Annotated in this window: 53 protein-coding genes and 2 pseudogenes; 36 read left to right on the top strand and 19 right to left on the bottom strand. The window is 35.1% G+C overall.

Annotation, left to right across the window (positions count from 1 at the left end; translation table 11 throughout):
• Positions 1 to 315: 315 nt before the first annotated feature.
• The 5 genes from PLX19_RS02895 (at position 316) to PLX19_RS02915 (ending at position 4,937) form a co-directional block, all read left to right on the top strand.
• Entirely contained in the window at positions 316 to 720 is a 405-nt protein-coding gene (locus tag PLX19_RS02895) for a PH domain-containing protein (RefSeq protein WP_272187011.1), read from the top strand.
• A gap of 458 nt (positions 721 to 1,178) precedes the next feature.
• Positions 1,179 to 2,117 carry a DUF7018 domain-containing (lipo)protein gene (locus PLX19_RS02900; protein WP_272187012.1) on the top strand — a complete coding sequence of 313 codons (939 nt, stop codon included), beginning with the start codon at positions 1,179 to 1,181 and terminating at the stop codon, positions 2,115 to 2,117.
• Positions 2,118 to 2,140: 23 nt separating this feature from the next.
• Positions 2,141 to 3,106, top strand: coding sequence for a DUF3994 domain-containing protein (locus PLX19_RS02905; protein WP_272187013.1), 966 nt, complete (start codon positions 2,141 to 2,143; stop codon positions 3,104 to 3,106).
• A gap of 21 nt (positions 3,107 to 3,127) precedes the next feature.
• On the top strand, positions 3,128 to 4,114 hold the full coding sequence (locus PLX19_RS02910; RefSeq protein ID WP_272187014.1) for a DUF3994 domain-containing protein: 987 nt from the start codon (positions 3,128 to 3,130) through the stop codon (positions 4,112 to 4,114).
• 88 nt (positions 4,115 to 4,202) lie between these two features.
• Positions 4,203 to 4,937, top strand: a complete 735-nt coding sequence (locus tag PLX19_RS02915) for a DUF975 family protein (RefSeq protein WP_272187458.1) — start codon at positions 4,203 to 4,205, stop codon at positions 4,935 to 4,937.
• Between the two features lie 131 nt (positions 4,938 to 5,068).
• On the opposite strand, the gene PLX19_RS02920 is transcribed toward PLX19_RS02915, so the two are convergent.
• The 4 genes from PLX19_RS02920 to PLX19_RS02935 form a co-directional block, all read right to left on the bottom strand.
• Positions 5,069 to 6,937: an ABC transporter ATP-binding protein gene (locus tag PLX19_RS02920; protein WP_272187015.1), complete on the bottom strand. Its 1,869-nt coding sequence runs from the start codon at positions 6,935 to 6,937 to the stop codon at positions 5,069 to 5,071.
• Entirely contained in the window at positions 6,934 to 9,153 is a 2,220-nt protein-coding gene (locus PLX19_RS02925) for an ABC transporter ATP-binding protein (protein ID WP_272187016.1), read from the bottom strand. The genes PLX19_RS02920 and PLX19_RS02925 overlap by 4 nt, the downstream gene beginning before the upstream one ends.
• A gap of 330 nt (positions 9,154 to 9,483) precedes the next feature.
• Positions 9,484 to 10,713, bottom strand: coding sequence for a DUF438 domain-containing protein (locus tag PLX19_RS02930; RefSeq protein WP_272187017.1), 1,230 nt, complete (start codon positions 10,711 to 10,713; stop codon positions 9,484 to 9,486).
• A gap of 12 nt (positions 10,714 to 10,725) precedes the next feature.
• Positions 10,726 to 10,953, bottom strand: a complete 228-nt coding sequence (locus PLX19_RS02935) for a DUF1858 domain-containing protein (RefSeq protein WP_272187018.1) — start codon at positions 10,951 to 10,953, stop codon at positions 10,726 to 10,728.
• A 330-nt stretch (positions 10,954 to 11,283) separates the two neighbouring features.
• Here PLX19_RS02935 and PLX19_RS02940 point away from each other — a divergent pair, with 330 nt between their 5' ends.
• Positions 11,284 to 12,405: a TIGR04053 family radical SAM/SPASM domain-containing protein gene (locus PLX19_RS02940; protein ID WP_272187019.1), complete on the top strand. Its 1,122-nt coding sequence runs from the start codon at positions 11,284 to 11,286 to the stop codon at positions 12,403 to 12,405.
• Positions 12,406 to 12,824: 419 nt separating this feature from the next.
• The gene (locus PLX19_RS02945; RefSeq protein ID WP_272187020.1) at positions 12,825 to 13,214 is read left to right on the top strand and encodes a cupredoxin domain-containing protein; all 390 of its coding nucleotides are present in this window, start codon (positions 12,825 to 12,827) and stop codon (positions 13,212 to 13,214) included.
• Between the two features lie 154 nt (positions 13,215 to 13,368).
• On the opposite strand, the gene ric is transcribed toward PLX19_RS02945, so the two are convergent.
• Positions 13,369 to 14,076: an iron-sulfur cluster repair di-iron protein gene (gene ric / locus PLX19_RS02950; protein ID WP_272187021.1), complete on the bottom strand. Its 708-nt coding sequence runs from the start codon at positions 14,074 to 14,076 to the stop codon at positions 13,369 to 13,371.
• 132 nt (positions 14,077 to 14,208) lie between these two features.
• On the bottom strand, positions 14,209 to 16,077 hold the full coding sequence (locus tag PLX19_RS02955; protein WP_272187022.1) for an anaerobic ribonucleoside triphosphate reductase: 1,869 nt from the start codon (positions 16,075 to 16,077) through the stop codon (positions 14,209 to 14,211).
• Positions 16,078 to 16,659: 582 nt separating this feature from the next.
• Between PLX19_RS02955 and PLX19_RS02960 the strand changes: the two genes are divergently transcribed.
• The 11 genes from PLX19_RS02960 to PLX19_RS03010 all read left to right on the top strand — a co-directional run bounded on the left by PLX19_RS02960 (position 16,660) and on the right by PLX19_RS03010 (position 28,959).
• Positions 16,660 to 17,382, top strand: coding sequence for a YwiC-like family protein (locus PLX19_RS02960; protein WP_272187023.1), 723 nt, complete (start codon positions 16,660 to 16,662; stop codon positions 17,380 to 17,382).
• A 154-nt stretch (positions 17,383 to 17,536) separates the two neighbouring features.
• Positions 17,537 to 18,244 (top strand): class I SAM-dependent methyltransferase, encoded by a 708-nt coding sequence (locus PLX19_RS02965; RefSeq protein WP_272187024.1) that lies wholly within the window; start codon positions 17,537 to 17,539, stop codon positions 18,242 to 18,244.
• Between the two features lie 161 nt (positions 18,245 to 18,405).
• Positions 18,406 to 19,641, top strand: coding sequence for an FprA family A-type flavoprotein (locus tag PLX19_RS02970; protein WP_272187025.1), 1,236 nt, complete (start codon positions 18,406 to 18,408; stop codon positions 19,639 to 19,641).
• Between the two features lie 21 nt (positions 19,642 to 19,662).
• Positions 19,663 to 20,883, top strand: coding sequence for an NAD(P)/FAD-dependent oxidoreductase (locus PLX19_RS02975; RefSeq protein WP_272187026.1), 1,221 nt, complete (start codon positions 19,663 to 19,665; stop codon positions 20,881 to 20,883).
• A gap of 26 nt (positions 20,884 to 20,909) precedes the next feature.
• Positions 20,910 to 21,074: a rubredoxin gene (rd, locus tag PLX19_RS02980; RefSeq protein ID WP_242220177.1), complete on the top strand. Its 165-nt coding sequence runs from the start codon at positions 20,910 to 20,912 to the stop codon at positions 21,072 to 21,074.
• Positions 21,075 to 21,311: 237 nt separating this feature from the next.
• The gene (locus PLX19_RS02985; RefSeq protein ID WP_272187027.1) at positions 21,312 to 22,022 is read left to right on the top strand and encodes a Crp/Fnr family transcriptional regulator; all 711 of its coding nucleotides are present in this window, start codon (positions 21,312 to 21,314) and stop codon (positions 22,020 to 22,022) included.
• Positions 22,023 to 22,571: 549 nt separating this feature from the next.
• A complete protein-coding gene (locus PLX19_RS02990; RefSeq protein ID WP_272187028.1) occupies positions 22,572 to 23,411 on the top strand; it encodes a DnaD domain-containing protein in 840 nt (279 codons plus the stop codon).
• Complete coding sequence (gene dnaB, locus PLX19_RS02995) at positions 23,408 to 24,688, top strand: replicative DNA helicase (RefSeq protein WP_272187459.1); 1,281 nt, start codon at positions 23,408 to 23,410, stop codon at positions 24,686 to 24,688. The genes PLX19_RS02990 and dnaB overlap by 4 nt, the downstream gene beginning before the upstream one ends.
• A gap of 345 nt (positions 24,689 to 25,033) precedes the next feature.
• Entirely contained in the window at positions 25,034 to 25,684 is a 651-nt protein-coding gene (locus PLX19_RS03000) for an AmiS/UreI family transporter (protein ID WP_272187029.1), read from the top strand.
• Between the two features lie 521 nt (positions 25,685 to 26,205).
• Positions 26,206 to 27,624 carry a helix-turn-helix domain-containing protein gene (locus PLX19_RS03005; protein WP_272187030.1) on the top strand — a complete coding sequence of 473 codons (1,419 nt, stop codon included), beginning with the start codon at positions 26,206 to 26,208 and terminating at the stop codon, positions 27,622 to 27,624.
• A 579-nt stretch (positions 27,625 to 28,203) separates the two neighbouring features.
• Positions 28,204 to 28,959 carry an SDR family oxidoreductase gene (locus tag PLX19_RS03010; RefSeq protein ID WP_272187031.1) on the top strand — a complete coding sequence of 252 codons (756 nt, stop codon included), beginning with the start codon at positions 28,204 to 28,206 and terminating at the stop codon, positions 28,957 to 28,959.
• A gap of 223 nt (positions 28,960 to 29,182) precedes the next feature.
• Here PLX19_RS03010 and PLX19_RS03015 read toward each other — a convergent pair whose 3' ends face one another.
• Positions 29,183 to 29,812 (bottom strand): hypothetical protein, encoded by a 630-nt coding sequence (locus PLX19_RS03015; protein ID WP_272187032.1) that lies wholly within the window; start codon positions 29,810 to 29,812, stop codon positions 29,183 to 29,185.
• Positions 29,813 to 30,635: 823 nt separating this feature from the next.
• A complete protein-coding gene (locus PLX19_RS03020) occupies positions 30,636 to 31,616 on the bottom strand; it encodes a D-alanyl-D-alanine carboxypeptidase family protein (protein WP_272187033.1) in 981 nt (326 codons plus the stop codon).
• Positions 31,617 to 31,746: 130 nt separating this feature from the next.
• Here PLX19_RS03020 and PLX19_RS03025 point away from each other — a divergent pair.
• Positions 31,747 to 32,269 (top strand): annotated as a pseudogene (locus PLX19_RS03025) (Tn3 family transposase); the annotation flags it as partial.
• 409 nt (positions 32,270 to 32,678) lie between these two features.
• The gene (gene abc-f / locus PLX19_RS03030; protein WP_272187034.1) at positions 32,679 to 34,307 is read left to right on the top strand and encodes a ribosomal protection-like ABC-F family protein; all 1,629 of its coding nucleotides are present in this window, start codon (positions 32,679 to 32,681) and stop codon (positions 34,305 to 34,307) included.
• Positions 34,308 to 34,559: 252 nt separating this feature from the next.
• On the opposite strand, the gene PLX19_RS03035 is transcribed toward abc-f, so the two are convergent.
• Together PLX19_RS03035 and PLX19_RS03040 are read right to left on the bottom strand one after the other, a co-directional pair.
• Complete coding sequence (locus tag PLX19_RS03035; RefSeq protein ID WP_272187035.1) at positions 34,560 to 35,585, bottom strand: GH25 family lysozyme; 1,026 nt, start codon at positions 35,583 to 35,585, stop codon at positions 34,560 to 34,562.
• Positions 35,586 to 36,136: 551 nt separating this feature from the next.
• Positions 36,137 to 36,610, bottom strand: coding sequence for a MarR family winged helix-turn-helix transcriptional regulator (locus PLX19_RS03040; protein ID WP_272187036.1), 474 nt, complete (start codon positions 36,608 to 36,610; stop codon positions 36,137 to 36,139).
• 132 nt (positions 36,611 to 36,742) lie between these two features.
• On the opposite strand from PLX19_RS03040, the gene PLX19_RS03045 reads away from it, so the two are divergent.
• From PLX19_RS03045 to PLX19_RS03070, 6 genes and pseudogenes are all read left to right on the top strand, one after another.
• Positions 36,743 to 37,327: a DUF3238 domain-containing protein gene (locus tag PLX19_RS03045; protein ID WP_272187037.1), complete on the top strand. Its 585-nt coding sequence runs from the start codon at positions 36,743 to 36,745 to the stop codon at positions 37,325 to 37,327.
• A gap of 136 nt (positions 37,328 to 37,463) precedes the next feature.
• Complete coding sequence (locus tag PLX19_RS03050) at positions 37,464 to 38,048, top strand: DUF3238 domain-containing protein (RefSeq protein ID WP_272187038.1); 585 nt, start codon at positions 37,464 to 37,466, stop codon at positions 38,046 to 38,048.
• Between the two features lie 27 nt (positions 38,049 to 38,075).
• Positions 38,076 to 38,417, top strand: a pseudogene (locus tag PLX19_RS03055) (DsbA family oxidoreductase); the annotation flags it as partial.
• 197 nt (positions 38,418 to 38,614) lie between these two features.
• On the top strand, positions 38,615 to 39,241 hold the full coding sequence (locus PLX19_RS03060) for an FMN-dependent NADH-azoreductase (RefSeq protein ID WP_272187040.1): 627 nt from the start codon (positions 38,615 to 38,617) through the stop codon (positions 39,239 to 39,241).
• Positions 39,242 to 39,335: 94 nt separating this feature from the next.
• Positions 39,336 to 40,466, top strand: coding sequence for an MFS transporter (locus tag PLX19_RS03065; protein ID WP_272187041.1), 1,131 nt, complete (start codon positions 39,336 to 39,338; stop codon positions 40,464 to 40,466).
• Positions 40,467 to 40,677: 211 nt separating this feature from the next.
• On the top strand, positions 40,678 to 40,818 hold the full coding sequence (locus PLX19_RS03070; RefSeq protein ID WP_272187042.1) for a hypothetical protein: 141 nt from the start codon (positions 40,678 to 40,680) through the stop codon (positions 40,816 to 40,818).
• A 102-nt stretch (positions 40,819 to 40,920) separates the two neighbouring features.
• Here PLX19_RS03070 and PLX19_RS03075 read toward each other — a convergent pair whose 3' ends face one another.
• Together PLX19_RS03075 and PLX19_RS03080 are read right to left on the bottom strand one after the other, a co-directional pair.
• Complete coding sequence (locus PLX19_RS03075) at positions 40,921 to 41,961, bottom strand: S66 family peptidase (RefSeq protein WP_272187043.1); 1,041 nt, start codon at positions 41,959 to 41,961, stop codon at positions 40,921 to 40,923.
• A gap of 178 nt (positions 41,962 to 42,139) precedes the next feature.
• Positions 42,140 to 43,375 carry a helix-turn-helix domain-containing protein gene (locus PLX19_RS03080; protein ID WP_272187044.1) on the bottom strand — a complete coding sequence of 412 codons (1,236 nt, stop codon included), beginning with the start codon at positions 43,373 to 43,375 and terminating at the stop codon, positions 42,140 to 42,142.
• A 295-nt stretch (positions 43,376 to 43,670) separates the two neighbouring features.
• On the opposite strand from PLX19_RS03080, the gene PLX19_RS03085 reads away from it, so the two are divergent.
• From PLX19_RS03085 to PLX19_RS03095, 3 genes are all read left to right on the top strand, one after another.
• Positions 43,671 to 45,962, top strand: coding sequence for a glycoside hydrolase family 3 C-terminal domain-containing protein (locus tag PLX19_RS03085; RefSeq protein ID WP_272187045.1), 2,292 nt, complete (start codon positions 43,671 to 43,673; stop codon positions 45,960 to 45,962).
• A 55-nt stretch (positions 45,963 to 46,017) separates the two neighbouring features.
• Positions 46,018 to 47,124 carry an alpha/beta hydrolase gene (locus tag PLX19_RS03090; protein ID WP_272187046.1) on the top strand — a complete coding sequence of 369 codons (1,107 nt, stop codon included), beginning with the start codon at positions 46,018 to 46,020 and terminating at the stop codon, positions 47,122 to 47,124.
• Positions 47,125 to 47,501: 377 nt separating this feature from the next.
• Entirely contained in the window at positions 47,502 to 48,005 is a 504-nt protein-coding gene (locus tag PLX19_RS03095; protein WP_272187047.1) for a DinB family protein, read from the top strand.
• A 153-nt stretch (positions 48,006 to 48,158) separates the two neighbouring features.
• Here PLX19_RS03095 and PLX19_RS03100 read toward each other — a convergent pair whose 3' ends face one another.
• Positions 48,159 to 49,844: a multicopper oxidase family protein gene (locus PLX19_RS03100; RefSeq protein WP_272187048.1), complete on the bottom strand. Its 1,686-nt coding sequence runs from the start codon at positions 49,842 to 49,844 to the stop codon at positions 48,159 to 48,161.
• 380 nt (positions 49,845 to 50,224) lie between these two features.
• On the opposite strand from PLX19_RS03100, the gene PLX19_RS03105 reads away from it, so the two are divergent.
• From PLX19_RS03105 to PLX19_RS03115, 3 genes are read left to right on the top strand one after another with little or no spacing between them, the layout of a single operon-like run.
• A complete protein-coding gene (locus PLX19_RS03105; RefSeq protein ID WP_334313756.1) occupies positions 50,225 to 51,322 on the top strand; it encodes a DUF6688 domain-containing protein in 1,098 nt (365 codons plus the stop codon).
• Positions 51,319 to 51,549 (top strand): hypothetical protein, encoded by a 231-nt coding sequence (locus tag PLX19_RS03110; protein WP_272187050.1) that lies wholly within the window; start codon positions 51,319 to 51,321, stop codon positions 51,547 to 51,549. The genes PLX19_RS03105 and PLX19_RS03110 overlap by 4 nt, the downstream gene beginning before the upstream one ends.
• Complete coding sequence (locus tag PLX19_RS03115) at positions 51,530 to 51,943, top strand: TetR-like C-terminal domain-containing protein (protein ID WP_272187051.1); 414 nt, start codon at positions 51,530 to 51,532, stop codon at positions 51,941 to 51,943. Before PLX19_RS03110 ends, PLX19_RS03115 begins: the two co-directional genes overlap by 20 nt.
• A 194-nt stretch (positions 51,944 to 52,137) precedes the next feature.
• Here PLX19_RS03115 and PLX19_RS03120 read toward each other — a convergent pair whose 3' ends face one another.
• Positions 52,138 to 52,290 carry a YflJ family protein gene (locus tag PLX19_RS03120; protein ID WP_272187052.1) on the bottom strand — a complete coding sequence of 51 codons (153 nt, stop codon included), beginning with the start codon at positions 52,288 to 52,290 and terminating at the stop codon, positions 52,138 to 52,140.
• Positions 52,291 to 52,424: 134 nt separating this feature from the next.
• Between PLX19_RS03120 and PLX19_RS03125 the strand changes: the two genes are divergently transcribed.
• Entirely contained in the window at positions 52,425 to 52,703 is a 279-nt protein-coding gene (locus tag PLX19_RS03125) for a nucleoside triphosphate pyrophosphohydrolase (protein WP_272187053.1), read from the top strand.
• A 114-nt stretch (positions 52,704 to 52,817) separates the two neighbouring features.
• Here PLX19_RS03125 and PLX19_RS03130 read toward each other — a convergent pair whose 3' ends face one another.
• Positions 52,818 to 53,489 (bottom strand): ABC transporter ATP-binding protein, encoded by a 672-nt coding sequence (locus PLX19_RS03130; protein ID WP_272187054.1) that lies wholly within the window; start codon positions 53,487 to 53,489, stop codon positions 52,818 to 52,820.
• Positions 53,489 to 54,553 (bottom strand): ABC transporter permease, encoded by a 1,065-nt coding sequence (locus PLX19_RS03135; protein ID WP_272187055.1) that lies wholly within the window; start codon positions 54,551 to 54,553, stop codon positions 53,489 to 53,491. Before PLX19_RS03135 ends, PLX19_RS03130 begins: the two co-directional genes overlap by 1 nt.
• Positions 54,554 to 55,269: 716 nt before the next feature.
• Here PLX19_RS03135 and PLX19_RS03140 point away from each other — a divergent pair.
• Both PLX19_RS03140 and PLX19_RS03145 read left to right on the top strand, forming a co-directional pair.
• Positions 55,270 to 55,644, top strand: a complete 375-nt coding sequence (locus tag PLX19_RS03140; RefSeq protein WP_272187056.1) for a DinB family protein — start codon at positions 55,270 to 55,272, stop codon at positions 55,642 to 55,644.
• 373 nt (positions 55,645 to 56,017) lie between these two features.
• On the top strand, positions 56,018 to 56,530 hold the full coding sequence (locus PLX19_RS03145; protein ID WP_272187057.1) for a DUF6141 family protein: 513 nt from the start codon (positions 56,018 to 56,020) through the stop codon (positions 56,528 to 56,530).
• A gap of 48 nt (positions 56,531 to 56,578) precedes the next feature.
• Here PLX19_RS03145 and PLX19_RS03150 read toward each other — a convergent pair whose 3' ends face one another.
• Positions 56,579 to 56,713, bottom strand: a complete 135-nt coding sequence (locus PLX19_RS03150; RefSeq protein WP_272187058.1) for a hypothetical protein — start codon at positions 56,711 to 56,713, stop codon at positions 56,579 to 56,581.
• Positions 56,714 to 56,773: 60 nt separating this feature from the next.
• A complete protein-coding gene (locus tag PLX19_RS03155) occupies positions 56,774 to 56,914 on the bottom strand; it encodes a YflJ family protein (protein ID WP_251226897.1) in 141 nt (46 codons plus the stop codon).
• Positions 56,915 to 57,052: 138 nt separating this feature from the next.
• On the opposite strand from PLX19_RS03155, the gene PLX19_RS03160 reads away from it, so the two are divergent.
• Entirely contained in the window at positions 57,053 to 57,412 is a 360-nt protein-coding gene (locus tag PLX19_RS03160) for a hypothetical protein (protein ID WP_272187059.1), read from the top strand.
• Between the two features lie 28 nt (positions 57,413 to 57,440).
• On the opposite strand, the gene PLX19_RS03165 is transcribed toward PLX19_RS03160, so the two are convergent.
• Complete coding sequence (locus PLX19_RS03165) at positions 57,441 to 57,626, bottom strand: YhzD family protein (RefSeq protein ID WP_272187060.1); 186 nt, start codon at positions 57,624 to 57,626, stop codon at positions 57,441 to 57,443.
• Positions 57,627 to 57,671: the final 45 nt, after the last annotated feature.

A 57,671-nucleotide genomic window follows, 5' to 3' on the forward strand; every position in this document is an offset into this window, starting at 1 on the left:
AAAATACCTCATATCTGATTCTCCTATATCCTGTTTTCTAGAGTGTAGCTTCATGTAGGAAACTTTGCAACAGAACCAAAGTAACAACTCATGACAGTTGTATTATTATAGGTTGCTAGTCACTATAAAATCATTGTATTTACAATAAACTTAAAGTACTTGCTCATCTATCATAGACGAGCAGGTGCTTTTTTTATTTAAATTGACATGTGAATTTGTGGAATATATGGTAACTATAGTACTTAATTCTGGTTGTTTTAAACGTTTAAGGGTAGAATAACCAGAATTTCAGTCTAAAACAAAGGGGAATAAAAGATGTTAACGAACACAAATGCAGACAAATTATTCGATAAACTAAGGGTAGAAGGTGAGACTTATGTTCATTACTTCTATGTTATGAAAATGGCATCTCATTCTCAATATTTAGCTTTTGGCTTGGGTGCACTTGCTTTAAATAAACATTACCTTGTAGGATTCACAAATAAGAGAATCATACTAATAGAGTTAAGCCCTGCAACTGGTGATCCTACTGAGAATATTGTTTATTTAGAATTAGATAAAGTAGAGAAAGTAAGTGTAAAGAGAGGTATGATTAAATCCAATGTCACTATAAAGTTAATAGAGGACAAAGGGGTAATCGAAATGAAACCGAACAGTTTTACAGTTGGTTTATCAAACCACAAAAAGAGCTTAGTAGAGTTAGAAAAATTGTATGGTTAATGAAATGTAATGGACAGAGACATTTGTAAACATAGTGAATGTGGTAATGATAACCACTATTTATATTGGTTACTTATTGTTCTTTGTTTTAAGTTAGTTTGAGTCTAGATTAAATTAAAGTTTATAACTGGTTGAATTCTTATTTTTAAACCATAAAATACAATGGATAATCATAAGTGATGCTACCTGATATTATGAATAGTTAACAAGTATGGATTCTATACTTGTTAACTATTTTTTTATGAAAACGGAATCTAAGTTTGGATACATACTATCCAAACTTCATTGTTTCATAGAATTTCTCTTTCTTCCGGCAAGTTGCTTTTTTCAGACGAGACAAGAAATAATCTTGCCTTATGCTCAACTTTACAAGTATAGAAGATTTTTTTGACTACGAAATAAGTGAATGATACGATACATAAGGATGGGGAATAAAAACAAAAAAGGTAGGTATATCCATGAAAGCAAATAAGTTACTATGTTTTGCAATTCCGTTAATGGTATTAGGGGGTTGCGGAACAAATTCATTAGCAGACAAGCCAAAAGATAAAGTAGAAGCAAAACAAGAAACGAAAGAGAAGTTATCAAAAGAATTATACCCAACACGCATGACTGGTTTATCATCTGAGTTAATGGGTAAAATTGCTACAATAACAGAAATGGCAATGGATAAGAACAAAGATGAGAAGACGTTAACAAAAGAGATTTTAAAAGAAGAAGAAAACTTACAAAAGATAATTAAGAAATTCCATCAAATTGAACCGCCTAAAGAGTATGCAGACGCTCATAAGACAATCTTAAAAGGGGTAGATTGTTATTCAGAAGCATATGCAAAACAGGCTAAGATTGTAAAAGGTGGGTCTACTGATAAAGAAACGGCAAAAGATTTAATGCAAAAGATTAAAGAAGGTAACGATTATATGGTGGAGGGGTATAAGCCACTTCAAGAAGCAAATATAGATAAAGCAAATTCCATAAGCGACAAAACAGGAGTAAAGTTTGACACTCCAACTACAAAGTCAGACACGAAAGCAGATACCGGAACTGAAATTACAATTTCAGAAGAGGGCAGTGAGTGGTATGGTTCTTGGGGTCGTTATGATGGAACTGTATTCCACAAATCATTAGAATTTAGAGAAGACCATACATTCACTGGATTTGATGATACAGGTAAAGGTAAGGCATATGAAGACAACCATATGACAGGTGAGTGGTACTACAATGCAGACGAGAAGAAACTGAAGTTATACCCAACAGAGTTTGTAAACGACGGTAAGACATACAGTAAAAACGAGATGAGAGGTCTAGTACCATATACAGTTAAGTCATTCACTGGTAACTCATTTAAAATCGTAGATGATAAAGGTACAGTGATAACAGCGGTAAAACATAAATAAATCATATAAAGGGGTATATGTTTATGAAAGCAAAGAAACTGGTAACTTTAGCACTTCCTATTATGTTATTAGGTGGTTGTGCAACCACAGAAAAATCTTCTAAGGAAGTAAAAACAGAAGAGTCAAAGACTTCTAAGGTAAAGGCAGAGTCTGATGTTAAGAAAGTAAGAGTCTTAGCAGAAGATTATCCACAATATTTAATAGACTTAGGTAGTGAATTTGATTCGGAATTTAAAACATTAACTACTAGACTAGATAATTCTCTTAAAGGTAGTGCAACTAAGGAAGACATTTTATCTAGTATAGATAGTGTAAACAAGGTAATTGCTAAGTTTGAAGCAATTGACCCACCTAATAAATATATAAACTCTCAAAAAGATATTGAAAAGGCAATTGTAAAGTATAAGAAAGCATTATCTGTACTAAAAGACGGCTATACAAGAGATAAGTCAAACTCAAATGATAAGAGAACAGACAAAGAGATTGTTGAACAGGCTGAAACTCTTTTACATGAAGGTGACGTATACTGGATTGCAGTCTACCAAGACATGAAAAACGAAATAACAAAGTCCCAAGGTGGAGGGTTAGAGTCCCAAGAGCTGAAGGGTGTAACTACAGGTTCAGGTGTAGACTATGATAATGTTAAAAAGAACGTAAAAGACGGTACAGAAATAATAGCAAACTGGGGTATTATGCGTGACGGTAAATTTAATCCGTTATTTATCTTAAAAGGTGGAAGTCCTAAGACATTTGAGATTTATACAGCAGGTGACTATCCAAATAAGACAAACTATGCAGAAGGTACATGGGAATATGATAAGTCTAACATGGTGTTAAAAATGCATATTACAAAACAGTTTGCAAATGGATTAGAAGCAGAGGTTATGCAAAAAGACGTAGAGTATAAAGTACAAAACTACGATACAAAGAATTTGCAATTATACAACGAGAAAGCAAAAACTACAACTAGATATGTAAAGCAAAAGTAGGTTAAAGGGGTATTAAAATTCATGAAACGAAACAAGGTACTAGCAGTCGCAATACCAATCATGCTTTTAGCAGGGTGTGGAGGGGTAGACAAAGCAGAGTCTAAACAAAACGATAAAGCAGAGTCGAAACAAGAGGATAAAGTAGAACAGAAGACGCCCACTAATAAACAATTAACAAAAGAAGAATATGAAAGTAGAATTGACTCTTTAATTTTAGTCTTTGATGAAAAGTATAGTGACTATGAAACAATTGGTAATCAACCTGCAAGAAGAAGTACACAAGGTTTATCAACAGAGACTTCATTAGAGTTATTTGATGGTATGATTCGAACAGCTGACGATTTCATTAAGATAATTCCTCCGCAGGAATATGAAGAACTACAAAAAGAAATCGTAGAATCAATGAATCACTATAAAAAAGGATTTGAACTTCTGAAAGAAATCTATACTGCTAAAGATAAGTCAACTGACGAGCATTTAGAGAAAGTAAAAGTGTCTGACGAGGAACTAAAGAAAGCACAAGAGTCTTGGAACGCTGTATGTGAGAAGCTAAACGGTAAAAATGCAAAGAATCACAAAGAAAACATAAAGCCTAAGAGTACTGTCTTAACTGAAAAGCAACTGATAGATTTAGACAAGAAAGCAGGGATGGATACAGACACTGTCAAAGAAAACACATCAAAAACTGGTAAAGAGTTCGCAGGTACTTGGGGTTTTCTAAGAGATGGTAAAGTTGTACCTAACTACATTCTGAAAGAGGATAAAACGTTTGAGGTCTATTCGGGAGACGAGTATCCAAGTAAAAAGAACTATGCGACAGGAACATGGTCTTACAATAAAGATAAGATGATATTAGAGTTAACAATAAAGAAAGCATATCAAGCCGGAGAATCATTCCGACCAAAACGAAAAGTTGTATCATATAAAGTACAAAACTTTACAGATAGTAAAATGCAACTATTCGATGAAGAGTTACCGCAAATCTATCGTTTTATGAAACAAAAATAAATAAATGTTGTTAAAAGATGCCATTATTCTCTATGTAATATTGTTATTCATTTAAGTGACAACAAATAAAAGGAAAGATGGGATTAAATTGATCAGTGATTTTAAAAAAGCAGCCTTATCTTCACTAAAAGGTAGATGGGGATTAGGAGCAGGGGCTTCGTTTCTGTATTATATTATTTCTACTATTGGCACGATTATTATCGGATTTCCCCTTTTTTTTCTGTGCATCTTATTTAGTGAAATCATGAATGCTAGTGCTTCGACTGCAGGAGACGAGATGTTAAATGCAGCAGGTGCTATTTCTTATGTACTTACTTTCGTAATTATAGGTATTGTTTTAATAGGTATACAAGGCATTATGGCTTATGGATATTATAATGTTACATTGCGTTTGGCGAAAAAAGAATCTACTACAATTGATGATTTATTTGAGGGGTTTCGTAAAAATAATGTATTTAAATCTATAAAGTTAGGTTTGTTAATGAGTGTATACGTATTTTTATGGAGTTTATTGTTGATTATTCCAGGTATTATAAAATGTTTCTCTTATTCTATGGCTTACTATATCATGTTAGATCATCCAGAATATACGGCAAGTGAAGCGCTTAAAAAGAGCCAGGAAATGATGAAAGGGCATAAATTTGATTTATTTATACTGTCTTTAAGTTTTATCGGATGGTTTATTTTAGGGATTGCTATTGCATTTTTCACACTTGGTATTCCGTTTCTTTGGATTTATCCATATTATTTTACAACAGTATCGCACTTCTACTTAAATTTAGCGAATAGAGATACAGTTATGGAAGAGAAAACGGTTATCTAGAAAGAGAATATTAAGAGGAAATTTCAAAAAGTAACCGATTTATGCAAAAGAGGCCGCCAAAAAGTTTCGCTTTTTGGTGGCCTCTTGTTTTTTAACGATTCATTAAAAGTGTAAAGCTTCTTCTATTTTGTTTAAGAAGCATCCGCACCTTCAAACTGACTATTATAAAGCGAAGCATAAAACCCATCAGCCTTCAATAACTCTTCATGATTACCTTGTTCTACAATATCCCCATCTTTCATCACAAGGATTAAATCGGCATCACGGATTGTTGATAATCTGTGAGCGATGATGAAGCTTGTTCGGCCTTCCATGAGGTTTTCCATCGCTTTTTGAATGAGTACTTCTGTACGCGTGTCGATGGAGCTTGTTGCTTCGTCGAGTATTAAGATTTTCGGATCCGCTAGAAGGGCGCGGGCAATTGTGAGTAATTGCTTTTGTCCTTGGGATACGTTGCTTGCTTCTTCGTTTAGTTCCATGTTGTATCTATTTGGTAATGTTTTGACGAAGCTGTGCACGTGTGCGGCTTTTGCTGCTTCGATGACTTCTTCGTCGGTTGCGTCTAAGCGGCCGTAACGGATGTTTTCCATGATAGATCCGTTAAATAGCCATGTGTCTTGGAGTACCATACCGAACATGCTGCGCAGGTCTTCTCGCGTAAAGTCTTTTATGTCGTGACCGTCTATGCAAATGGCACCACTGTTTACGTCGTAGAAACGCATTAATAGTTTTACGATTGTTGTTTTACCAGCTCCAGTTGGGCCGACAATTGCAACTTTTTGGCCAGGTTTGATATCTGCTGAGAAGTTGTTGATGATCGTTTTATCTGGATTGTAACCAAACTCAACATCTTTGAAGCTCACTTCTCCGTTTACTTTTTCTAGCTTCACAGGATTTTCTGATTCTGGTACTTCTTCCTCTTCTTCTAAAAATTCGAAGACTCTTTCTGCAGCTGCAGCTGTTGATTGAAGTACGTTCGCGATTTGCGCTACTTGAGCGATTGGCTGTGTAAAGTTTCTCACATATTGTACAAAGGCTAAAATATCTCCAACTGCGATCGTTCTCTTTGCTGCAAGCCATCCGCCTAAAATCGATACAGCAACGTAACCGATATTCCCGATAAACATCATAATCGGCATCATCATTCCCGATAAAAATTGCGATTTCCATGCGGAGTGGTAAAGGATGTCGTTTACCTCTTCGAATTTTTTCACTTCTTCTTCTTCTTTGTTAAAGGCTTTAACGATATTGTGACCACTATAAATTTCTTCAACTTGCCCGTTTACGTGTCCTAAATATTCTTGTTGGGATTTGAAGTATTTTTGTGATCGTTTTACGACTGCCATGATAAGTATCATGGATACTGGCAATATTAAGAGCGCGACTAATGTCATTTGCCAGCTAATTGATAGCATCATAATAAATACACCGATGATTGTAATTACCGATGTGATGATTTGCGACATACTTTGATTTAACGTTTGGCTCACTGTATCTACGTCATTTGTAACTCTCGATAATACTTCTCCGTGTGTTGTTTTATCAAAGTATTTTAGCGGCATCCGGTTAATTTTTTCATCGATTTCTTTTCTGAAGTTATAAGATACCTTTTGGGCTACTCCAGAAATGATATAGCCTTGGATAATGCCAAACGCAGCGCTCAGTATATATAATCCAAGAAGTAAGATGACAATGTTCCCAATATAGGTAAAGTCAATTGCAGCACCTGGTGCTCCTGTTACTTTGCTTACGAGTCCTTCGAAAAGTTTTGTTGTGGCATGCCCTAAAATTTTTGGACCGACGATTGTAAAGGCTGCACTACCGATTGCGAAAAGGATAACGATTAAGATTGATAATTTATATGGCTTCAAGTATTGAAGGAGCTTATTCATCGTTCCTTTGAAGTTTTTTGCTTTCTCAATCTTTTGCATGCCGCCGCCCATATGACCACCGCCGCCAGAACCACCTTGTCTGTTATTTTCTATTTTTTTATCGCTCATGATGACAACTCCTCTCTTGAAAGTTGTGATAAAGCAATTTGCTTATAAACTTCACAGTTCTCCATAAGCTCTTCATGAGTACCAGTTCCGACGATTGTTCCTTCATCCAGCACAATGATCTTATCTGCATTCATAATCGTACTGATTCTTTGCGCAACAAGTAAAAGAGTACTTCCGGCAAGCTCGTTGTTTAAAGCTCTGCGTAGTAGCGCGTCTGTTTTAAAGTCAAGAGCTGAGAAGCTATCATCAAATATGAAGATTTCCGATTTCTTCGTAAGAGCACGGGCAATCGAAAGTCTTTGTTTTTGACCACCAGAAACGTTCGTACCACCTTGTGATATTTCTGTACGGAAGCTTTCAGGTTTTGCGTTAATAAACTCCATCGCTTGCGCAATTTCTGACGCTTTTACTAATTCATCTTCACTTGCTTCTTTTTTACCGTATTTCAAGTTACTTTCAATCGTACCGGAGAATAGAACTCCTTTTTGCGGTACATAACCGATTTTTTCTCTTAATTCCTTCTGAGATACTTCTCTAATATCAGTGCCATCTATTAAGATTTGACCGCCTGTGACATCATAAAAGCGCGGAATTAAGTTGATTAGTGTGGATTTACCACTACCTGTACTTCCAATGAAAGCTGTCGTTTCACCAGGTTTTGCAGTAAAGGTGATATTGGAAAGTACATCTTCTTCTGCACCTGGATATCTAAAACTAACATTTTTAAATTCAACGTAACCTTTCTTGTCTGAAGCAAATGTTTTTGGCTCCGCTGCATCATGAATGGAAAGGTCAGTATCTAAAACTTCTGCGATACGTTGTGCGGATACAGAAGCACGTGGAACCATAATCGATACAAAAGAGATCATTAAGAAGGCCATGATGATTTGCATTGTATATTGCATAAATGCCATCATATCACCAACTTGCATATGTCCCATATCCACTTGGTGTGCTCCAACCCAAATAATAAGTACAGTAACGGCATTCATGATAAACATCATCATCGGCATCATAAATGACATTAAACGGCTTACAAATAAATTTGTTTTTGTTAAATCTTGATTGCCTTTTTCAAATTTCTTTTCTTCGTGTTTTTGATTATTAAACGCACGAATAACAAGCATACCTGTTAACGATTCACGCGTGATTAAGTTAATTTTATCAACTAACTTTTGGATCATTTTAAACCTAGGAATGGCAACGCTAAATAAACCAATAACTAAGCTTAAAATTGCGACTACCGCAACGGCAATAATCCATCCCATGGAAAGGTCTGTAGTAAGTACCTTAATAATGCCGCCTATGCCCAAAATCGGTGCATAGAATACGATTCGAAGCATCATCACCATCAGTGTTTGCACTTGCTGAATATCATTTGTGCTTCTTGTGATTAAAGAGGCAGTGGAAAACTTATCAAACTCCGCATTCGAGAAGCTTGTAACTTTCCGGAATACTTTCTTTCGCAGATCTCTGCCGAGTCCTGCAGCCACTTTTGCCGCTAGTAAACTTACGATAACGGTCGCTGCCATACTCACTAATGATAAAAGGAGCATTTTCCCGCCAGAAATAAGAATATAATTGGATTGAAGTTTATCTGTATCGATACCAATTGTTTTATATTCATTTTCAATGAATGAAACAGCGGCTTGTGTTACCATGCTGCCTGGCATGTCTTTAAACTTTTTGTCTGCCTTTTCTTTCATCGCATCAATTTGATCTTGAGGCAGTTTCGCAATGACTGTGAAAGGATCTGTATTTGGCGGAAGCTTCATTTCTGTTTTACTGTCAGTGCCGCCTTTTTCAATTCCTTGTGTAATTAACATCGGTTTCCCAAAGATATCGTTTAGTTCACTGAGTGTATGTTTATCCGTTGTATGTAGCTTATAAAGTGGTTCTTTATCAAGCTTTGGATAATCTTTCAAATCATTTTTTAGTTCACTTTGAGAAAGATTGTTCTTATCTAGCAGTACATAATTGTCAGTTACTGCTTTCTTTTCTTTGTCATTCATAAAGAGCGTAAGTTTATCCATCTCACTTTTACGAATAACTTCAGGTACTGCGTTTTCGACACCTTTTTGTTGAATCCCTACATTGACAATGTTAGACATGTAGTCTGGCAGTGATAGGTCACATACTGCTTGCACAGTTAACAAACATACAACTGCAATGATGGAAGCAACAAATGGTTTTAAATGTTTGATGATCTTGAACATTTAATTCATCTCTCCATTTTCCGTTTCTAATTTTTTTAGCTTTTACTTTATTCTTCATAGTAATTCATTTTACCCACTTGTTACGTGCTTTTGACTACAAATTAATTATAATTCTATGACTATATTAAGAGGTAATGCAACTTTTAGCGCTTAGAATATAAAGATAAATTAAAACTTTGGGGCGAGAGGGTTTGGTTATGCGTAGAAGCGGTTAGTGCCTAACCAAAAATAGGAAGTTCTAAGTCGATGAGGCTTCTAAATCAAGTAAACCCCCACCTCAACATTTAGCGAAAGCAAAGACGTTAGGTGGGGGCTGATTAAAGTTTCACTTTATGAGAGAATGCGTTTTTCTCCTTGGATTTCTTGAATTGGAGTGATATTTTGTGTGAATTCAAGGGTACCCATGTATTCTCCATCTTCACTCCGTATAGCGAAATATCGAATGTATACATATTTATCTTTGAACTTAATCCAGAAATCTTCACAATCTTTATTTCCGGATTTAAAGTCTTCCAAGAGCTTTTCAACGACATGAACGCTTTTTGGAGGATGGCAGTTTTGAACTGTTCTACCGATTATCGCTTTTGTGCGAGCAAAGATTCGCTCTTTTCCATGAGAGAAGTAGCGTACAACATCATCTTGATCAATGTACGTAATATCCACAGGCAAGTGGTTCAACATCATATCTAGTTGTTTTAAAGATAGTATACCTGTTTCTAAACGAATGAATCCTTCAGACATAGCTTGTTCTTGCACTGCTTTTCTTTCAGGTTTCCATACACTCGCAGGACCTGTTAAGCAATAGCCAATTTCATCACTTTCATGAGCGATTTTAATCCATTCATCTTCCGTAAGAGTTTGAAGAGCCATTGGAAACAAAATATTTTCCTCTTTAAAAATCATTTCAGTTACCTCACGGATGACAAAGTAAACACCGTCTAAGACCGTCTTTTTATCTCCGTTATAGTTTGTTAATGCTTGTTTCACATCTTTAATGGCGTTACGAATGACATCATCGATTCCCCACATTACTTGTGTCGGACCGTAAATTCCGTATGTTTCTAAATAGGGGAAAAGCAGATTTTCTTTACGGCTATAGTGTTTATCCACATCCAGCAACAGATTTAAATCTTCGATTAGTTTATAAATGTTTTCTTCACTATCTTCTTTCTCGAAACGTTCGTAGTGAAGTTGAAGTTTGAAGTTAACAAGCTTATCAATTTTTTTGTTTTCAAGCTTAAATGTATGAACTGGATGCCCAGCTTGATCTTCGGGTTTCTCAGATCGATGGATTTCTTCAATGGAACCCTTAAAAATAGCTGTATGCACCGAGCATAAACGTTGTACCTCTTCCACTGGAATTCCTTCTTCTTCCATGAGTGCCTGTTCAAGTTTTGAAATTTCCGCGACGGTAATATTCCCAACTGCTTCTTCAAATTGGGCCTTCACTTCTTTCACGCTTTTTCCATTATGAAGATTTTTAATAATTTCCTTTAAGATAGCCTGTCTTTCAAATTGATTCATACTTTCTTGTTCACGATTGTTAATCATTTCGCTCATAAGAATTCTCCTCTATTCTTTAATGTTAAATCCATTGTTTTCAAAAGTTTTTTTAACGATATCGAAAGAAATTCCCTTCATCCGGCAACCATTTGGAATAGTCATTACTCGGCCGACTGTGTGCAGCATGCCAGGTTTCGTTATATCTTCAAAGCCTAGCTCTTTTAAGATAGGGATGATTTCAGGGTATTTGTTAGCCAAATTGCAAACGGTTTGACTAAAATCAATCATCTTTGTCATTACTCTCACCTCGGGAATAAGTGATATTAATTCTCAAAAACAATGTAACATAGAGAGAATGAATAAGAAGTGAGGAAAATCACACGTAAAAGCTCGATTGTAAGGACTGATTCAAGTTTCATTTCATAATGACAATTTCATGCGTGATATATCTCACAACATGAGTTCTTATATAACTTTACAATGAGGATATAAAGTGAAACTTTAATCAGTGGGGGCAAAACGACCGGAGATTCTAGCCGCTAGAGCTAGACTTTGTTTTTGTTGAATTTTGAGGCGGGAGTATTACTGCCCGCAAATAGCGGGGTAAATCGATAGGAGGGTTTAATTTTGATTAATCGTGATTTTAACAAAAATCCATTTATTGTGATATGGGAGTTAACAAGAGCATGCCAATTAAAATGTCTTCATTGTCGTGCGGAAGCTCAGTATCATCGTCATCCTCTTGAACTAACATTTGAAGAAGGTAAAAAACTAATTGATGATATATATGAAATGGATAATCCGATACTTGTTTTTACCGGCGGTGATCCATTAATGCGTCCGGATGTATATGATATTGCGGATTATGCGATAAAAAAAGGTGTTCGAGTATCTATGACACCAAGTGCTACTTCAAACGTTACGAAAGAAACAATTCAAAAAGCAAAAGAAGTAGGGCTTGCTAGATGGGCATTTAGTCTAGATGGGCCAACAGCTGAAATACATGATCATTTTAGGGGAACAGAGGGGTCATTTGAATTAACAATGAATGCGATTCGTTATTTGCATGAATTGGAAATTCCTATTCAAATTAATACTGTTATTTCTAATTATAATGTGAATGTACTTGAAGAGATGGCAAAATTAGTAGAGGAATTAGAGTGTGTACTTTGGAGTGTATTTTTCTTAGTTCCAACGGGGCGCGGTAAGGAAACAGATATGATTTCACCAGCTGGGCATGAAAGAGTATTCCGGTGGCTATATCAATTAAGTAAAAAGGTTTCTTTTGATATTAAAACAACGGCTGCTCAGCACTATAGACGTGTTGTTATTCAACAAAAAATGCGAGAAAATAAAACAATAGATCAGGCTATTCAATATCAGGATGTATTGATGAATGGAATGACGGGGCAGATTGATGGACTTGGACGTGCTCCAAAAGGGGTAAATGATGGAAACGGCTTTGTGTTTATCTCTCATATTGGAGATGTGTATCCAAGTGGGTTATTACCTATCAAAGCTGGGAATGTTCGAACAACACCACTAGCTGATATTTATCGAAACTCTCCCATCTTCCAAGACTTGCGTAATCCAGACAAGTATAAAGGAAAGTGTGGGATTTGTGAGTTCCGATATGTTTGCGGAGGATCTCGTTCCAGGGCTTTTGCCATGACTGGAGATTACATGGAAAGTGAACCTTTCTGTGTATACATTCCAAAAGCATTACGAAAACAGAAACAAAACGTATAAAAAAGACGCGATGTTTAGAATAAAGTCGCGACATTTATAAAAAAGTTGCGATGTTTTGCCCCTTTGGATCTGTTTATCTAAAGGGGTGTTTTTTATAGTGAAAAGTAAAAAGAAGATCTGAACTGAAAGGCGGGTTAAGGAACTGTTGAGTAGCAATAAAGTTACTCTACTAAAGGGCCAGGTTGTGGAAGATGATGATAATATTTTGTTTGAATATGAAGTATTGCACTTAAACTAATGGTGCAGGTTAATTGAAGAAGAATGGATTCTAGAAGATCGTTATTAGAGTCGATTTTTTTGCTTTGTCACTGCTTCAGATAAAAGAGCTACTATTTGAAGCATGTTGGAGCCCTATTTATAGTGATACTATTTTACGAATCGGAAAACAATGGTAATTATTTAAGAAGGAAGGATTGCGAATGTCTGTGAAAAAGTGGTTAACTGGATTGGTCGTTTTGCTTGCGATGATTGTGGGTGTGACAACTCCGGGCTCACTCAGTGTATTTGCCGAATCCGGGGTGGTAACACAGCCTATTGAGTCAGTGAAAGTGATTGAGGTCGAGTTGAACGATGATTACTTTAATCCGAATGTCATCACTATTCCGATTGGAAGAACGACAACGTTGATATTGAAAAACCAAGGTAAGAAAGAGCACACCTTCACAGTGGAAAAGCTCAGAATTGACGCCGAAGTCCAGCCGGGAAAAGAAAGAACCATTACCGTGAAACCTCAAGATCCCGGTACATATGAACTGATATGTCGGTACCATTTCCAAAAAGGAATGGATGGAAAAGTAATAGTCAAATAACAAGCAGGGCCAATAGGGCCTTGCTTGTTTAATAAGCAGTTACTTAAATAAAAAGTTGTTTATTTTTTTACGAAGGGAACTAAAAAAGAGGGGACAGCCCTCTTTTAAGTTATCCCCTACAACTACCAAGTTAAGGGTTCATCTTTTTTGTTATTTAAGCTTGTGCAATTGCACGTGGAAATAGAATATTATTTTCTAAATGAATATGCTGGAATAAATCAGCTTCAAGGGCTTCAAGTCGTTGATAGACAAGACGATAAGTACCACAAGCACCTGCTGGAGGAGTAAAGTCATTCGTAATCTCACGAAGTTCTTTAATAATATTGCCAGCGTGGTTATGCTCGTTTTCTAATTCATCTACTACTTTGCGTAATTTTGTGTAATTTTCATCGCTTGGATTTTGCTCAAATGCTAAAATTAATGGGAAATCTTCTGTTTCTTCTTTAATTAAGTGTTGCTCTAATTCAGTTTTTAATTCATGAAATAACTTGTGAATTTGAGCTAAATGAGGTTGCCCTGCTCCGTGAACGCGTAACACTTTTGTTACGTACGGACTTAATAGTGGTAACTCTTCATTTAAATAGCGATGATGCTTATTCACAACATAGTCAATCAATTCGCTATAAGCAGCTGTTTTCCAATCAATTTCAGATTCGTTTAATAGTTTTGTTTCATAATAAAGAGTATTTAACTTTGTTAAAACCTCTTCTGCTGATAAATTTCTTTCGTTAATAGCATCAATAAGTGGTCTATTACCACCACAACAAAAATCGATTCTATATAATTTAAAAAGATCACTAGCCTTTGGGAATTTTGTAACGATCTCACCAATAACAGAAGTCTCAGTAAATGTATGTTCCATATGAATGCCTCCATAAAGTTTAACTTTAGTATCTGGATTAAGAATATCAATAATTTTGAACCCACGTGGTGATATACATCACTTGTAATGTGTTAAGTTCATCACTGTTTTTTTATAAATAATTCATTACTCTCATTTATGTTTCACTCGATCTGTTTCTTCGCTACGTTTCGCACTATTCCATTTCGACATGTCACCGACTAGGTATCCGGTAATACGGCGGATTCTTTCAATATGATGTTCATCTTCATTCCCGCAGCTTGGGCATTCATTCGCAATCACTCCATTATAGCCACAGCATTTACAGCGATCTACCGGGTGATTAATCGAGCCGTATCCAACTCCATATTGCGCCATTGCCTGTACAATTTGCTTTAATGCTTTTTGATTATGAACAGCTGCTCCGTCCAATTCGATATATGTAATATGACCGCCGTTACAAAGCGCATGAAACGGTCCTTCTAAACGAACTTTATCAAGCGCTAGAATAGGGTAATAAACCGGGATGTGGAATGAATTTGTGTAATAGTTATGATTTGTTACACCACTAATTGTTCCAAATTCAGCTCGATCTTTTTTTATAAACTTTCCTGATAATCCTTCTGCAGGGGTTGCGACTAATGAAAAATTCAACTGATATTCTTCCGTTGCTTGATCCATCTTGCTTCTCATAAAGGCAACAATTTCATTCCCAAGATTCCACGAATTTTGATTTTCTCCATGATGTTTTCCGGTTAAAGCAACTAAGCATTCAGCAAGTCCGATAAAACCAATACTTAACGTACCTTGTTTCAAAATTTCAACAACAGAATCTTCTGGTTGAAGTTTTTCACCACCGCGCCATACTCCTTGAGAATATAAAAAGTGAAAATCCCTTGCCTTTTTTGTAGATTGGTAAGCAAATCGTTCTAATAGCTGGAGAATGCCGAGATCTACATAATGATTCAATGATTCAAAAAATACTTCTTTTGAGTCGCTTATTAATGCTAGTTTTACTAAGTTAATAGATGTAAATGATAAATTCCCTCTTCCAATGGCTGTTTCTTCTCCATGAATATTAGCCATAACACGGGTACGACAGCCCATATAGCACACTTCACTTTCAGGGCGACCATCATAATGCATCGCATTAAATGGTGCATCTAAAAATGAAAAATTAGGGAACAATCGTTTGGCTGTCGTTTCTAATGCTAATTCAAACAAATCATAATTCGGATCATTTTCTTCAAAATTGACACCTTTTTTTAATTTAAAGATTTGAATTGGAAAGATTGGTGTTTCTCCTTTTCCTAATCCAGCTTGAGTCGCTCGCAATAATTGTCTAATTAGCAATCTTCCTTCTTTTGATGTATCCGTTCCGTAGTTAATCGAAATAAATGGTACTTGTCCACCACCGCGGCTATGCATGCTATTTGAATTATGAATAAAAGCTTCACACGCCTGATACGTATCGTTTTCTGTTTCTTTCCATGCAAATTCTTCTACCTGTTTTGCTGTTAATGGATATGTCGCCAAACGTTTTTTATTTCTTTCATACGTTTTTTTCACATAAGGTGCTAAATCTATATCAAACATTGCAAATGATTGCCCACCGTGCTGCATATTTTGATTTGCCTGAAAAATAATAGAAGAAAGAGCCAACGCACTTTTAATATCTTGTGGCTGTCGCATATGTCCATGACCTGTATGAAATCCTTTTTCCAGTATTTGTGCTAGTGGAATTTGTGAGCACGTTGTTGTACCTGTTGCGTAAAAATCTAAATCGTGTGGATATAAAATATTTTGATCAATTGCTTTTTTTACCTGTTCAGAAAGTAAATGTTCTACCGCATAATATTTTGCGCTCTCAGATGCAAATGTTCCCATCATTCCCATTGGAGATCGGCCATCAACATTTGCATTTTCTTGCATTAAGTCTTGATCGTTATCCTGTACAATCGTGTTAAATGTTGTCCATAAATTATCCCATGACTGTTTTGTTATTCTACTTGATGGATTCATTCCATCCACCCCTTATCTATATATAGTGTTAGTTTTGATAAAATGATACTTCATATAGTGTTTTTTCGCAAGGACATCAAAAAAACTAATATAAAATTAATATATACGGTAGTTACAAGTATTTTTTGAGGATATAGCTTTAGAGTTTAATAAACTTATCCAACTATTCTCAGGCAGTAATATTCCCACCTCAAACTTCGGTGAAGGCAAAGAAGCGAGGTGGGGGAAGAAAAAAATTCACTGATAAAAGTGTCACTTTATAAAATAAAAGATATAAAATCATAATGCAGTGATTTCACTCACAGTATCCTTCCTCAATATAGTTTATCCTTAATAAAAAGCTTACTCCTAGTAATACCCCCGCCTCAAAATGAAGAGAAAGTAAAAAAGTTAGGAGGGGGTAGTTCAATCTATATAAATATTGTTCTCAAGTTCTTTGGTTCATTCAGTAGCAAAGTATGTTAAAAAACTATTGGAAATATCACTTTTACAAAATTTTATAGGGTTAATGGCATGAATTCTTTTGTAGGTATCGGTATATGACATTGTTGATAAAAAACTTTGGGTAAGGGTGTTGGAAGAATGAAGTTAATTATTCCAAAGCAGCATGGGGCATGGGGAATGCTGCTTATTCCATTTGCATTGGGTGTTTTAATTGGTAAAGGGACATGGTATCACATACCTCTCTTTTTGGCATGGTTGTTTGTGTACTTAGCTACGTATCCTTTATTAATGTACGTAAAACAACCGCGAAAGAAGTATTATTTACATTCTTTCTTTCTTTATTTTAGTGTGGCTTGTGTGTGTGCGATCATTGCTCTTATATATGAATGGCGTATTGTGTTCTTTTCCATTATTATGCTCCCATGTTTTTTTGTAAATATTTACTTTTCTCGCCAAAAAAACGAACGAGCTTTACTAAATGACATGTGTGCGATTATTTTGTTTTGTATAGGGGGAATCATTAGTTATTATTTCACAATGAAAACAGTTGATGAAAAGATATGGGTTGTTGCAACTATATCATTTTTATATTTTATGGGAAGTACGTTTTATGTGAAGACAATGATTCGTGAGAAAAAGAATCCAACGTATCGCTTAGTTTCATGGGGGTATCATTCTTTACTTGTAATTGCGACTTTCATTGTATCACCGTGGTTTACCATTGCCTTTATACCAAGTTTGATACGATCTATATTACTTTATGGTAGAAATATTTCGATTCTACAAGTGGGTATTTTAGAGAGTATCAATTCTATTTACTTTTTTGTTTCAGTAGTATTGTTAGCCAGAGCATTACTGTAATAATTATTACAGTAAGTTTGTGAGTGTTTAGTAATATCTTGATAAGGAAACTGACTCAAATAGTTTGTTTACATTTCATATATATAATCCTGCTATTTGCGGGTAGTAATTGATTATGATTTGAATACTAAATCCTGAAAGGACTGTATAAATAATGACTTTCTATCAAATGTTAACGCCATATTATGATGAAATTTTTCCTGTAAATGAGAAACAAATAAATTTTATAGTCTCTTATTTACAAAAAGGAAGCTCTATACTGGATGTGGGCGCAGGAACAGGTAATGTAGCCCAAGCGCTAGTTGAAAAGGGGTTTGCTGTTACTGCGATGGAACCAGAGAAGACGATGGCTGCAAAAATTCGGGAGAAAGCTGCAGTTTACGAAGGGATATTTAGTGTAAATACATTTGGAATGCAACAAATTGAAGATGTACCTGGAGTATTTGATGGTATTTATTGTATTGGAAATACACTTGTTCATTTGGATAATTCGAAAGAAATCTTTAATTTTATCTGTGGCTCTTATGAAAAATTAAAAGCAAACGGAAAACTAATGATTCAAATTGTAAATTATGAAAAAGTATTAGCTGAAAATAATTTCCAATTTCCGGTACTGGAGAAGAAACATTTCTCGTTTAAGCGTAATTATACGCTAGAAGGAGAAAAAGTATTATTTACTGCAACATTGAATGTGGATGGTAAAGAACTATCAAATAGTATTCCATTATATCCTATTACGAAAAAACAACTACTGCCTATGTTAAAAGAATGTGGTTTTCGTACTGTAGAAACTTTCGGTAATTTTAAAAAAGAGGCATATTTACCGAATGGGCCAGCTTTCGTTCTTGTAGCTACAAAATAAACATGTCATAAAAAATACTTTAGTAAAGAAAAATTTTCATTTACTAAAGTATTTTTTTTATTTGTTTTTACAAAATGTGATTCAAGTCCTCTTTTTATCTTAGGAAAATTTTTATAATACAGTTGTTGTTAAGAGATAACAATTAGGAGGAATTAAAAAACATGAATAGAGAAATTAAGCTAACTGAAGATATATATTGGGTAGGGAAAATTGATGATAGGGAAGTTCCATTTCATCGTTTAATCTTAGGAAAAGGGACAACTTATAATTCGTATCTTCTAAAAACTGAAAAACCAACAGTGATTGATACAGTTGACATAGAATTTGGAAGAGAATTTGTAGAATATTTAAGTGAATTAATTGATCCACAAGAAATTCAATATATCGTAGTAAACCATACAGAACCTGATCATTCAGGTGGATTGGCAGCATTAGCATCAAGAGCTACAAACGCTACAATTGTATGTACAGAAATTGCAGTACCTGAGTTACAGGAAATGTATAAATTGCATCATAGAAACTTTTTAGTTGTAAAAGATGGTGACACATTAGATATTGGTGGGAAAACGTTGAAATTTAAAGAAACTCCATATCTTCATACAGAAGAAACGATGATCACATATTGCATAGAGGATAGAATTTTATTCCCATGTGATATTTTCAGTACACATGTAGCGAATTATGAATTCTTTAACGATGAAGCGAATGAAGATATTACGGAAGATTTCATAGGCTACTATAATGCGATTATTCACCCGCATAGAAGATATGTCAGAACGTTAATGGAAGCATTGAAAGACTTAGATGTTCAAATGATCGCTCCGTCTCATGGGTACATTTTACGCCAGGATGTCCAAAAATATATCGATTTATATGGAGAAATGAGTAAAGATACAACACAAGGGAAAAAAGTAACCATTGTATATACAACCATTAAAAATAACACGAAAAAAATCGCGAGTATCATTAAAGAAACATTCGAGGCAGATAATATTAAAGTAACAGTATTTAATGCTGATAAATCGGATAAAGCTGAAATTCTAGAAAGTATTCAACACGCAGATGCAGTCTTCATCGGATCTTCAACTAAATACGCAGATATGATTGGAAACTTAGAAGAAATTTTAATAGAAATGAAGGGAATGAACTTAGAAGGGAAAATCGCAGCTGCATTCGGATCATACGGCTGGAGTGGTGAAGCAATTGAGGTCGTACAAGATTACCTAAATGAAACAAACATGAATGTACAAAGTACATCAAATGTTATTAAGTCTACAGGTATGACTCATGTTGAATTTCCTATTCGTATCAGATTCTCTCCAAAGAATGAAGAAAAAACACAACAAATTAAACATGCAACAACATTTGTTACGGATTTATTACTAAGCTCTATTTAATAGAAAAACGTAGGTGAAAATATGGAAAAGAATTTTGTAATTATCGGAAGTGGAGTAGCCGCTGTAAATGCTGCAAAGACAATTAGAGATCATGACAAGGATTCAAATATATTCATTTTTGGTGAAGAATCATCTTTACCCTATAACAGAATTAAATTATCAAAAGAGCTATATTCAGATTTACACAGCGAAAAAGTTTTAATTAAAAAAGAAAAATGGTACCAAAATAATAATATATCGGTTTTCACAAATACAAAGGTAGTAAAAATTGATACAGAGCAGCAATATATTGTTACATCAAATAATGAGAAAGTTTCTTATTACAAACTATTAATTTGTACGGGTGCAAATAATAGAAGGCTACCAGTAGATGGCATAAATAAAAAAAATGTCTTTACGATTAGAGACATGCAGGAAGCGGATAAATTTAAAGCATGTTTAGAAGATAAAAAGCATGTTGTAAACATTGGTGGAGGTGTACAAGGATTAGAAACAGCTTGGTCTATGATGAAAGCTGGTAAACAAGTATCCATTGTAGAAGTTGCTCCTGCACTAATGGGAAGACAATTAGATGAAAAAGTTTCTCTTCTATTAAAACAAAAAATTGAAAGTGCCGGAGTAAAAGTATATGTAAATACGACTATTGATTCTATTCTTGGAGAAGAAGTAGTAACTGGAATGAAAGTGAATGGTGAACAACGAATAGATTGTGATAGTGTTGTTTATTCAATTGGGGTCACTCCTAACATTTCTTTAGTAAACAATACTCCTATTCATGTAAATAGAGGTATTGTTGTCAATGAGAAGATGGAAACGAATGTAGAATCTGTATATGCTGCTGGGGATGTAGCAGAAGTAAACGGTGAAATTGGCGGACTATGGGGAAGAGCAATGGATCAAGGGAAGATTGCAGGAAGTAATATGGTTTCTAATCCCGCAATTTATAAGGAAGCAATTCCAACTACTATCTTTCATGCATTCGATGTATCTTTATTCTCAATTGGATTCGTTGATGAAAACCAATGTGATACAACTATCGTTGAAGAAGATGATAAAGAGAAGTATACAAGGTTATTTATCAAGGAAAATAAAATAGTAGGTGTCATCTCATTAGAAGGAGTTGCGGCATCCATCCCTTACAAGTCTGCTATTGAAAAGCAAGTATCATTAGAAGAGATTGATATGAAAAATACGAATATAAGTGAAATAATGAGCAAGGTAAAAGAGAAACTAAAATCTTAATCTAATAATAGAAAGAGGACATTATAATGAAAAAATATATTTGTTTACCATGCGGCTACATCTACGATCCAGAAGTTGGAGATCCAGATGAAGATATAGAACCAGGAACAAGTTTTGAAGATTTACCAGAAGATTGGGTGTGTCCAGTATGTGGAGAAGATACTGAACACTTTGCACCAGTAGAGGAATAGCAAAAGAAAAAGTAACGAGAAGCTTATATAATTTCTCGTTACTTTTTTACTATGAAAAGAATTTTTTGATGTGATTTGAGTCACTAGTGTGGCTCCTAGGAAAAGATATAATAATTTAGGAAGGATACTTTATCACGTATTAATGCCCGTAAAAGCCTGATTGGTGAGGGCTAATAATGAAAAGACACTGATTAAAATTTCATTTTATATACTATATGTAAGGTTAGGTGAGGTAATATGAAAGAAAATTGTTATCATAAAAATGCAGCGGAGCCTTGTCCAAGAAAAGTTCTTATTTTTAAATCTTTATCTGATGAAGAAATTTTAAAAATAGCTGCATTGTCAAAACATAAACAATTTAAAAAGGGAGAACCATTAATTCATGAAGGAGAGAAATTAGATACATTATTTATTATTAATAAGGGGCAAGTAAAGTTATCGAAATTAACCATTCAAGGGAAGGAGCAAATCTTGCATATTTTAACGAGTGGTGAATGCTTTGGTGAATTAAACATATTTAATTGCGATGAGAAGAGTAATTTTAGTGCGTATGCTATGGAAGATACAAAAATTTGTATGTTAACGAAAGATAATATGGATCGTATAATGGAGCGAAATCCAGATATTGCATTAAAGTTGCTAAAAACCGTTACAAAACGTTTAGCGCATACAGAAAATTTAGCTAACAATCTTGCAACAAATAATCCAGAAGTTAGGATTGCTTATATAATTCTAGAATTTTGTGAAAAATACGGTGAAGATACTGATAAAGGAATACTTATAAATTTACCATTGACACGAGAAGAAATAGCAAACTATATAGGGGTGACAAGGGAAACAATTAGTCGTAAATTTAGTAAATTTGAAGACCTAGGATTTATGACGTCAATTGGAAATAAACAGCTAATAGTTAAAAATGAGTTAGCCTTACGAAAATATATAGAGTAGATGGATAACTTAATTATTTGTTCTTTAAGATAAACATCGTTAAGATTCTATTTATTAGTATCCTCGATATCTATAAATTTAATAAATTTTAAAATACCTAGCCATTGGAATCATTTCTTAATCATTTATTCTACTCTTTACGACCATACCTATTTTGACTTTTAAACCAGTTGCTATATCAATGTTATCCCGCTATTCGCGGGCAGTAATACTATCTCAAGGTTCAGAGGGAAGCATGAAAAGGAATGTCACAAGCATATTGATTTTTCTATTTAACCCCTCTTAACATCCCCTTACAAACCCTTACAAACCCCTACCAAGCCCCTTACAAGTAATAAATCATTACATAAACAAAAGTAAAAGAACTACTACTACAAGAATTTTAAAAAACAAAACAAAAGAACTACTACTACAAGAATTTCAAAAAAACAAAACAAAAAAAAATTACTACTACAAGAATTTCAAAAAAATAAAAATTAAATTACCAAATTTCCGCTTTCCTCCTTATATATAGTAAGGAACAGCATTTTAAAAACGGGAGGAATACATATGGCGGTATATCGGAATGTACAGGTGAACTTTTGGCAAGATGATTTTGTGCTCGACTTAACGCCGGAGGAGCGCTATTTTTACATATATTTATTAACATGTTCGAAAACGACGCAGTGCGGTATTTATCCGTTGCCGAAGCGTTTGGCGGAGATGGAAACGGGCTACAACAGGGAGACTGTTGATAAATTGCTGCAGCGGTTTATCGAATATGGAAAGATTTTATATGATGCGAAAACGAAGGAGTTATATATCATAAATTGGCTTCGTTATAATCCGATTACAAATCCGAACGTTGAGAAATGTGTCCTTCGTGAGTTAAAGACTGTGAAAAGTAAACAATTTGTTCAGCTGTTTCTGCAAAAATGTTTGGAGGAAGAGATGAACATTCCGCTGTTGGTAGAACATTTCGGTATGCCTGCCCAAGTGCCTCAAGAAGAGCCTGAAAGCTGTGAAGGAGATGAAAAAATAGATTCGGGTGGTAACGTATTTACGTTTTATGAACAAAACTTTGGCAGTTTGTCACCGTATACGGCAGAGGAACTAACTGCGTGGATGGATGATTTGTCAGAGGAACTCGTCTTAAAAGCACTTCAAATTGCTCATGAAAATAATAAGCGGACACTTGCGTATGTGAAGGGGATTTTGCGAGATTGGCACGGAAAGGGATATAAGAAGGTAAGCGAAGTAGAGGAGGCGGCGGTGAAGTTTCGGAAGAAGGAGTCGTCTATTGTTCAGGAGACTGAACAGTTTCTGGAGGAATGCGAGGAGTGGGAGAAAAATGTACCGTCTGAAGAAGAGCTGCAGAAGTTCTTAGCGGAAAAGGGGTGGCGTCCGTGAGTATTCAAAACGTCGAAGCGGAACAGACGGTAATAGGATCACTCCTCCTTGATGGGGAGCTCATTAAAGAGTGCAGGTTGACGGAACACCATTTTTCTACTGCATTGCATCAAGCGATATTTAAGCTAATACGGGAAGTAGAGAAAGACGGGCAGCCGCTTGATCTCGTTACACTTGTTTCGAAAATGGATTCTTCTTTTCTGACGCAAATTGGTGGGATTGAGTACTTTGTCAACATCATCGAGAGTGTACCGACGACGACTAATTTTTCCTATTACGAGGGGCTTGTTCGAGGTGCGTGGAAAATGCGCCGTGCAGGAATGATGGGACACAGTATGTGTGAACGGCTTCTGGCGGAGAAGGATGAGAAAATTATCGGCGAGACGATTACGGCTCTTTGTGAACTAGAAGAGGAAGAGTGTATGTTAGACTTTGACTTAAAGGATGCGTTAGTCGGTTTGTATGAAGAGTTTCACCAGGACGTAGAAGAGATGACCGGTATTGAGACCGGCTTTTCTGCTTTAAACAAGATGACATGCGGCTTGCAAGATGGTGAATTTGTTGTAATAGGGGCGCGGCCTTCGATGGGAAAAACGGCGTTTGCTTTAAATATTGCATTTCATGCCGCCAAATCAGGTGCGGCAGTTGGGTTGTTTTCATTAGAGATGAGCGACAAACAATTGCTAAAACGGATGGTCTCTTGCGCAGGTATGGTATCGGGAAAAAGGCTGAAAAATCCGAAGCATCGTTTCACAATCGAGGACTGGGAGAAAACAAGTCAGGTCTTTGCGGAGATTGGTGATTTACCGCTAGAAATCTATGATAAAGCAGGTGTGACAACGCAAGAAATTTGGGTGCAGGTTCGCAAGCTAAAACGTAAGCATCCAAATAAAAAGCTGCTCGTCATCATTGATTACTTACAGCTTATTACAGGCGATTCGAAATATAGAGGAAATAGGTTTCAAGAAATGAGCGAAATCTCTCGCAAACTGAAATTGCTAGCTCGCGATTTGGATGTGTGCGTCGTAGCATTGTCGCAGCTATCCCGTGCGGTTGAGTCGCGTCAAGATAAGCGTCCGCTTTTGTCTGACTTAAGAGAGACAGGACAGATTGAACAAGATGCCGATGTGATTATGCTCATATACCGAGACGATTATTATGAGCAGGAAACAGAGAATAAAGATGTAACTGAAATTCATGTAGCGAAGCATCGGAACGGACCGGTTGGGGTGGTGAAGTTACGGTTTTTGAAGGAGTATGGGCGGTTTGTGGAGTGATGTAACTATTGAACATAACCTAACCGGCCTCATTCAAAGGAATATATCGATCGTTTAACTAAAGATATTTCATGACCTATATACCATTTTTTATATTATTTACTTTTGTATTGAATGCTGTTACTATATTGATATCGTTTTCATAACTTAATGCATGCCTTTTTTGGAAACGCTTAATTTCAAATATATGGTCTGTTGTAAATTTTTCTAAATATAAGCAGTTCCTCTGTCACATGTTATTGAAGAAGAGGAATTGCTCTTTGTTGTTAAAACTATGAAAAAATGAATGTATGATGTGAGGAGGTATCGTTGTGAAAAACAGTTTTGTTTTTCACAAGAATATATATGGGTAATGTTGGATTATTGATTTCTGGTGCAGCGCTCTTTTTAAATAGCCTTGTGATGTTAGGAAAAGCGGACGAAAAGAGTGCAGGTGTTTTTAATATATTTGTAGGTGTACTGCAAATTATTATTCCTTTCTATTTAATTGTAGTATCTGATCAAAGTAATTGGACAGTTTATTTATATGCAGCTACTTTTTTATTCGGTTTAACTTATTTATATGTGGGAGTTACTTTCATTGCAGGATTGAAGGGTGATGGATTAGGCTGGTTTTCTCTTTGGGTAGCAATTATTGCACTATTCTACATGATTGTAGCGATTATACATTTTCATGATATCGTTAATGCGTTAACTTGGTTCATGTGGGCATTTCTATGGTTCTTATTTTTTATTGCTAATGCACAGAAAAAGAACATCAATCATTATATTGGTAAAATAGCTTTTGTACAGTCATGGGTTACACTAACTTGTCCTGCTCTACTTTCCCTTATAGGTGTATGGGAAACTTCTTATGTATATAATTTATGGGTATGTATATCTATTCTTTCAATTATATATTTCTGTGTTTGTACGTTTAAGTTGAAAGGAAATGTAAGTACTGTTCATAAAAATATGGATACGCACACCATTGAAAAGTTTGGAAACACGAAGTGAAGTTAATTTATCAATCTATTTATTTAAAAAAACGCGATCAATTTCTAATAATCATTTAGGAATTGATCGCGTTTTTTGTTATGAATGTGGTGCTATAATATAGCTCCAACATAAAAAGCCACAATACTCTTAATAGAGTAATATGGCTTTTTATGTTGTTTGATTAGGTAACGGTTTTCTAATCAAACAATTACACAAAGTTATAAGATTACGAATACAAAAGTTGGTCAAGTAACTTTTGTAATATAAGAATATCACTTCATAAAATGTTTAAAATTAGTATTTTTTCCTTTAATAACTGAAAAAAAAGAGCGTTTTTATTATTGTTTTTGTGAACAAAGTATTTATAGAGCACAAGTATACAAAAGAAATAAATAGAGATAGTGAGAAACGAAAACTAGATTAGAGATCATTCTACTGTTATAGTAAAATTATCAATAGTTGATAAAAAATTCTAATACCTAACATTAATTAACAATAAATAAAAATAATGTGTGGTTTTAAAGAAAGGTAATATATTCATGCGTAGTTTTATTTATAGTTTAATAGAAGATAAAGCAATAAAAAGACAAATTTTTATATTAGAGGCTTTAAATAATGAGCAAAAATTTGTATCGTCTCAAAAGATTGCGGATCAACTACAGTGTTCAACGCGAACAATTAGGAATGATATTTCGCAATTAAAAAAGCAATTGCCCGAGAAGTGGAAAATTATTAGTGTGAAAACGAGAGGATACATTTTAATTAGACCGATGGAAGAGTCTGTATTATCAGTGGTTAATTCGTATTTGACAGAAAGTGTACTTTATAGAGTGATGTTAGACATATTTCATAATAAGTATTACACATTAGAAAAATGGTCTCAAATTTTATATATGAATAAGTTAACTTTGAGAACTCATTTAAAAGATTATAATAAAATTTTAAATGAAAGTGGGTTAACTATTAAATTTAGGGATCTTCAACTAGAAGGAGATGAAATCAATATAAGATATTACTATATTGCTTTCTTTTACTTTATCCAACAATTTTCAGATCAACCTTCCATACCCATGGAATTAAGAAAAAAAGTTTTAGCGATTCTCTATCGTAACGAAGTTCCTGCGGATATTTTATTATTACGCAGTATTGTTTTTGTTTTTATAAATCGATTTTTTAATAAACATTGCGTAACGAAAGAAATAAAAATCAAGCCTTTATACAGCCGTAAGCAGGCAAATTGTCTTAATGAAATTATTACAGAAATTGAGAATTGTTACAATATTGAATTTCCAAAATATGAAAGAGATGCACTGCAGTTATTTTTATTTTTTGGATTAATAAATACAAGCTCACAGGGTGAGGTAGTACTTACATATTTGAGTGAATGTCATCAGGAGGTTTATAAAAAATTCATGAATCTCATTGATACCCTTTTAACACACAATCCATTACCGAGTGAACAGAAGGAAAAATTAAAAGCAGAAGTCATTCCGTATTTTTATAAGGTGTGTATTTCAAATGAACTTAATTTCTCAATTAGTCATATTTTTGATCCAATCCATTCTTCAGACAGTATTCTAATGCGAAATTATAAGGAAAATGTATCTTGCATTTCCAAGTGGAATGACACATACAACGATAAACAATATACAAAAGATGAAATCAAATATATCGCATCTCATGCAACTGCCATTCTTAATTCAATCTGTAATGAAATAAACATTGTATTTATATTCTCTGGGATAACCGTTGAAAAAAATCTTATTTATAGAAAGTTAAAACAAAGTTTGGGGGAAAATGTAAATATAGATAGGATACCAAATTATGATATGAAATATGATTTTATTATTAGTAACTGTCATTTATCGGATACAAGGGCACCGGTTATTTATATTTCTCACATGTTGACTGCACATGAAATCGATTCTATAAAAAATCGGATTTTTGATTTAGATTAAAGAATGTTTTAAGTATGAGGATAGGCACTTGAATATAGAAGGACGTTTTTGTAAAAAAGTAAATCAAGATGCAAAGCAACCCCAGAAATTTTGATTTGAACAAGGTTTCTTGGGTTGTTCGTAGTTCATTTTGCTTGGAGATTTCAATTTATAACAATATAGGGGATGCTTGGTGGGATAGATTGAACAGGGCTGAGAAGAGATTTATATGATGAAGTTGCAAATCTGGAAGGATTTTGATTATAACTAGTAATAAATTAATAAATGAATATATTGATTATCACTAGTAAGAAAAGTATAATAATGGTAGAGATGTAATGAAAGGGGAATTGAGATTCTACATGTGGCAAATCTTGTAATGATTAGAAAATAAAATGAATAGCGTGCTTTTCCTATACATATAAAGGGTGGAGTCTGTCTATTTATTGAAGATAATCATACAAGGGACGCATATGGTGTGGAGTGATCATTCCATTTACTAGGCGGATACCTGTGTGTATCGGCTTTTATTTGTGATGAGAATTATACATCTCTACTTATACATATCATCGTGTCCCTATTTAATAGGGGGAATATGAAATGACGCATGTACAAAATAAAGTTGCGCTTATAACAGGAGTAAGTAGTCCAAGAGGGATTGGGGCTGCTATATGCCGCGAATTAGCTTTTCAAGGTATTGATATTTTCTTTACGCATTGGCAGTCTGAGGCTAGTTGGCCAGAGACATTTCAAAAAGAGATTTTGGAATTAGGAGTTCGCTGTGACAGTTTAGAAATGGACTTGTCAGATGCAAATGCTGCCTTTACAATCATGGATACTGTTTCAAAGCAGTTTGGTCCTCTTTTGATTTTAGTGAATAACGCAGCATATTCAACGGAAGATGGATATGCAAAGTTGGATGCTCATATACTTGATAATCATTATGCTGTTAATATGAGAGCAACTTTTCTTCTTTGTGTGGAATTCGCTCGTCGCTTTGAGCAAGCGGATTTAGATGGTGGAAGAATTATTAATATGACATCTGGACAAGAACTAGGACCAATGATTGGGGAATTAGCCTATGCTGCAACGAAAGGAGCGATTGCCGCTTTTACGAAGTCGTTATCAGCAGAAGTTGCTCATTTAGGAATTACAGTTAACGCGGTAAACCCAGGACCAACAGATTCAACGTGGATGACGGATGAAATTAGAAAGCATCTGTTGCCTAAATTTTTAATGGGACGCATTGGCACGCCGGAAGATGCAGCGCGCCTCGTGGCTTTTCTCGCTAGTGATGATGCGAAGTGGATCACGGGTCAAGTGATGAACTCAGAAGGTGGATTTTTACGAAGTTAATAGAAGTAGTTGTTGAGTATATAATAAAAGAAACCTGTATCGTGGGATTACTGAGTAATCATTGATACAGGTTTTCGTTTTATAAGTAGGTTGTTATGTTTACGAATCATAAAGTTGTTTCTGTACACAAAAAAATTACTATTCTCCCATTTTTTCTAAATCGATGAGAGAATAGTGATTTTGAAACTTATTTACATGAACAACTGAAATCTCTCGTTACTTATCATGGATTCGTCGTGATTTGAATTGCTGAAGCTCTATCATTCCAAAACGCATCCATATTAGCAGTTTTACCATACCACTCATAATGTCTAAACATGACTCCTTGGCCATATCCCTGAGATGAAGTATGTTCCCACAGCGTTGTTGCGTAGCTTGCAGAAGGTGACGCTGTACTTAAGGAGGAAATTCTGTCATTCCAGCTAGAAGATAAGTTTGTAAATCCACTGCTCCAATAAATATACTGTCCGCCTTTATTTGCATGCTCATAGAAATCGGTACTTCCAGGACCGCTTCCTAGAGGCTTGATTACATTTTCATGTTGAGGTTGTGTTGTATTTTTAAAGCTGTGCTTATCTTTTTCAATAAAAGCATCCAAAGCTTCTTTGCTCGTAAAACCATATGCTAACCAATCTCCCTTGTCATTCTGTTTAGGTAAAACTATGGTTACTTTTATGTCTTTGTTAGATAGGTTATTCACTTTAGTCAGGGTGTCCACATTCTTTTCATCTACAGTTACGTAGTCGAACGATTTAATCGTATAATCTTTTTCTGTACTTGCTGATACTGTTCCCAATCCTCCAGTTATTGCAAAACCAGCTGCTAATGCTCCTACTACTAACTTCTTGAACATACAACCATCTCCTCTTTGCTTGGATTTTTTTGGTACAACTAAAATGTATATTGATTTTTGAGTTTTGTAAATATTATGAATTTTTAGAAATAAAAAACAGAATATTTGATGTTTTCTATTTAATTTTTAGAAAAAAATCGTATTGTTAGAAGTGTTATGATGAAATTGGTGGTCTTTTTTTGTATTTCATTTCGCATCAGAACAAGGTAGTAGCTGCCACTTCCTTAAGGGCGAAAAAGCTTCTAACACAAAGGAGGATTTTTCTAATTGGGGTCACTTTACATGCCTATCAACCTAAGGTGTTGAAGTATCCCAAAAACGAAAGTTTTATTCTTTCATAGTTATCCATAGGAATTTAGTTCATTTTTTTCGTTTTGGAGAAGAATGTGTTTTTTAACTTAATAGCGATGGAGCGGTACCCTAACTCTAAAATCAATCTTTATTGTATATTTGGGGGTTACTTGATGTTTATGTAAACTTCATTTGCTATGATTTAATTTTTGGTTCCTTGTTTTCAATATGTTGTTATAAATTTTATAAGCGCTATAGCCTAATAAGCCTCCGCTTGTTTTTAATATGAGATCATCTACATCAAAATTTCCTTAAATAAAATAAAACATAAACTTTCCAAAAGGGAAATTTATGCTTTACGTCACATTGTTCTTTGTTCAACTAACGGGTGCTTTAGTATAACAAGGGTTTCAAAATAATCAAACTTTATTACAAATCTACAATGAGTATAATATAGGCAAAAATAAAAACAGCTTATTTTCACTCCCTTTGGTTTCAAATAAGCTGTTTTCCTCTATAATTATTTCTTTCCCTACTTAACAATCTGGAATCCATAAGACATTAGTTTATTAGTTTCTGTAAAACGTTTCGTTTGACTTGTCGTTCCCATAACAACCGTGATAAGTCGTTTATCTCCTTGTTTCGCAGTCCCTGTAAAACAATATCCAGCACTATCAGTAAAGCCAGTTTTCAGTCCGTCTATTCCTTCTATATAAAGCTCTTTATTCGCTGCATTCAACATTTCATTTGTACTTGTAACAACTGTATTTTTAAATGCTAATTGACTCTGGGGTAAATGTGTTACTTCTAATATTTCTGGGTAATCTTTAATAAGATTGTATGCCAATTTTGCTACGTCAGCTGCTGGCATCTTTGTTTCACTTCCATCGGACTCTTGCAAACCAGAAGCATTTGCGAACTTGGTTTTATCTGAGAGTTTTAATTCCTTCGCCTTTTGATTCATAAGTTGAATGAAATTTTGCTCCGTCTTTGCTACATGTTCAGCCAAAGCAACTGCCGAATTATTAGCAGATTGAATCATTAAAGCGTGGAATAAGTCTTTCACTGTTAATGTATCATTCATTTGCACTGGAATTCTAGAACCTTCTGTTTGTACTGATTTTGCACTTATTTGCACCGAATCTTCCCAATGGACTTTTCCTGTATGTATATTTTCTAAAAGAAGATATGCTGTCATCATTTTCGACATACTTGCCGGAGCAAAGGTTTCAGTCTCATTGTTTTTATAAATAACTTCTCCATCACTTGCATCAATAATCATCGCTGCTTTTGCTTCTACTACTGGTACATACTTTTGTGGAATTACCTTTTCAGATAGCCCTGTCTTTGGTAATTCTGCTACTTGTAGAGGGGAACCATCTGTTATCATTTTTTCCTTTGCTTTTACAACATTGGTATCTTCCTTCTCTAGGCTCTCATGAAAAAAGAACCAACATATACCCAAAATAATAGCGCATAGTATGGTTACTTTTCCCCACTTTAACCTTTTCATCACCAAAACTCCTTTTAATCTACCTATTATAATTTCAAATTTAACCATAACAACAATATCTTTACATCGTCAAGGTCAAATAAGAAAGGAACCCTCTACTAAAACTGTTATTTCAAGATTACTTGTTAATCACATGTTAAGATTTCGATTTGCACCTAGAATTAAAACGTTTAGTAAAAATAAAATTTATACTTTTGATAAGCCCGCAAAACAGCCACAGCTTGTATTTATGATTGGTAGAACAATTCATGTGATGAAAATAAAAGAAAACTGGGATGATTTATTGCGATTGATCAGTTCTATTCGCAATGGTACGGCAACAGCGTTTTTTATTCTAAAAAAACTTGCGGCGTATCCACGGCAAAACAGCTTATCTGTAGCTTTACGTGAAATAGGAAGCATTGAAAGAACTTTATATACGTTAGAATGGCTGCAGAGTCCTGAACTCAGAAGACGTGTACATGTTAGTTTAAATAAAGGAGAAGCAAAACATGCCCTTGCTCGAGCTGTATTTTTTAATCGATTAGGAGAAATTCGTGATTGTTCTTATGGGGATTAACTACATAGAGCAAGTGGTTTGCAACTTCTCATTTCAGCTATTGTGGAATATAGAGTATATATCCCATGCTGTTGATGCTTTGCGTGCAAAAGGGGTGCATCGAACAACATTTTATAAACATTTTGAAGATAAAGGTGCATTGTCATAAATAATTATATTCATTTAACGAGTAAAATGAGCCAACAGCAAGTGTTATAAAAGTGAAAGAGTGATTGTCGCTGAGTCAAACCATCTCGTTTACGAATACAGTATTATCATGGTACAATATGGATATTGACGACGGAAAGGATGATGGGTGGACGATGATTAACTAATCTTATTTTTACATGTTGAAATTTGATATTTCAATTTATAAAAAATAGGATTAGTCTGCCCATTTTCATAAGAACGTATTGCTATTTCATACAATAGCTTATTTGGGTATAAATCATATAACGACTAATCCTGCCAAATATCATTGGGAGGATTTTTTTGTTCTCCTTTTATAGAAAGGGATGGATAGTATGAAGGAACTTTTAAAACTAAAAGATGTTTATGTGGAAATAATGGAACATACCTTATTAGAACAAATGAATGTTACCGTGAAACAAGGAGATATTATCGGGGTTATAGGGAGAAACGGTGCTGGAAAATCAACTGTTCTACAGTTGATAAATGGAAAAATAGAACCAACAAAAGGGCAATTGGAATGGCAACAGACGAACGTAACGATGGCATATGTTGAACAAGAAAAAGAGACATTTATATCTAAGGAAGTAACAACAGTAGAAGCGGAACTTCTTGCAAAATGGGGTGTGCCAACAAACGATTTTCAAACGTTAAGCGGTGGCGAAAAACTGAAACTTCGACTTGCGGAAGGATTTGCGCAAAATCCAACCCTTCTCATGTTAGATGAACCGACAAATCATTTAGATGAAAATAGTACAGAATTTCTGATCGAACAGATAAAAAGCTATAGTGGAACGATCATCGTTGTATCACATGATCGGTATTTCTTAGATGCTGTTGCAACGAAAATTTGGTCGATAGAAGATAGAAAGTTAATTGAGCATAAAGGGAATTACACGAGTTATATGAAATTTCGAGAACAAAAAAGGCTTACGCAGCAGCGCGAATATGAAAAGCAACAAAAAAACATTGAACGTATAGAATCGCAAATAAAAGAATTAACATCATGGTCGCAAAAAGCACATGCACAGTCAACAAAAAAAGAGGGATTTAAAGAATACTATCGTGTTAAGGCAAAGCGAACGGATGCACAGGTGAAGTCAAAACAAAAACGTCTGGAAAAAGAGCTTGAAAAAACGAAAATAGAGCGTGTTAAGCCAGATCCAACTGTAGAGTTTTCCATTCAAGCAAATAAAAAGGTAGGAAAGCGTTTTTTAGAAGTGAAACAATTGAAAAAATGTTTTGAGGGACGAACATTATTTGAGAAAGTTAATTTTACAATTCAACATGGTGAGAAAATTGCAATAGTTGGTCCTAATGGTTGCGGGAAAACAACATTATTGAAGATGATTATGGGACATGAAACAGCCCGAGGAGAAGTATGGATTTCACCATCTGCAAATATTGGTTATTTAACACAAGAAGTATTTGATTTACCACTTGAAAAAACACCAGAACAATTATTTTATAAAGAGACTTTTGAAGAAAGAGGAAAAGTCCAAAATTTAATGAAACATTTAGGATTTACATCTTCACAATGGAAAGAGCCAATTCAGCATATGAGTATGGGTGAACGTGTAAAATGTAAGCTCATGAAGTATATCTTAGATGAAAAAGATGTATTAATTTTAGATGAACCGACCAATCATCTTGACTTACCTTCGCGCGAACAGCTTGAAACTACATTAGCACAATATAATGGCACATTGCTTATTGTTTCGCATGATCGGTACTTCCTTGAAAAAACGACTAACAGTAAACTAGTGTTTTCAAACAATAGCATACAAAAGCAATTGGAAGAACCATCTCAAACAAGAGATAATCTCACTGAAATACGTTTAAAGCTTGAAACAGAAAGACAAGAAGTTTTAGGGAAACTCAGCTTTTTAACTCCTAAAGATGAAGCATACATGGAACTTGATAAAAGATTCAACGAACTTACAAAGCAAATAAAGGAGCTTTAATTGAAAGTACTTGTATAAGAATGTATGAATTGCTTAGAAAAAAGAAAAGCTGATTTTCCTTAGTTTAGAGGAACTCCGCTTTTCTTTTTTTGTTTACTTAGTCTACAAAATTTATCCCACTATTACTGCCCGTAAAAGCCTGATTGGTGAGGGCTGATAATCAGTGGGGGATGAAGAAATCCCCCACATTGATTAAAGTTTCACTTTATGTCAGTGCCCCTACTTCTATGCTGCGTAGAGTTTGTCCACTATTTAACAATCGGAACATGAAGAAAGTAATTGATAATCAATATAACTAGCGTCATAGTAAATGAATTGGTTTCCGCCTAAGTTTAGCCATCCATTTTGTTCGTAATATACTTTATAAGCTTCGTTATGATGTAATGTTCGAATCAAATTGCCACTCATAGAAGGTTGATCTCGTAAATTTACATTATCGCCTGTAATTGTAGCGATTCCAATATAGTTGCAGTAACAAATATAACTAGGATCATAAAAAACAAATTCATTTCCGCCTAAGTTTAACCATCCATTTTGTTCGTAATATACTTTATAGGACTCATTGCGATGTAATGTTCCAATGACATCGCCGCTCATAGAAGGTTGATCTCGTAAATTCACATTATCACCTGCGATTGTAGCAATTCCTATATAGGAGCTATTAGGTCCATTGTTGTTATTATTCCCGTTATCCAAATTTACATAGGATATATTGCAATCGACATTGCTATTAATACCTTGTACACTTCCAGTATCTGTGTATTGCCAAATATCACATTCCATTCCTGCACCTCTTGGATTATAACGTGCAACCCACAATAAAGTATCTTGCAAGCGTGAAACGTTTAGACTATTTTGGAAGAAATATAGATTGCTATAAACGCCGGTATGTGTATACCCCGCATTTTTTAATTCTGTTAAAAATGCATTCACAGCATCTGTTAATGTGTCCGGATCTAAATTTGCATCATTGACTTCTACATCGACAAATACAGGTGCAGTTAATGTGACGCTCTGTAAATTTTTAATGAAGAAAGCAGCCTCTTGTCTTGCATCATTCACAGAGATTGCTCGAAAGAAGTGGTAAGCCCCTGTCAGGATGCCAACACTGTTTGCACCGTTGATATTGTATTGAAAGGTTGGATCAACAAAATTGGTACCTTGCTCAGAACCTTCTGTTACTTTTGCAATCATAAAGTTTACTTGATTCGGATCATTCTTTACTTGATTCCAATTAATATTTCCCTCATGGTGACTCACATCAATTCCAAATGACATGATATAACACTCCTAATTCGTTTATTTAATTTTTTGAGGTACTATACTACTTTATATTCTCAGTCTATTAAATTGTTAATGAATGTGTATGGGTAATTATACCATTTCTACTATTTTGGGTGATACTACAGTCTATCAATTAAGTATTTTTGTAAGAAAGCAGCTTATTTTATATTTTTTCCATGAGGGACATAATCCACTCGAGTTCATGTTCAATCTGTGATTTACTATATTGTACTACTTCGGAATGTTAACGAGTATGTCTTTTGAACCTAGCGAAGGTATAATGAATCCGAAAGAAGAAACGGAAGAAGTGGATGTAATTCCATTTTGCCATTTGAGTATGAATGAAAAAAGAAACAATTACTTTTGTTAGCGCTTGTTTCTTTTTTCATTCATTTTTTTGTAATATAGATGCTTGAGATAATAGAATACGAATCTTTTTTTGAAATAAAAAGGCTGGAATAGACCATATGTTACGGTTAGTCCTATGAATGCTTTTGAACTTACTTCAAGCGAATCTGTTTTTTAGTTATCTCCTTTATATATATTTACCAAACAGGTTTTGCGCTTGATGATAATTTACCTTTAGTTGCTTCACAAACTAATTTTGTTAAATCTTCTTTGAGCATGTGCATTCGTTCAGCACCTATCTTTTCAATCCAGCGCTGTTCTATCTCAGCTACTATCTCTTCTTTTGTTTTCATTACTAAACAGCCTTGTTCGGTTAAAACAATAATTTTCCCTCTCTTATCAGTGGGATGAGTTTGGCGTATTACATAACCACGTTCCTCAAGATAATCTACCATTTTACTCACAGCTTGTTTTGTAATTCCTAAGTATTCAGCTAGTTCTATACCTGTTGCTCCAGCAGGGTTGATACGTTTAAACATAAAACCATGTGCAGGTCTAATATCTCCAAATCCCAATTCGCTTAATCTGTCATGTAGTTCATCAATCAATGTACTATAAGATAATGATAAAATTGATGTAAGATCTAAGTCACTATTTACTTGATGATTCATCTATAATCCCTCCTTAAACAAAGTCAATTAAGTTGACTTTGTTTGAATTTCATTGTACTATGCAAAATATAGTCAATCAAGTTGACTATATTTGATTGTGAAAGAAAAATGAATACATTATGGAGGTTTCATATGGCTAATATCGTGAAAATTAGAGGAAGTGTATTTGCACCATATGCATGGTTGGAACCTATTAAGGATCCTGCAACAGGAAGGGTATTCGAATATACTGGTGATGCACGTGAATTTACACCATATGCTGTAAACACAATGCGGTCAAGATTAGAGCAAGAAGTGATTATTGATTTTTATAAAAAAGAAATTTTCTCACATGTAAATGCTTGTATCGTAACTGTGAAAATTACAAATCCAGATGGTTCTATTGAGCATAAAAAAGGAAAAACAACTACAGAAAACATTGTATGTACGAATGTTGTGTGGGGCGATGATGAAGTTTCTTTTGAAATGAGTGCAAGTGCCAGCAATCCTTTAAATGCAGCAGCACCTGCGGCTGACTATTTATTAACTATACGTGCTAGCAAAAGTGGAGCTTTGCATATTGAAGGTTCTCATGATGGTTTTCCCTGCTATGAATTTTATAAGCAAACAGATTTTGGTCCATTCGAATTAATATATACACATGATTTCAGAAAAACTGGTGACACTCCAGCAGCGTTAGCTGGAGAAATGGAATACAGTTTTAAAACGATGATATAGATATAAATATCAATCAGAAGAGTCGCTATTTAAACTAAAGGAATAGTAATTGATTATGCGAAAGAAATAGCGACCTGTTTTGCAGGGTGGCTCCATGTTATGAATTACCTAAAATAAAATTATAGAGGTGTGTCTCATGACTAATATCGTTAAAATTAGAGCAAGTGTATTTATTCCAATGTCTTGGACTGAACCTAAGAAGGATATTCAAACAGGAAACGTAATCGAATTCGAAGGTGACTCACGTGAATTTACACCATATGCTGTAAACGCTATGCGTTCCAGAATTGAACAAGAAGTAGTTGTAGATTTTTACAAAAAAGAAATTTTCACATATGCGAATACGGGTATAACAACAGAAAGAGTTACAACTTCAGATGGTTCCGTTAATAAAAGAACAGGAAAAGCGAGTACAGAAAATATTTTGTGCACGAATATTGTATGGAATTCTGATGACGTCAAGTTTCAAATGAGTGCAAGTGCTAGCAACCCATTAAATGTATATGCACCTCCCGTTGACTATCTATTAACTGTACATGTCAAAAAAGGTGGTACTGTTGATATTGAAGGTACACATGACGGATTCCCTTGCTATGAATTTTATAAACAAACAGATTTTGGTCCGTTTGAACAAATTCATACACATGATTTCAGAGAAACTGGTGATACAGCTGAAGCTCTAGGTGGAGAAATGGAGTATAGCTTTAAAAAGATATTGTAAAGTCAATGTGATACTACATTGTCATCGAACGAAGAGAAATTTGTATTCATAATAGGTATATTCCAAGAAGAACAAAATATTGAAGACATCGAAGTTTTAACAAAATTGGCCGAGGAAGTGGGACTTTCTCAGGATGCATTTAAAGAAGCATTAGTATCACGAAAGTACCGAGAAATGCATCAAAAAGCTCTAAAACATGCCCATGAAGAAGCGCAAATTATGGCTGTTCCAACGTTCATTATTGGTGACGAGGTCATTCAAGGATTCACTAGCAAAGAAAGATTAGCAAAGGCGATTGATCAAGAACTAGAAAAGGGTAAAGAAAATGAGTTGGATGAATTGCAATGTAATGTATATGGAGATTGTTAATGCTATAAATACTTGATGATTTATATATAAAATTCAAACAAAGTCAATTAGGTTGACTTTGTTTGAATTTTATTGTAATATTCGTAATATAGTCAACTTAATTGACTACATTGTTTTTGTTAAAAAAGAAATGGAATACCCATTTTTAATGAGTAAATATAGAACAACGTAAGAATGAGTAACAGGAGGAAAAGAGAATGACAACAGTTTTATTTGTAAAAGCAAACAATCGTCCAGCAGATCAGGCGGTGAGTGTGAGATTATATGAGGCTTTTTTAGCGAGCTATAAAGAATCCCACCCAAATGATACAGTGGTAGAGCTTAATTTATATAATGAAGAATTGCCGTATGTAGGAGTAGATATGATTAACGGCACATTTAAGGCGAGTAGAGGACTTGAGTTAACAGAAAAGGAAGCAAAAGCAGTAGCTGTTGCTGATAAATACTTAGATCAATTCCTTGCGGCTGATAAAGTTGTATTTGGTTTCCCGTTATGGAATTTAACAATCCCAGCCGTACTACACACATATATTGATTACTTAAACCGTGCGGGCAAAACATTTAAATATACGGCGGAAGGTCCAGTAGGTCTGATTGGAGATAAAAGAATTGCATTATTAAACGCAAGTGGCGGTGTATATTCTGAAGGGCCAAAAGCTGAAGTAGAAATGGCTGTTAAATATGTAGCAAGCATGATGGGTTTCTTCGGTGTAAAAGATATCGAGAAAGTAGTGATTGAAGGTCACAACCAATTCCCTGATAAAGCAGAAGAAATCATTGCTGCAGGACTTGAAAAGGCTATGAAAGTAGCAAGTACGTTCTAATTAACAAAACACTATGGCAGTACCAGCGATGGTACTGCTTTTTTATTTGCTCATCTGTAAGATATGAAACGATAGAAAGAAGGATTACATTATAATGGAACGTTTATGGACAAAGAACTATATTATGCTGACAATTACAGCGCTATTACTATTTAGTGGCTTTTATTTACTCATGCCAACACTGCCTATGTTTATTAAACAATTAGGGGGAAGTGAATCTCAAGTTGGATTTATTATAGGAGTGTTTACCATATCGGCAGTCATTTTACGTCCGATTGTTGGAGGATTAATGGATCGATATGGCAGGCGCGTATTTATAATAAGTGGGCTACTATTTTTTGCAATTACAATGTATTTTTATGATTGGGTAACAGGAGTTATATTTTTAGTGGTATTACGTATCCTTCATGGAATCAGCTGGGCATTTGCTACAACTTCGATCGGAACAGCTGTGACGGATGTGATTCCACCATCTCGTCGCGGAGAAGGCATGGGGTGGTATGGACTTGCAATGACTTTAGGCATGGCTTTAGGACCAATATTAGGTCTTTGGGTCGCAAAATCATTTTCATTTCATTATCTATTCCTTCTATGCACAGCGTTAGCGGTTATTGCATTCATACTTGCGCTTGGTACAAAAATACCAGCAGTTCAAAGTGCAGCAAAACAACCAATATCATTTTTCGAAAAAACAGTTTTACCAATCGCTGTTGTTACATTTTTCCTATCCCTGACTTTTGGTGGCATTACAACATTTTTACCATTGTTTGCGGCAAAAATTCAAGTTAATGCCGGTACTTTTTTCTTAGTTTATGCTGTCACACTTACAGTCATTAGACCACTTGCCGGGAAGATATCCGATAAACATGGAGAAGGGGTCATTATTGTTCCTGCGCTTATTACACTGATAATCGCACTATTCGTCCTAACAATGACAAAAGGGATTGTAGGACTAGTTATTACAGCTATTTTGTACGGAATTGGATTCGGATCAGCACAACCTGCTCTTCAAGTAGCAACGATCCGATTAGCTCCATCAGAGAAAAGAGGGGTCGCAAACGCTACATTTTTTACTGCTTTTGATTTGGGGATTGGCTTAGGATCCATGATTTTAGGACTTGTTTCACAAACCATGGGATATCAAATGCTATTTACTGTTTGTGCTATATCTGGGTTTATTAGTCTGTTGCTTTTCGTTTTGTTTGTGAAAAAGACATTAAAATAATATTTTAATTTAAGAAAAAAAGCCCATTAAAAAATGGGCTTTTTTTCTTAGAGGTTAATGATGACTAACCACTAAAACGGTTTGATGGAGAACTTATTGTAACACAATTGCCTTTATCTGAAAATATAAAAAACATATGCAATATTGCATTTTATCCAAATATTTCTTCATGCTATATTAATAGAGAACCTGTGGGGGGGGGAGAGAACATATGCAAAAACTTTTTATGGGAAGTTTAGTAGCATTCACAATGCTAACGAGTATGTCTTTTGAAGGTAGCGAAGTCGCAATGAATCCTAAAGAAGAAACAGAAGAAGTAGATTTAATGTCTATTTTGCCATTTGAGTACTAATAAAAAAGAAACAATCACTTATAACAAAGGGGATTGTTTCTTTTTTATTGATTATGTATACCTGAAATAATAGAATATGAATCTATTATGAAAAAGCCCGATTCATCCACGTTTAGTTTCATTAGCCTTTTGTATGTAATAGACTTCGTGTATCCACTCTTCAAGGATCATTATTGTTTTATTTGTTGCATCCATCCCTATTTTCATACCAATTGGAACGGTTAACATCGGGTGAGTGTGGCAACAATCAAAATCTGCAATAAAGGGTATGTTAATGCCATCTAAAACCTCTAATAGAATCTCATATGGTTTTTTACTTGTACCACTATCATTAAATTGCTCATGTTTCCCAAGGATTAAACCAGAAATTTTATTAAATACTCCATTGAGTTTTAATAACGAAAAACTTCTTTCAATAGTAGCAGCATCTTTTGATGTGTCTTCGATAAAAAGAATATCTCCTTCTTTTATTTCTGGCATATAGTCGCTACCCCAAATGCCAGTTAAAGTGTCTAAATTTCCTCCAATTAATCGTCCTGTTGCTTTTCCAGCATTTACACAGATCCACTCATTTTTTATACGTTGTTTTTCCTTCGTTTTTTCTTCCCAATTGATAAACTCATCCGTCCAATACGGCGGCTTTTTAATCGTATATGGTAATGTTTGTTTCTCCTCTAACATGTCACTAAAATATTCGTATGTAAAGTGAACAAATGGTTCAAATTCACCAAATGAGGGGATTAATGCAGGTCCATAAAATGTATGGATTCCAGTTTTGGCGTATATCCCAAGTAATATTGCAGTAACATCAGAATAACCTATCATGATTTTCGGGCTTTTTATAAAAGCTTCATAATCAATATAAGGCAATATTGAATTAGAATTCATGCCACCAATGGTTGACATGATACATTTGATGTTAGGGTTTCGTATTAATTCATTGAGTTCTTCTGCCCTCTCTTTAATGCTTCCAGACCGGTAGTTATCATGTCTTTTAGTTAAATTTCCTTCTATTATTCTAAAACCTTTGTTCTCTAGGAATTTTTTTGCCCGTTCAAATCTTTTAGGTGCTGTATAAGTTGCGGGTGATGAAGGAGAATAAATCCCGATTAAATCTCCTTTTTGTAATCTGCTGAGTTTCATTGTTTTCTCTCTCCTTTCGAACAATTTGATTTCACACGTACAAATGTAGATAACTTAAAGTAACGAAATAATATAAAAAGAAACTGACTTTAAGGTGTTGTCTTTTATGTTTCTATAAATGAATCTGTTGGTTGAACGAGGGAAGACTGTTATTGCAAGTATGATAAACCTTTTTAAACTATGTAACACACCCATTTTTAAATTGTTTCGGTGAAACATCAGTATATTTTTTAAAGACTTTCGTAAAATGACTTTGGTCATGAAAGTTTAATAGTGTGGAAATTTCTGACAAAGAATGTGTTGTATAGGTTATTAAGACTTTTGCCTCATCTATCTTGGCACGTTGGATATATTCGCTTGGTGAAACCCCTACCTCTTTTTTGAAAAGAACAGATAGATAACTAGGATTTAGTGCAGCTATTTTTGCTAAATGAGAAAGTGTAATATCTTCGTAGAGATGAGTGAATATATAATTTTGGCATGCGTTTATTGGTTTCGAATACTTGTGTATCTTCCCATTTTTTACTCGTTCCGAGAACTCAAGTAAAGCATTCTCCAAAAATGGAATAATTGCCTTACTTTCTTTTATTTCTTCAAGGTTTTGGATGAGTAAGTCACTAAGGGTATATGCGATTTCAGGGAATAGTCCACCATCTACGGCAGCTCTAGTCGCAAGCGTGATGGCTGCGATGGCGGAATTTTTTTGGCTTCGCAGGTGACTCGTTTTCGATAACACCCCCAGATTCTCTGATTCAAGTAATCCCCTTAGGTTTTGAATTAAATCATCCTTTTTCCCTTCTTTAACACACGCAAAGATTTTCTTCTCAGCCAGTGGATCGATATGAGTCATTAAATTTTGACGGCGTTCCGATATACATATATCTGGCTGTTCCACTTCGAATTTTTCCTTTTCTAACAACATATTTTTTTGCAGGATATCAACCATGTCTAATTTTTGTTGATACAGCATGTAATAAAGGACCATGCTCACATTTAAAAAATTCAAATTGCTTAAAACAGGGAGAGAATGATAATATCGAACCATTTCATCCTTGTTTATTTTGAGATGAAGATCATTAATGATTCCTTTAATTGATACTTCTGATAGCCTCGAATAAAGGACAGGACCGACAATGATGTTCCCGCTAAGTTGGTCATTTGAACGCAGGTTAATTGAGAAAAAGTTTTCAAGGCAGGAGGTTTCCCTCAGTACTGGAAAACGATAGAAAATTTCCTCTCTAAATAGTTGCCGAAATATCTCCTCTTTTGAAGAATACAAGGGGTTATGCTGAAAATTGCGGGAGAGTTCAAATACTAAAGCTCCCTTGTTATCAATAAAAAAGATAGGTATTTTATGCATATTAAAGACCAGCTTACAAATATAATATAAATCCTCTTGTTTGGAGAAATTCATTATTTTAACCTCCATTTTTAACAATTCAGCCAATATATAGACATAAAACCTCCGTTCTTTTTAGAATGCCATGCATAGAAGTGGTCAAGGCCCTTTCCTGCCACAGGCAAGGCTTTAAAACAAAGAGAGGAAGCGAGTGTAGATCATTTTTTGTTCTGTGTAGCAGGGATTTATATAACATCAGCTAAAATTTTTACAATTATTCTAAAATAAATACCATAATATCAAAAAAATAAAAACTATAATAGATTCAAGAAAGCGCTTACTGAGTAATCTTTTGACTAGGAGGATTATCATGAAAAGAGATGTTAAGCAAATTATTTCACAAATGACACTAGAAGAAAAGGCAAGTCTATGTTCTGGATTAGACTTTTGGAATACAAAAGGGATTGAGCGATTGGGAATTCCTTCAATTATGGTAACTGATGGACCGCATGGGCTTAGAAAACAGGCAGAGGGAGCAGATCACTTAGGGATTTATAATAGTGTCCCAGCTACTTGTTTCCCATCAGCAGTGGGATTAGCGAGTACGTGGAATAAAGAATTAATAAAACAAGTAGGAGTTGCATTAGGTGAGGAATGTCAGACTGAAAATGTCGGTGTTCTCCTTGGACCTGGTGCGAATATTAAGCGTTCGCCGCTGTGCGGAAGAAACTTTGAATATTTTTCAGAGGACCCTTATTTATCCTCTCAAATGGCTGCAAATCATATTAATGGCGTACAAAGTCAAGGAGTTGGAACATCATTAAAACATTTCGCGGCTAATAATCAAGAACATCGCAGAATGTCGACAGATGCAATTGTTGATGAGAGAGCATTGCGTGAAATATATCTTGCTAGTTTTGAGGGGGCTGTTAAGGAAGCACAGCCATGGACAGTAATGAGTGCTTACAACAAGGTGAATGGTGAATATGCTTCGGAAAATAACTATTTGTTAAATGATATTTTAAAGGATGAATGGGGATTTGAAGGTTTTATCGTTTCTGATTGGGGTGCAGTAAATGAGCGCGTTGCAAGTTTAGAGAACGGTTTAGAACTAGAAATGCCTTCGAGCTTTGGGATTGGTGAGAAGAAGATTGTTGATGCAGTTAATTGTGGACAGCTATCTGTAGAAAAGCTTGATCAAGCAGTAGAGCGTCTTCTTAACATTATTTTTAAAGCCGCTGACAATCATCGAGAAAACGCTGTGTATAGTAAGGAGGCGCATCATCAGCTTGCAAGAGAAGTCGCACGCGAAAGCATGGTTTTGTTAAAAAATGAAGATCACATTCTTCCATTGAAAAAAGCAGGAACGGTAGCTGTTATTGGGGAGTTCGCAAAGACATCTCGCTATCAAGGCGGCGGAAGCTCTCATATTAATCCAACAAAACTTGAAAGCATTCTCGAAGAAATCGAAACTGTATCAGGTGAAAATACGAATGTATTATTTGCTCAGGGCTATGATCTTGCCAGCGATGCTTTAGATGAAAATATGATTAAGGAAGCAAAGGAAGTAGCAACTGGAGCAGATACAGCGGTTCTATTCGTTGGACTTCCAGATCGTTATGAATCAGAAGGATATGACCGGAAGCATTTACAGCTGCCAGAAAATCACGTGCAATTAATTGAAGCAGTTGCAGAAGTTCAAAGTAATATTGTCGTAGTTTTAAGTAATGGTGCTCCAATTGAAATGCCATGGATAGGGAAAGTAAAAGGAATACTTGAAGGCTATTTAGGTGGACAAGCACTAGGCGGAGCAATTGCTGATTTATTATTTGGTGATGCGAGCCCAAGCGGAAAATTAGCGGAAACATTCCCGAAAGTTCTAAGCGATAATCCTTCTTACTTAAACTTCCCTGGTGAAGGTGACAAAGTGGAATACAAAGAAGGCATGTTCGTTGGATACCGTTATTATGATACGAAAAATATTGAACCATTGTTCCCATTTGGCTTTGGGTTAAGCTATACAAACTTTGAGTATAGTAATCTTTCAATTAATAAGAAAGAAATAAAAGATACGGATACTGTTTCTGTCAGTGTAAACGTGAAAAATACTGGCAATTCTGCAGGTAAAGAAATTGTTCAGCTTTATATAAAAGATGTGGAAAGCAGTATGATCCGTCCTGAGAAAGAGCTAAAAGGCTTTGAAAAAGTGGAATTACAGCCGGGAGAAGAAAAAACGGTTACTTTTACGTTAGCTAAAAGATCATTTGCTTATTATAACGCTGAATTGAAGGATTGGCATGTTGAAACAGGTGAGTTTGAAATTTTAGTAGGAAAGTCTTCCAGAGAGATTGTCTTGAATGATAGCATTTATGTTCAATCAACGGTTGTAATCCGCAAACCAGTACACCGTAATACGTTACTTGGAGACTTGTTTGCGGACCAAATTTTAGCACCAATTGCAAAAGAGCTTATGGTAAAGGCGTTAGAAGGTAGTCCGCTTGCTAGCATGACTGAAGGGGATAGCGATACCTCCGAATTGATGGATGCCATGCTGAACGATATGCCATTACGTGCATTGGTGAACTTTAGCGCAGGCGCTTTTACAGAGGAAATGTTGAGCGAAGTAATTGAGCTATTAAACCATGAGCAAATGAATCATTAAACGGTGAATTAGTTTTCTGTCCATAATTAAAACTATCAAAAAGGAGACGGTAATGATGAGTAATACAACTTCTTACGTTAATCTAGTTTCAAAATTGAGCGAGGAAATGCCAACTGTTAAAAAAAGAGGCTTCGATTTTATTGCGAAACCAATTCCTGATTCTGAGGCAATCGGCGAATTAGATCCTCGTGTTCTCCAAGTGACTTTACAAGCGGCCGAAAAAATGGCTGCGATGGAAAACCAGTCATTTGATCCTTCAGATACTCTCGGTTTTGTTACAGGAATGCGGGCTATGATGGGCTGGAACAATGACAACGTTACGAAAAGTAAAGTTGAAACTACTTATAAAACAATTGATGGCACAAATGGACCGATTCCATTGCGAATTTATACGCCTGCTAACGAAGGGATTCTGCCTGCGGTTGTCTTCTTTCACGGCGGAGGTTTCATAGGTGGCAGTGTTGATGTTGTAGAAAATCCGTGTAAATCATTGGCAGAAAAAGCAGGCGCCGTTGTCATTTCTGTTGATTATCGTTTAGCGCCTGAACATGTATATCCAGCAGGACTGATAGATTGTTTCGAGTCTGTAACATGGGTGTATGAGCACGCTGAAGAAATTCGTGTGAACCCACAGCAAATTGCTGTATCTGGAGACAGTGCGGGTGGGAATTTAGCTACGGTGTGCACGCTCATGGATATTGAAAAGGGAACGGACATGATTAAGTTCCAAGCGCTTATTTACCCAACAGTGAATATGGCTGGCGTTCAAACTGAGGATTTCAACTGGAGCCTCGACCAATATGAGATTCATAACTATTCTGAGCTTATCATTCCAATGATTAAAGGGTTGGCTGAAAGCGGCGAGTTATTTTTCCAGCTCTATTTGCAAAGTAAAGCGGAAATTACTGATTCTCACGTTTCTCCATTGCTGTCAGATCAGTTAGGCAGCATGCCGCCAACATTAATTGCAACTGCCGAATTTGATTATTTAAAAGTAGAGTGCGAAGCTTACGCGGCAAAACTTGCACGCAGCGGCGTTCCTACGAAGCTGATTCAGTATAACGGCACAGATCATGCGTTTATGGACAAAATTGGTCTATATCCGCAGGCGGAAGATTTAATGAATGAAATTGCGAAAGAGATGAAGAGAGTGTTTGCTTAATTAGAAAGAGCTTGTTCAAAAATACGTTTTTTGAACAAGCTCCAATATAAAAAGTATGTGTACAGGAAAAGCTGATTGTCATGATGAGGAAACAAGTAACAATGTTCAAAACCATTTTATTGTGAATGGTTTTTTTGTTTTTTTTCATTAGTATTAAAAATGATTGCCGTCTATTTGAAGTTTTCCTGAATTCCTGATATTATAAGGATAAGAACATATGTTCTTATCGATTGCAAAGGTGAGTATAGGGATAAATTACTACATAAAAAAGCAAGTCTAATGATTAGTAGTGCTAACTCAAGAAGGGAAATTGAGATATAGAAACGAATGTTTTGTACTATATTTCGAGAAAAAATTTGATTGTGGAGGAATTATTTATGTATGTAACAATTTCAGACTTTATTAATGAATGGAATAGAGAAGCGTTACTAACTCAAAAAGTTTTGGATGGTTCAACAGATGAATCATTACAACAACAAGTTTATCCAGAAGGTCGTACCTTGGGGAGGATTGCGTGGCATTTTACAACAAATATTCCGGAGTATTTAGCTCATTTCGGGTTGAAGATAGAGGGAGCAGAAAATGCAGAAAGTGTACCAACCTCAGCGAAGGAAATTGCTGAAACCTTTAAAAAGATAAGTCTCGATGTAGCAAAAGTTATTGAAGAACAATGGACAGATGAATCCCTAAAACAAATACAAGAAGCATTTGGAAGACAGGAATCAAATGCTTCAATCCTAATGGGGTTAATTAAGCACATTGTTCATCATCGTGGACAAGTTACCGTTCTTATGCGTCAAGCGAGAATAAAGCCATTTGGAGTTTATGGTCCACCAAAAGAAGATTGGATTCATTTAGGTGTGGAAAATCCACCACTATAGTACTACAAATTCATACTTCGACAAATTAAGGGAAACCTTTATAGTATAGGTTTCCCTTAATTTTAAGGTTATTAAGGAGAAGAGAAATGAAGGAATAGTTATTTCTCTTCTCTTTTTATAATGTTGCTAAAAAAATATAACTAAATTTGAATATTAATCATCATCGTATCGGCGTTGTTTACTGCATTTATGTTTACGTTGTTTATAGCAGTCAAAACATTGAGAAAAGGCGTTATCGCTACATTGTTCTGGATCACGTTCACAAGGATTAAAATTAGGATTAGCTAACACTTCGTATGGCCTCATCATATCGTAATCTTCATGTTCAAGAATATGACAGTGCCACGGATAGGTTCCTGTAAATGGACCAAAACGTGCAATAATTCGGGTCACTTCCCCGGGATTGGCACGAACCGTATCCTTCCATCCTCTTTCGTTTGGATCGGGTGGTATTGGCGGTCCAACTTTAAGATTAGAACCATTTGGATCGCCAGTAAATACAGCGCGATTCAAAATTTGAAAATTGACAAGGTGCAAGTGAATCGGGTGAGTGTCTGGTGTCGTATTGTACAGCTCCCAAATCTCTATCGTTCCATTATACGGGGTTTCTGTAATGGGTGCACTCCACTCCATGTTGTTTAATAATGGCATAGGGCGTCCAAATTTATCAGTAGCTTCAAGTAAAGTGTTTTTTCGTGTAGTTACAGCATCCTGCGGATTCAGGTGTTCCAAGCAACTCAACTTTTCTGGAATTTTGCTTTTGTCAGGTTTGTAGCATGTTTGTTTCACGCGAAATTGCATAATCTGTCTCAAATCTTCAGAAGGACTATCGCCGTCAGGGAATGGTGTTGGTGCGTCATTTGTTAAAATAATACTCTGACCATTATGGTTTGAAAAATCGATAATGACATCGGCGCGCTCTGCAGGGGCAAGGATGATTTCGGATTCTTTGACTGGTTTTTCCAAAAGGCCTCCATCTGTGCCGATTTGGACAAAATTTTGCCCAGAGCTCAGCTGTATACGATAAAAACGAGAATTGGAGCCGTTTAGGATGCGGAACCGGTATTTCCGCGGTTCAACCTCAAGATAAGGCCATACTTTTCCGTTTACTAAAATTGTGTTACCGAAAAATTCAGGGACGACTGACGGATTTGGTAACGTAGGATTGATTGGTGGAGGTGGCTGTGGTGCTGGTGGTGCCATATTTCCTGGTTGGGATGGATAGAATAGTTCACCATTGGCATAGAACGAACGATCCTGGATAACCAGAGGAATTTCATATTTTCCACTCGGAAGATTCAATTGTTTCTCTTCTTCATCTCTGAGAAGGTAGAAGCCCGCAAGACCTGCATAAACGTTCAACCGAGTGATGCCAAGGGCGTGATCATGATACCAAAGTGTTGTCGGGCGTTGACAGTTTGGATAATAGTAGACATCAGTCACAAATTTTGGCCCAACATTTTTAAAATCTCTTGTGAACCATGCATCAGGATAACCGTCACTTTCTGGACGAACCCGGCCGCCATGTAAATGGACAACCGTCCGAACAGAAGGTACGGATGCTTCCGCACCATGAACCGTTGTGTCAACGGGCAGCAGGTGTTCAAAGGGCAATTTGTTTTTCCATTTTACAAAAATAGGGTGATTTCTTTCTACTTCGAATGTAGGACCCGGGTACATACCGTTGTACCCCCAGACGGTAGTTGGCGGTAAATCACGATGTAATTGTTGTTTGATTTGCTTCATCGTTACCTCATAAAATGGAATTCCATTAGAGGTACCTTCTGGTTTTAAGACAGGAGGAATTGGTAAGGCATCGACAAATTTCTTTAAAGACAATGAACTGCCTCCTTTTAAAAATTAAATATTGTTTGTTATATATCATATGAATTTAATGTATGACGGTATAGACGGATTTTTATTAGGCTTTTACGATTATTTAAAATCATAATAATATAAAAATACATTAAGACTTGCTTTCATAGGGTATATATAAATTAAGAAACTCTTTCATTTTAGAGGGGGCAAGCGCATCTGACCAAGCATAGAAGCGGTCAGGGTCATGCTTCAAAAAACATGTATTCTCACATTTTTGTTCGTTCTTATGATTATGAATAGCGAGAAATAAGGTGATAGTTTTTTATAAAAGGTAAACTGTTAAAATAGTAATAAAGTGTTTGGAAGGATTGGAGGAGAGAGACTTGCTCGTTTTTATAAAAGTGCTTTTATTTGTTTCAATCCCTACGTATTCCTTTTTTAGGATGTTTTGGAATTATGTGAAGGAGAAATCAGTCAAAATCAAAGCAATAGATGTGTATGCCTCTATGATTATTTATTGTTTATTCATGCTAGGTTTTCTTCTAAATGGAGTGGCGAAGGATGCTGGTGAGCCATTGCATATTTTTGAAAGGACTGGTATTAAGGATAATGGATATGCTTCTCTTGCAAATGAATATGTAGTTTCAGTAATTGTCTTATTAACATTGGGCATGATCAGCTTTTGGATTGTAAGTCTTACTTATGGGGATCTTCCTCCGCTTGTTTATGTGGTATGCGGTACATTAATGATACTGAATATCATACTTGCGGTTGCCTATCTTACTCATACAGCCTTCTCAAATGATGGTGAAGAATTTTCGGTTTTCCTTCTGCAAACTAGCTTTCTATCATTGTTTTTTTTATATATCGCAAGCTTGAAAGATTCTCTGAACCGTTTTCTTGATAGCCAGAATGAAAAGGAGATTGAGTACAACAATAAATGTATGCTATTTCTCTTCAGGGTATGTAATAACTATCAAAAGGTGCCAAAACTATGGGCTATAAGCTTGTTTCCAGTTTTGATTATTATCCAGCTAATTTTGGTCCTGTTTGGACAACGACCAGATAGCCTTATTCGTGTGTTCCTTGAAACAAGCTCTTTCAACTATTCGAATATCCCTGCGCCAAAACCAGAAATAGTGCCAGGTGACGGGCATTATTTGTGTACTGTCTCTGCTAAAGGACATAAAAAATTGGTCAAGCCAGTTAGGGCAGGCATCAGAGGTGGAGAAAGAATCCCTGTGAACCGCCAGCTACTAATTGCTAATGCATTTGAGAACATTCTTGAACAATATGTTCCAAACTTCCATAAAGTCATCCGTAACTTTTATGACAAGTATGGCTACCCAATCAGCAGGCATATCAATTCAAAATGGTCTGCAGACATTATCTATCTTATCATGAAGCCTTTGGAATGGTTATTCCTTATTGTGTTGTATACGGTGGACAAAAAACCAGAAAACAGAATTCATAAGCAGTATAGTGAGTTGAGGAAGTGAAATTACTAGAGACGGTTGAGATGGTGACATTACATAATGGGGGCACTATACATTACTCTCAAGTTCAAAAGAAAAACCAACACCACCCGCAGTGGAAACCGAAGAACGGAGAAATGAAACCTGGCCCGGTAACAGAACGGAAGGGTTTTATCACCCATGTCAAGATTGGAAACGAACAGGCGACTTATCAGGAAATGGTGAACAAAGATGATTCTTCAAAAAAGTAAAACGGGTTATGTTAAAGAAATTACAGCAGATTTGGCGCGTTCTTATCAAGAACCATATCGCCACGTATCAGTACTAAAAACGAGTAAATTAGACCCTTCTACCATTCGGATTTTCCATCATATCGAAAAATATCAATCATTTTACAAAATTGTGTTTTTCAAAAAGGTTCCACTTATGTACTATTATTTATTGTTCGAGGAAATAAAACGTTTGTTACTTCAAGATAAAGAGGCTTTTCTTCAAGAAGGGATAAATCATTCACTCTATTGTTCCTACCAAGCAAATGCGATTATTGGCATCATTATTGAGTGGTATCAAAATGATTTTTCGTATAGTACAAGTTATTTAAATGATCAACTTGTGCAATTTTTGAATATGAGAGTAGGCGAATAGATTAATTAAATAGTCCATGAAGAAAATCTTCATGGACTATTTAGCTACTTAATGTAAAAGATTAATAGCTTGTTTTAGGGGTTGAACTATATTTATTATTGCCTTCTTCACTATCCTGACAGCAGAATATAATGAGAACGGTATCGCCGATTCGATAATGTTCAACATTCTAAATGCACGAAAAGGAGCTGACATTAGTCTTTTTTCTCGTCCTGCTCCTGCTGCTTTGCTAATAATAAACTCCTAAGCACATGCGCTCGGTAACTCTCCAATTTCCGCCCCTCATAATAATTAATTCCAAGCTTCTTTAACTCATACACGTACCAGCCTTTTGTTCCGTAATACATGATGAATCTTCTCCTTTTGAATTTTTTACAGTATATGCTTGAGTATGAAAAGGAAAGCTTGTCTTGTTTATCCAAAGTGTGGATTTTTGTGCGTGCTATAATAGAAGAAAATTCAAAATATTGGAGGGCTTACGATGCCAATCTACAACAAATTAGTACGCGATCGTATCCCAGAAATTATTGAAAAAACAGGAAAGACATGCACAACAAGAACTTTAGATGAAAAAGAATACATAGAAGAAATATGTAAAAAAATACAAGAAGAATTATCAGAGTATGTAGAAGCAGAAACTCTAGAACATAAAGTAGAAGAACTAGCTGATTTACTAGAGCTTGTTAACGCCCTAGCGCAGTACCAAGGTGTAACGCTTGAAGACGTTGAAAAGGTCCGCAAAGAAAAGGAAGAAAAGTGAGGTGGGAGGCATGCGCCCGATAGGTGAGGGCTGATTAAAGTTTCACTTTATCTAAACAGATAATAATTCACAAAAACCACACAGGAATTCCTCCTGTGCGGTTCCACATACTTTTTATACTAAATTTCCGTCTCTAAGTGTTAATATCCGATCACATACATCGAGAATTTTCTCATCATGCGTAATCATAATCGCAGCTTTTTGACTTTCTTTTACTTCTCGTTTCATCATTTCGACAACTTCTCGTCCACGTTTTGAATCAAGGCTTGCGGTTGGTTCATCTGCTAATATTAAATCTGGATTATTCATAAAAGCACGAGCAATCGCAACTCTTTGTCTTTCTCCACCAGATAACTGATGTGGATAGTGATTTTTTCTCTGAGATAGTCCAAATACTGTTAGCAAGTGATTCGCGCGTGTTTCAGATTCTTGTCGGCCTTCTTTCCTTAATTTGGAAATGTATAGTAATTGTTCTTTTACATTTAAATAGGGAACAAGATTAGCGAATTGAAAAATGAACCCGATCTTTCTTAACCGAATATCTGTCATTTCTTTTTCTGATAAATGGGTAATATTTTGCTCACCAATGTAAATATCACCTTTTGATGGTGATAATAATGCTCCAGCAATCGATAATAATGTACTTTTTCCTGAACCAGAAGGACCCACAATACCGATGAATTCTCCAGCTTTCACATCAAGTGAAGTTGGATGAAGGGCTGTTACCTCTGTATTTCCTTCGCCGTATACTTTACTAACTCTATCTAGTTTCAATAGCGATGTCATTACATGCCGCCTCCAATTGCCTCTAGTGCATCTACTTTTAATACTTGATATAAGGAAATCAGTGATCCTAGTATACTAATTACAATAAAGATTCCTGCATATTGGCCAATCGTTGTTGTTGTCAATAAGAACGGCATACTTTTGGGCAAAATTCTTTGCAAAATTTCTACAAGTACAACGCTTATCGTCATCGCGCCAACAGACAAGAATAATACTTGTACAACTAACATATTCGCTAAATACGAATTTTTCGTTCCAATAGCTTTTAGTACACCTAATTGCTGTGTTTTTTGTAATGTAATCACATAGAAGAATACACCGATTAAGAGCGTTGCAATTACGAGTAAGAATGCAATAATCATTGTTAATGAGTTTTGTTGCCCTTTATGGCCTGGAATATTTTGAAGAACTTCGTTTTTCTCTATTACATGTGCATTTTTTACTTCCTGATCAGTCCGAATGGCAATTGCGTTGTAATCCTTTTGGATCGACTGTGCAATTTCTCCCCATACATCTTGATTCACATAAACAACAGGTGTGTGACTGAACTTTTGATCTTTTGTAAAGCCAGTAATTTTAAATTCTTTTTTAGAAACTGGATCGATAATCACATCTCCAATATCTATACCTTTTTCTTTAATCGATTCGTCAGCAATCATTTCGTTTTGTGCTGTACCTAATGCATGCCCTTTCACAATCTTTGGTTCCAAAAATGTTTCGCGTTCACTTGCAAATATTGCAATATCAACCTTTTTTGAACTATCCTTCTTTTCATATGTAGAAATTTTCACATGGAATGGTACAGCATCTTTTGCCCCCACTTGCTTTACTACATCATCCACATCTTCTTTCTTAATTTGTGAGCGGAGCAATGAATTTTCCGCATCATTTGCTAACACAAACTTTTTGGCATCCATATTTTGAATGGAAGAGACAGTATTATGCGCTAAACCATTTGCTAATCCAGAAATCACAAGGACTAAAAATGATAATAAAATCATCATAAGTCCAATTAATCCATATTTTAATTTTGATTGCTTTAATTCACGCAGAGCTAAAAACATTCTGCTTGGCCTCCTTATTTATCTCTATTTCTTTCTTCTCTTTTTCTTCTTGTACTTAACATGGTTAATTACCACTGTGCAACAAACAGGAAATAAAAAGTAAATATAATCTTGTCATTATTAGATTTAAATCTGTGTATACAACTAAAATTCCTGCGGTAGCTTGAAATATGACAAGGATAAATAAAATGAACTACCCTCGATATATCACTCATTGTTGTTGATAATGACGTGTAGCAAATTCATCATATTTTCTTTTTTTATTACTATCCAAAACACATGTGACTAAAAAGGCATATGTTTATCATATTGGTTTGTTAAAATTTGGACAATGGATATAGTAGTTTTGAAACAAATAATTCACAATTGGAAAGCAATATTAGGACTACTTTCAAGAAAAGAACAAACTGGTTATGATCTATATCTTATTTTTCAAGAGCAGATTATATATTTTTGGAATTCAAGTCATTCGCAAACGGATTGAAGAGTTGAGGCAGCAACAATCATAAGTTCCTACTTCAAAACAAGTTAAGCGAGAAATAAAGTGAAACTTTCATCGGTGGGGGGGTTCTTTATCCCCCACCGATGGTCAGCCTTCACCAATCGGGCCAGATTGGTGAATAAGCTTTTTGAACAGGGAGGATTGTTTAATAAAGGGATTTTAAGAATGATAACCGAATATTGGTTTTATAAAGAAATTTAAAGGGAGTAAAAATATGCAAAAGGTAGTTGAGGGAATTAATTATTGGATAAAAAGATTACCAGAAGAGTACAACGCTATGTCTGAAAAAGAAGTTTATAATAGACCATTTCCAAATAAATGGTCTAAAAAAGAGATTTTAGGACATCTATGTGACTCTGCGATAAATAATATTGAAAGGTTTATAAAAATTCAATATGAAGAACCAGTGTATGTTATTCAATCTTATAATCAAGACCGATGGGTAATGGTTCAGAATTATCAAGATAGACCACTTGATGAAATAGTAAACCTTTTTCAGATATTAAATAAGCAAATTGTTAATCTTGTTAAGAATATTCCTGACGAAAAGCTATTCAGCCTTTGTGACATAGGAAATAATCTTGTATAAGACACTACAGTGGCTTATACAAGATTATTTTGAGCATATGAAACACCATATTCACAATCAAATCTTAATTGAAAAAAACGACTTGTAAATTTAGTTCTTATTCAAGTAAAGGGAGCGATTGTTGAAGATCATAGGTAGAAAATGATCAAACTTTTTTATAAGAGGATGAGTTAATTAAAAATATTAAGAGCGTGTTTTGATCAAAAGATTTAAATAGACTAAACTAATAAGATGTATATAAATATTTGATGCATTTTAAAATTTCTGTATATATTATGTATAATATATACAAGAATGTATATTCGTTAAACAGCCTTCCTTGTTCTTGAAATTAAATCAAATAAATAAGCCATTTAGGAGGTGACAATCATTAATGAAACAACAAGAACACGTTATTTTTCGTGAGGTTCAGCGACCACAACAAATTTGGGTATGGATACTCATATTGGGGATCGCCACACTGATGTGGTATGGATTTATTCAACAAATTATCCTTGATACCCCGTTTGGAGATAAACCAGCTCCCAATGGTGTATTAATTGTTTTGTGGTTGTTTTTTGGGATTGCCTTTCCTGTATTAATGCTTGGAGTATTGAAGCTGATCATTGAGGTTCGTGAAAAAGGTCTTTATGTTCGTTTTGTTCCTTTTCATTTTCGATATAAGGAGTACCTTTTCAAAGATATACGTCACTATGAAAGCATTACTTACAGTCCATTAAAACGATTTGGAGGATGGGGAATTCGTTTTAACCTTAAGGGTGAAAAAGCCTATAACATGAATGGAAAGAAAGGTATAGAGTTAAAGTTGAAATATAACACAGTAGTAATCGGCACTCAAAAACCAGACGAATTAAAAAAAGCATTGGAATCGGCACAAAAAGTATAATATGTATCATCCCTTATTTATTATGCATTGATAAGTTATTAAGCTACATCAGTAAAAGAAAAAGGCGTTAGAACCGACCCATCTTTCGAATATTTGAATACGTTCTTCTTGGTCTTTATCCGATTTCAAACTAATAATATACCAAAAGTTTTCTTCTGTTATCTCAACTAATTTTAGATTCATTCTTCTCCTCTTTTCTTGATAGTAAAAAGCTCCTCCCGTATAAGAAGGAGCTTCTCAACATTAAGCCGACTGTCTCTTCGCCTTTTCAAGCAAACTAGCTAAAATATGCGTACGATATGACTCTAGTTTTTTACCTTCATAAGTACGGATACCTAATTTTTTTAACTCGTGTACGTACCAACCTTTGCTACCGAAATGCATATGATCGCTTCCTTTCTTGTTTAGAGTAATTCTGATTGTATTTTTTGTGAAATGATGAATTTCCATAGGAAAGTGGTTAACTTCTTTGTTAAAGACATATATACTAGAAGTAGTATATATTGAGGTGGACTGAACAACGTGATTATTGAAAAACACGAAATTCAAATTGATCAAATTACGAGTGGGAAGGTCAATATTTTTACGTTTTATCGTAATAAGAAGCAAATTGACCACCAATTTTTACAATTGCAGGAGCCTTCTCTGACTGCGAACTATTTTTTTCATTTTCATCTAGATGCGGAAAGCTTGCGTCTCTTGCATGAAGAGTTTCCAAGTATTTATCCGTACAATCCAAAAGAGAGTATTCAGCTGTGGACGGATAAAATGAAGGATGAATTAAAGCGCCTTATTCAAACAGGTATGTGGAATAAGCGCGTTCGATTTGGGAATCGAATTGTAGAAGTTGTGTTTCTGTGGTGTGAAGAAGATATAGTGTGAAAAAGAAGCGCTGTGACGCTTCTTTTTTTTAGCGTTGGAATAAGACAAGCTTTCCGCTTGAAGATGTGCAGCGGTGCGTGTGCTCATACAATTGTTTTTCTTGTAAAAGGGTTTCGCCCTTTGATTTTGCTTCTGCTTCTGTCACAGCCTCAAATGATTCGTCTAGTACTTTGGAACCGTCTTTTTCGAAAACTGTTAGTGTGTATACGCCCATGAAAATTCCCTCCAAAAATAATCAGAATGTTATAACTATTGTGTC

Origin of the sequence: Bacillus sp. BP-3 (genome assembly GCF_028401955.1) — a bacterium.
Classification (GTDB): domain Bacteria; phylum Bacillota; class Bacilli; order Bacillales; family Bacillaceae_G; genus Bacillus_A.

What these genes read in the sequence shown, in the direction of transcription:
- PLX19_RS02895 (WP_272187011.1), top strand. Translation starts at nt 316, where the DNA reads ATGTTAACGAACACAAATGCAGACAAATTATTCGATAAACTAAGGGTA.
- PLX19_RS02900 (WP_272187012.1), top strand. Translation starts at nt 1,179, where the DNA reads ATGAAAGCAAATAAGTTACTATGTTTTGCAATTCCGTTAATGGTATTA.
- PLX19_RS02905 (WP_272187013.1), top strand. Translation starts at nt 2,141, where the DNA reads ATGAAAGCAAAGAAACTGGTAACTTTAGCACTTCCTATTATGTTATTA.
- PLX19_RS02910 (WP_272187014.1), top strand. Translation starts at nt 3,128, where the DNA reads ATGAAACGAAACAAGGTACTAGCAGTCGCAATACCAATCATGCTTTTA.
- PLX19_RS02920 (WP_272187015.1), bottom strand. Translation starts at nt 6,937, where the DNA reads ATGAGCGATAAAAAAATAGAAAATAACAGACAAGGTGGTTCTGGCGGC.
- PLX19_RS02925 (WP_272187016.1), bottom strand. Translation starts at nt 9,153, where the DNA reads ATGTTCAAGATCATCAAACATTTAAAACCATTTGTTGCTTCCATCATT.
- PLX19_RS02930 (WP_272187017.1), bottom strand. Translation starts at nt 10,713, where the DNA reads ATGAGCGAAATGATTAACAATCGTGAACAAGAAAGTATGAATCAATTT.
- PLX19_RS02935 (WP_272187018.1), bottom strand. Translation starts at nt 10,953, where the DNA reads ATGACAAAGATGATTGATTTTAGTCAAACCGTTTGCAATTTGGCTAAC.
- PLX19_RS02945 (WP_272187020.1), top strand. Translation starts at nt 12,825, where the DNA reads ATGTCTGTGAAAAAGTGGTTAACTGGATTGGTCGTTTTGCTTGCGATG.
- ric (WP_272187021.1), bottom strand. Translation starts at nt 14,076, where the DNA reads ATGGAACATACATTTACTGAGACTTCTGTTATTGGTGAGATCGTTACA.
- PLX19_RS02955 (WP_272187022.1), bottom strand. Translation starts at nt 16,077, where the DNA reads ATGAATCCATCAAGTAGAATAACAAAACAGTCATGGGATAATTTATGG.
- PLX19_RS02960 (WP_272187023.1), top strand. Translation starts at nt 16,660, where the DNA reads ATGAAGTTAATTATTCCAAAGCAGCATGGGGCATGGGGAATGCTGCTT.
- PLX19_RS02965 (WP_272187024.1), top strand. Translation starts at nt 17,537, where the DNA reads ATGACTTTCTATCAAATGTTAACGCCATATTATGATGAAATTTTTCCT.
- PLX19_RS02970 (WP_272187025.1), top strand. Translation starts at nt 18,406, where the DNA reads ATGAATAGAGAAATTAAGCTAACTGAAGATATATATTGGGTAGGGAAA.
- PLX19_RS02975 (WP_272187026.1), top strand. Translation starts at nt 19,663, where the DNA reads ATGGAAAAGAATTTTGTAATTATCGGAAGTGGAGTAGCCGCTGTAAAT.
- rd (WP_242220177.1), top strand. Translation starts at nt 20,910, where the DNA reads ATGAAAAAATATATTTGTTTACCATGCGGCTACATCTACGATCCAGAA.
- PLX19_RS02985 (WP_272187027.1), top strand. Translation starts at nt 21,312, where the DNA reads ATGAAAGAAAATTGTTATCATAAAAATGCAGCGGAGCCTTGTCCAAGA.
- PLX19_RS02990 (WP_272187028.1), top strand. Translation starts at nt 22,572, where the DNA reads ATGGCGGTATATCGGAATGTACAGGTGAACTTTTGGCAAGATGATTTT.
- PLX19_RS03000 (WP_272187029.1), top strand. Translation starts at nt 25,034, where the DNA reads ATGGGTAATGTTGGATTATTGATTTCTGGTGCAGCGCTCTTTTTAAAT.
- PLX19_RS03005 (WP_272187030.1), top strand. Translation starts at nt 26,206, where the DNA reads ATGCGTAGTTTTATTTATAGTTTAATAGAAGATAAAGCAATAAAAAGA.
- PLX19_RS03010 (WP_272187031.1), top strand. Translation starts at nt 28,204, where the DNA reads ATGACGCATGTACAAAATAAAGTTGCGCTTATAACAGGAGTAAGTAGT.
- PLX19_RS03015 (WP_272187032.1), bottom strand. Translation starts at nt 29,812, where the DNA reads ATGTTCAAGAAGTTAGTAGTAGGAGCATTAGCAGCTGGTTTTGCAATA.
- PLX19_RS03020 (WP_272187033.1), bottom strand. Translation starts at nt 31,616, where the DNA reads ATGAAAAGGTTAAAGTGGGGAAAAGTAACCATACTATGCGCTATTATT.
- abc-f (WP_272187034.1), top strand. Translation starts at nt 32,679, where the DNA reads ATGAAGGAACTTTTAAAACTAAAAGATGTTTATGTGGAAATAATGGAA.
- PLX19_RS03035 (WP_272187035.1), bottom strand. Translation starts at nt 35,585, where the DNA reads ATGTCATTTGGAATTGATGTGAGTCACCATGAGGGAAATATTAATTGG.
- PLX19_RS03040 (WP_272187036.1), bottom strand. Translation starts at nt 36,610, where the DNA reads ATGAATCATCAAGTAAATAGTGACTTAGATCTTACATCAATTTTATCA.
- PLX19_RS03045 (WP_272187037.1), top strand. Translation starts at nt 36,743, where the DNA reads ATGGCTAATATCGTGAAAATTAGAGGAAGTGTATTTGCACCATATGCA.
- PLX19_RS03050 (WP_272187038.1), top strand. Translation starts at nt 37,464, where the DNA reads ATGACTAATATCGTTAAAATTAGAGCAAGTGTATTTATTCCAATGTCT.
- PLX19_RS03060 (WP_272187040.1), top strand. Translation starts at nt 38,615, where the DNA reads ATGACAACAGTTTTATTTGTAAAAGCAAACAATCGTCCAGCAGATCAG.
- PLX19_RS03065 (WP_272187041.1), top strand. Translation starts at nt 39,336, where the DNA reads ATGGAACGTTTATGGACAAAGAACTATATTATGCTGACAATTACAGCG.
- PLX19_RS03070 (WP_272187042.1), top strand. Translation starts at nt 40,678, where the DNA reads ATGCAAAAACTTTTTATGGGAAGTTTAGTAGCATTCACAATGCTAACG.
- PLX19_RS03075 (WP_272187043.1), bottom strand. Translation starts at nt 41,961, where the DNA reads ATGAAACTCAGCAGATTACAAAAAGGAGATTTAATCGGGATTTATTCT.
- PLX19_RS03080 (WP_272187044.1), bottom strand. Translation starts at nt 43,375, where the DNA reads ATGAATTTCTCCAAACAAGAGGATTTATATTATATTTGTAAGCTGGTC.
- PLX19_RS03085 (WP_272187045.1), top strand. Translation starts at nt 43,671, where the DNA reads ATGAAAAGAGATGTTAAGCAAATTATTTCACAAATGACACTAGAAGAA.
- PLX19_RS03090 (WP_272187046.1), top strand. Translation starts at nt 46,018, where the DNA reads ATGAGTAATACAACTTCTTACGTTAATCTAGTTTCAAAATTGAGCGAG.
- PLX19_RS03095 (WP_272187047.1), top strand. Translation starts at nt 47,502, where the DNA reads ATGTATGTAACAATTTCAGACTTTATTAATGAATGGAATAGAGAAGCG.
- PLX19_RS03115 (WP_272187051.1), top strand. Translation starts at nt 51,530, where the DNA reads ATGATTCTTCAAAAAAGTAAAACGGGTTATGTTAAAGAAATTACAGCA.
- PLX19_RS03120 (WP_272187052.1), bottom strand. Translation starts at nt 52,290, where the DNA reads ATGTATTACGGAACAAAAGGCTGGTACGTGTATGAGTTAAAGAAGCTT.
- PLX19_RS03125 (WP_272187053.1), top strand. Translation starts at nt 52,425, where the DNA reads ATGCCAATCTACAACAAATTAGTACGCGATCGTATCCCAGAAATTATT.
- PLX19_RS03130 (WP_272187054.1), bottom strand. Translation starts at nt 53,489, where the DNA reads ATGACATCGCTATTGAAACTAGATAGAGTTAGTAAAGTATACGGCGAA.
- PLX19_RS03135 (WP_272187055.1), bottom strand. Translation starts at nt 54,553, where the DNA reads ATGTTTTTAGCTCTGCGTGAATTAAAGCAATCAAAATTAAAATATGGA.
- PLX19_RS03140 (WP_272187056.1), top strand. Translation starts at nt 55,270, where the DNA reads ATGCAAAAGGTAGTTGAGGGAATTAATTATTGGATAAAAAGATTACCA.
- PLX19_RS03145 (WP_272187057.1), top strand. Translation starts at nt 56,018, where the DNA reads ATGAAACAACAAGAACACGTTATTTTTCGTGAGGTTCAGCGACCACAA.
- PLX19_RS03150 (WP_272187058.1), bottom strand. Translation starts at nt 56,713, where the DNA reads ATGAATCTAAAATTAGTTGAGATAACAGAAGAAAACTTTTGGTATATT.
- PLX19_RS03155 (WP_251226897.1), bottom strand. Translation starts at nt 56,914, where the DNA reads ATGCATTTCGGTAGCAAAGGTTGGTACGTACACGAGTTAAAAAAATTA.
- PLX19_RS03165 (WP_272187060.1), bottom strand. Translation starts at nt 57,626, where the DNA reads ATGGGCGTATACACACTAACAGTTTTCGAAAAAGACGGTTCCAAAGTA.